We start from the raw sequence: 57671 nt of genomic DNA on the forward strand, positions 1-57671 counted from the left end.
TGCCGTCGGTGGGTTTGCGGTACGGGATGATCACCTCGGGGTTGCCGCGGTAGGCGCCGTCGGCCATGACGGGCCGTCCGGCCAGTTTCTGGTCGATGCCGGAGGTGCGGTAGGCGATGGTGTCGTTACGGTTGCCCGGCTGCGGGTCACCCAACGCGACGACCAGGCGGGTGTGGGCGTCGATGGCGACCTGCAGGTTCGTCGAGTAGCGGTAGTTCTTGCTCGGGGCGGCCAGCCGGTGGTCCCGGGTCGGGACCAGGGTGCCGTCGACGATGGCGATCTGTTCGATCCGGCGTCGGCGGACCGGGGCCAGGGCGAGCAGGGGGCCGAGGGTGTCGATGACCCGGTGGGCGGCGGAGTGCGACACCCCGAACAGCGGGCCGATCTGCCGCATGGTCAGGTTCGTGCGCCAGTAGGCGGCGACCAGCAGCACCCGGTCGGCGAGGTCGAGGGACCACTGCCGGCCCGGCCGCCCGTCGGCGATGGCGTCCCCGCCACGTTCGGCGACCAGCCTGACCAGCCTGCGGAACTGGGCGGGCTGCAGCCCGGTGAACGGGAAGATCCACTCCGGGCGAGCCGCCGTGATCACCTGCACCAGAACATGATCCACCATGGACCCACCGCCGAGTTACGAGACATTTCTTAGGTAATTCCTACCGATGCGATGTCGAGCCCCGCTACCGCATGGTCTCTGTGTCCGAGCTCTGGAGGATCTGACGTGGGCTTTGCACGCAAACGGTTGGCCACGATCATCGCGGCGACGACGGCGGCGACGCTGTTGTCCGCAGTCGAACCGATGACACCGGCGGTGGCGGCCCCGCAGGACCGGGTCACCGCGTCCTGGAACATGCAGGGCCAGAGCGACGGGACCGGGGGGCCTCCGGAGTCGCGGTGGCTGACCGGTGTGCAGCAGATGCTCAACCAGGAAGGGGTGCAGGTCGCCGCACTCCAGGAGGCGGGCAGCACACCGCCCGACCGGGCGGTGTGGACCGATCGTCGGTTCGCCGATCCCGGCATCACCGAGCATCTGTACAACATCGGCTCGGAAAGCCGCCCGGACCTGGTGCAGATCTACTGGGCCGACCCCGGTCAGCAACGCAACGGCCTGGCCATCGTCACCCGGGAGACGGTAAGCGACGCCGTGATCCTGCCGGTGGGCGGGCGGTTCAACTCGCGGCCGATGATGGGCGTCCAGATCGGCACCGACTGGTATTTCACCGCCCACGCGCTGTCCAACGGTGAGAACAGCGCCAACGACGCCGCCGACATCATCGAGACGGCGAGGCAGTTCATGGCTCGCCGCCCCACCGGCGGATGGATGGTGCTCGCCGACTTCAACCAGAATCCGGCACGGATGCCGGCCGCACTACAGAACCACATAGTCGCGGCGAATCAGCCCACCCACCAGGGCGGCCATGAGCTGGACTTCGCCTATGCCAGCAACGAAAACAACAACACCATCAACGCCGAGGTTCGCGGCGGAAACTCCGACCACGCGTACGTCCGTTACGTAGGGAACGCCGGCTGTGGCTCCGGCGGGGGCCTCGCGCCCCGGACGACCGCCGACCGGGACTGCTACGCCCCGGTCCCCGGCGACACGTACCGCTTCTTCGCCCGTCACATGGAGAACGCGGTGATCGCGTTGAAGACGAATGACGGCGTCGATATCGGACCGCACGTCAGGACGCCGCGCGGCAGCCTCGACGAGGCCATTCAGGTGCGCTTCAGCACGACTGGAGGCCAGTACCAGCTCGCCTGGCCGCAGGCCGACCCGGCGACCGAGCGATGCCTGACATGGGACACGAACTCCCGGAGCACCGGCAGCACCCTCTGTTCGGAGCAGGCGGAGGTTTCGCGGTGGCAGTTCAAGGACGGGCAGATCTTCACGCCCGGGCTCAGCGGCTCCCTGCAACCCTCCGCCGAGGCTCTCGGATCGCGGCTGATGGTCGCGCAGTCCTTCTACCAGTGGCGACCGGAGCCCCGCAACGGCATCGGCCCGCGCTGGGACCCGATTGGGGAGTTCCGGGACGCCACCCCGGCCGGCTCGGAGACCCACTTCCCCGACCTCGACGGCGACGGCGACGCCGACCACGTCATCGTTCAGCCCGACGGTCGGATACCCGCGTGGCGCAACAACGGCCCCCGATCCACCTGGACCGCCCTCGGTGACATTAGCCCGCCGGACCGGGGTCTGCCCACTACGGTGCACTTCGGCGACCTCGACGGCGACGACCGGGACGACTACATCCGCTTGCTGGCCGCTGACGAGTCGCCTACCGGGATCCGGGTCATACAGGTGTCCCGCAACGAGTCCGACGCCGCGCAGAAACGATGGGGAGCACCCACCATCGTGGCCAACAACCTGCTCTACGAGAACCCGCGCTTCGTCGACATCGACGGCGACGGAGACGACGACCTGATCAACTCGGATCGGCTGAGCAACGCCAGCCTCTGGGAGAACCGGTCCCCGGGCCGGATGCCGGTGCCGGGAGACTGGCACTCGGTCAGCGGCTTCGCGACCCCCGCCGACAGCTACTACCAGACCTCGTTCTCGGATGTCACCGGTGACCGCCGGGCCGACGTGCTGCGCGTCGACTACCCCAGCGGCAAAGTGCTGGCCTGGGAGAACATCGGCGCACCGTGGAGCGCGACGACCGGCTGGCGTTCGCTGGGCCCGATCCGTGACGATGGCCCGTTCGCCGGCACCACCGGCCTGTTCGCCGACCTCGATGCCGACCTGATCGGCGACTTCGTCCTGGTCAACGCCGTCTCGGGTGGTCTCGACGGTTGGCTGCTGCCCCGCTACGGCAGCGCTGATCCCGGCCCGGGACAGCCCGGCCAGAGCGGCGGGCAGGACCTGCCGGCCGGAACGCTGCCGGCGTACGGGGGTGGGCCACCGCGACCGCAGCTCGACGGCCGGCTGTTGCAGAACAGCACGTTCACCGGCACGGACAAGCCGTGGTGGACCAACGCGGGGATGACGCCGAACCTGGAGGGCGGGACCTTCTGCGTGACCGCGCCCGCGTCCACCAACCCGTGGGACGTCCTGGTGGGCCACAACAGCATCTACCTGCCCGGCGGCGCCACGTACACGCTGCGGTTCCGCGCCCGCACCAACACGGCGGCGAACCCGCTGATCTACCTCGCGCCCTTCGACAACCCGACGAACGTCACGTACCTGAACAAGGGCTTCAACACCGGCACCGCCTGGAAGGAGTACGAGTACAGCATCACCACGACCTACCCGGAGCCGTACCGGTTGGCCCAGCTCCAGTTCCGCCTCGGGAAGTCCACCGCGCCGTACGAGTTCTGCATGGACGACGTGACGCTCACCGGTGCCGAGTACGCGTACCGGGCCGACGCCGGGCCGGACCTCAAGGTGAACCAACTTGGCTACCTACCCAACGGGCCCAAACGGGCGACGTTGCTGTACGGCGCGTCCCAGGCGGTGCCGTGGACGCTGCGCCGGGCCGGCGGCGGCGCGACGGTGGCGACGGGCCGCACCACCCCGACCGGCTTCGACGCGTCGGCCAGCGCCATCACCCACGTCATCGACTTCAGCCACGTCACGACCACCGGCAGGTTCGAGTTGGTGTACGACGGCTGGGTCGACCGGCCCAGTCACGCGTTCGACATCCGGGCGGACCTGTATGACCGGCTGCGCACCGACGCGACACGGTTCTTCTACACCAACCGTAGTGGAATCGCGATCGACGGGGGCATCGCCGGGGCCGCGTACGCCCGCCCGGCCGGGCACGTCGCCGACTCACCGAACGGTGGCGACACCCAGGTGCCCTGCCAGAAGCCGAAGTCGTTCCTGAACAACTGGACCTGCTCCTACCGGCTGGATGTCACCGGCGGCTGGTACGACGCCGGTGACCACGGCAAGTACGTCGTCAACGGTGGCATCGCCACGTACCAGCTCCTGTCGACGTGGGAACGCAACCGGCCGGCGGCGCTCGGCGACGGCACCCTGGCCGTGCCCGAACGCGGCAACGGGGTTCCGGACATCCTCGACGAGGCCCGCTGGAACCTCGACTTCATGCTGAAGATGCAGGTGCCCGACGGTCTCCCGCTGGCCGGCATGGTCCACCACAAGGTGCACGACGAGACCTGGACCGGGCCGCCGATGCTGCCGCACCAGGACAAGAAGCCCCGGGAACTGCACCGGCCGTCGACCGCGGCCACCCTGAACCTGGCCGCCGTCGCCTCCCAGGCAGCGAGGATCTACCAGCCGTACGACGCCGGCTTCGCCGCCCGGCTGCGCGCGGCGGCCGAACGCGCGTACGCTGCGGCCCGGGCCAACCCGGCGCTCTTCGCACCGTACGAGGACCGCAGTGGCGGCGGTCCCTACAACGACGGGGACATCTCCGACGAGTTCTACTGGGCCGCCGCCGAGCTGTACCTGACCACCAGGGACGCCACCTACCTCACCGCCGTCCGGGTCAGCCGGTTCCACACCGCCGGTACGGCGTTCAGCCAGAACGGCTTCTACTGGGGTTCGGTGGCCGCGTTGGCCCAGCTCGACCTGGCGCGGTTCGGCACCGAGCTGAATGACCGTGAGCAGATCAAAGGGTGGGTGGTCGCCGCCGCGGACCGGTTGATCTCTTTCCAGAAGGCCGAGCGCTTCGGGCAGACCTACACTCCCACCACGGGACGCTACGACTGGGGCTCGAACGCGTCCATGCTGAACAACCAGGTCGTTCTCGCCACCGCCTACGACCTCACCGGCAACGCCAGGTACGCCGACGCCGTCTTCGAGGGCCTCGACTACCTGCTGGGCCGCAACGCCCTCGGGCAGTCGTACATCACCGGCTACGGCAGCAACGACGCGAAGAACCAGCACAGCCGGTGGTACGCGAAATCGTTCGACGCCCGACTGCCGAACCCGCCCGTCGGGTCGGTCGCCGGTGGCCCCAACTCCAGCCTCCAAGACCCGCTCTCGGCGAGTTGGCTATACGGGTGCGCCCCACAGCTCTGCTACGTCGACAATCTCGAAGCCTGGTCGGTCAACGAGATCACCATCAATTGGAACTCCGCACTTACCTGGGTGGCCGCGTTCGCGGCCGATGTGGCTGGCCGTCGAGGATGACGGGACTGTCAAGTTCGACGTCGATCCGGCCGTCGACCACCGCCGCGTACGACGAGCCGTGCCCACGGCGGTGCTCACCAACCAGTGAAAGCTCGGCCAGCGACCGGACGGGACCGTCGGCGCACAGGGCCGCGTCGGTCAGCTCGAACATGGCGTCAGCCCGCGAGATCAGGCAGGAGTGGAACTCTTGGCGAAACCGCCGCAGCTCCCCGAACGCCTTGCCCCCAAACCGGATCATGCACACTGACAACTGGACAGCCCTTGGTTGTTGATCTCCTCCCTAGACAAGAAGAATGATCAACCAAGGGCTGTCGTCACGATCGACCGGGGCCATCACCCGAACCGCCGACGTTAAAGATCAAGTTAGCCCGACTTGCCGCGGAACCGGCCCTCGTCCACCCAGTCGGTCCAGCTTTTCGCGGGCGGTGGTGTCGGGTCGGGGTGTGAGGACGACGAGGCGATGGTCGGTGTTCCGAGTGGTCAGGACGTTGGAGTCCAGCGGGATTGGGCCCACGTCCGGATGTACGGCGGTCTTGTGCGCGCTCTCGTGCAGGGCTACCGCGCCGAGGGCCCAGAGGCGGCGGAACCGGTCGTTGCCCGCCATGCGCGTGACCAGCGCCGCCACGTCGGGATCATTCGGGTAGCGGGCGCTGGTGGCGCGCAGGTCGGCCACCAGCGACTGTTCGAAGTAGGCGCGCTCGGTGTCGGTCTGGCGGACGCGGGGATTACGGGATTCGAACTGGACGATCAGCGCGTTGCGGTCGTCGGCGGACGCGTCTGCGGGATCGCCGAAGACGGCCGCGAACAGCCGGTTCCAGTGCAGAAGTCGCCACGCGGCGTCGTAGACGGCCGCCGGGACGTCGCCCAGGTGGTCGATGACGCGGTGCAGGCTGCCGGGGATCCGGCAGGGTATCCGGTCCGGCGCCGTGGCGAAGCCGGCAAGGCGCATCAGGTGCGCCTCCTCGTCGTCGGAGAGTCGTAACGCGCAGGCCAGGGCGGCGCATACCTGCGCCGACGGCGTGCCGGCCCGGCCCTGTTCGAGGCGTGCCACGTATTCGGGGGAGATGCCGGCCAGCGTCGCCAGCTCGCCGCGTCGAAGCCCGGCGACGCGGCGAGGTGATGCGTTCGGGAGACCGACCGCATCCGGGTCCGTACGCTCCCGCCAGGCCCGCAGCGCAGCGCCGAGGTCATTCATGACCACATGATCCGCCATCGGTCAGGGGACTGGGTGGTATCAGCGGTACGCGGAAGATCCGTGCCTTCCACCACCGTGGCTCGCTCGCCAGGATGGGTTCATGAGCAGAGTGACGAGAATGAACCATATTGGCGTGCCGGTCAGCGATCTGGCCCGATCGGTGACGTGGTACGAGGACGTCCTCGGCATCGCGCCGAGCGGCGTGACGATCTCCGCCACGAACCCGGCGATCGGTGCGGTCGTCGAGGTCGACAACGCGTCGATGCGGGCATCGTTCGCGCTGGCCGGCGACAACCTCCTCCTGGAACTCATCCAGTACGACAGCCCGCAGCCGAAGCCCTTCACCGGACGCAACTGCGACGTCGGGGTGATGCACCTGTGCTTCGAGGTCGACGACCTCGATGCGGCGCACCGGGACCTGGTGGAGCGGGGCGTGCACGTCAACGCCGATCCGGTCGTGCTCCAGGACGGCGACGGTGTCGAAGCGGGGGCGTTGGCCGGCACCAAGATCCTCTACCTGCGCGATCCCGACGGTATCCAGCTGGAACTCTTCGAACTGCCTGCCTAGGAGCCACCGTCCTCCGGGTTCCGGCATCTTCGGCTGGAACCCGGAGGGATGGCCCCTGGTGCTGCCCTCATGGCTACGCAGTTGTCGCCGACGCGATGGCATCGCCGGCTGCGAAACGGTTGTGCCATGAGACGTCGTACGGTGTTGAAGGCATTCGGGTGGGGAGTCGGGGGCGCGGTCGCCCTGGGTGGCGGTGGCTTCGGCGCCTACTACCTGAGCGTGAAGCGGGACACCGTGGGAAAACTTGCCTTCGACACGGCGTTGTCGATTCCCGCCCTGGCCCGGTCGACGAGCGGCGCCTCGGGCGCCCGTGTCTTCACGCTCGGCATCCAGCCGGGTGAGACCCTGTTCAAGGACGGGAAGGCCACCCGCACCTGGGGTGTGAACGGCACGTACCTGGGCCCGACGATCCGGGCTCGGCGCGGCGAGCGGGTCGAGTTCGCGGTGCACAACGGCTTGGACGAGGCGACGTCGCTGCACTGGCACGGCATGCACCTGCCGGCGGTGATGGACGGCGGCCCGCACCAGACGATCGCGGCCGGAGACACCTGGGCGCCGCGGTGGACGATCGACCAGGCCGCCGCGACGCTCTGGTACCACCCGCACGTGCACGGCGCGACAGCCGACCACATGTACCGGGGCGTGGCCGGGCTGTTCCTCGTCGACGACGAGCGGGTCGAGGCGCTGAACCTGCCGTCGGAGTACGGCGTCGACGACGTCCCGATGATCGTGCAGGACCGGGCGTTCGACGGGGACCAGCAGTTCGTGCAGCGGGAACCGCTGGCTGGCTCGCTGGGGGTGATCGGCGACGAGATCCTCGTCAACGGCACGATCGGGCCGTACTTCGACGTCACGACCCGGCTCGTGCGGCTGCGGATGCTGAACGGCTCCAACGCGCGCCTGTACCACTTCGGGTTCTCCGACGATCGGCGCTTCTCGCTCGTCGCCACGGACGGTGGTCTGCTCGCCGCGCCGTGGGAGACCGACCGGCTCTACCTTTCGCCGGGGGAACGCGCGGAGATCGTGGTGGCCTTCGAACCGGGGGAGCGGGTGGAGCTGCGTTCCTACCCGGCGGCGCACGGCGGGGTGCTGGGACGGCTCGACGGCTTCGACGACCGCTTCGACATCTGCCAGTTCCGGGCCGCGGGTTCGCTGTCCGCCACCGCCGCTGTGCCCGCCGTGCTCGCCGCCGCACCGGACCTCGCGGGCCGCACGGTTGCCCAGGAACGCTCCTTCGTGCTCGCGTCGAACCGGATCAACGGTCGCTCGATGGCCATGGACCGGATCGACTTCGGTGTCCGGGAGGGCACCGTGGAGGTGTGGGAGGTGACAAACGACAACGGGTATCTGCACAACTTCCACATCCACGACGTGCAGTTCCAGGTGCTGACGGTCGACGGCGGTACGCCGGAACCACCGTTGCGCGGCTGGAAGGACACCGTCCTGCTGGTCCAGGGGAAGCGCTACCGGCTGGCGCTGCGCTTCCGGGGCCACACCGCTCCGAACACGCCGTACATGTACCACTGCCACCTGCTCGCCCACGAGGACGACGGGATGATGGGTCAGTTCGTCGTCCTGGGCGAGGGCGAGCAGGTCGGCGTCCCGCCGGGTCACCACCGGCATCCGTGATCAGGGCACCAGGATGATTTTGCCGGCGACGGTGCGGGACTCGGCGAGCGTCAGCGCCGACGCGGCCTCGGTCAGGGGGATCTCCGCGGCGATCTGCGGGTCCAGCACACCGTCGGCGAGCAGCCGGAACACCTGGGTCAGGTCCTTGGCCAGGCTGCGCCGGAAGGCCGCCCGATCACGGTGGCCCGCCCAGAAGTTGTAGAAGTAGGCGCTTCGGTGGTTGGGCAGGGTGTGCCAGAGCTTCAGCTGCGCGAAGAGCTTCAGCACCGGCAGCCGCGAGTTGCCCTCCTCGTCCTTCGTCGCCGCCGTGCCGTAGGACACCAGCGTGCCGCCCCTGCGCAGCAACTGCCAGGACCGTTCCACGCCGGGGCCGCCCACGTGGTCGAACACCGCGTCCACACCGTCCGGGGCCAACGCCCTGATCCGGTGGTACATGCCGGGCTCGCGGTAGTCGACAGGGGTGGCGCCCAGCGCGCGTACCGCGTCGTGGTGGCGCGACGAGGCGGTGCCGATCACGCGGACGCCGGCGTGCCGGGCCAGCTGGACGAGCGTGGAGCCGACCCCGCCGTTCGCCCCGAGCACGACGACGACGTCCCCGGAGCGGACCTTGGCCAGCCGGTGCAGCATCTGCCAGGCGGTGATGCCGTTGACGACCACGGTCTCGGCGGCGGCGGGGGACACCCCGTCCGGCACCGGAACCAGGTCGGCGGCCTCGACCAGCACATGGGTGGCCCACGCGCCGATCTTGGTGACGGCGGCGAACCGGCGTCCGACCAGGTCGGTGTCCCCGCCGGGCCCGACGGCCGCGACGGTGCCGACCAGGTCATATCCGGGTACGAAGGGGAACGGCGGCTGATCGTAGTACTTGCCCCGGCGCATCTGCTGCTCGGCGAACGACACACCGGTCGCCTCCATCCGCAGGACGACCTGTCCCGCAACCGGCGCGGGCAGCTCACGGGCGCGTACCGCCAGTCCGCTCGGGTCGACCACGCCCGGTAGAACTATCTCGGTCGTGCTCGTGGTGACGGGGTTGGTCATGACGGCGTTCCTCCGGTCAGCGGTTGTCGTCGGGGCCCAGTGCCCCGCGGCGCCAGGTGTGCCAGCCACGGCACAGCACGTAGGCGGCGATGGTGGTCGCCGAGACGAACCCGTCGGCGAACAGGGTCCGCAGCGCGTGCGAGACGTCGAGGATGAAGGCGGCCTGGACGGTGACCGCGAGCTTGTGGAACAGCAGGAGTTCCCACATGCCGCGCTGCTTGCGGGGTGCGATCGCCAGCATGGCCCACATCCCGGCGAAGACGATGTAGGCGCAGGTGCGCCAGTACTCGGTCAGGATCAGGTCGTCGGAGAGACCACCGAGGCGGGAGACGCCCTCGACGAACGGCACCAGCGTGGCGGCGGCCGTGATCGCCATCAGGATGCGGCCGGTCCGATCCTGCCAGCGTGTCGGTGCCGCGGCTGGTGCTTCCGCGACGACATGGGTGCGGACTGTCATGAGATTTCCTGTCTGCTCAATCACTTCGTGCGCGTGGACAGGGAGACCATCCGTCATCGGAGAGCGGCGTCGCGTCGGTGGGAATTGCGTAACCGTTCCGGTCGTCGCGGATGCTTCGGGTGACGTCGGGTGGCTCGCCCGGGCCAGAGGCGGCATGTCGACGACACGTGATCGAGCCGGAACCCGAGCCTCGATGGGGACGACTACCGTGGCATGACAGCTCACCACCGGCCCGACGCGGCAACCGGTCCACTGCGCGTGCAGGTTCTCCTGTACGACGGCGTCGAGGAGCAGGACTTCGTCGGGCCGTACGAGGTCTTCAGCATCGCCCGCAGTGCCGCCCGTGCGTCGCTGACCATCGACTACGTCACCGCCGACGCCCCGCGGACGATCACCGCCGGTGGCGGCACCCGGGTCGAGGTCGGTACGGGTTGGTCGCCGTGGGACGCGGATCTTCTGGTCGTGCCGGGCAGCGGCTTGACCGGCCCGACCCGGCCCGGTGTCGAACTGGAGATCGCGAAGGGTGACCTACCGGGGACACTCGCCGCGGCACCGCGCCCCGGCCTGGTCGTCGCCTCGGTCTGCACCGGCGCGTTGCTGCTCGGCGCGGCGGGACTGACTCGTGGTCGGCGCTGCATCACCCATCAGATGGTCAAGGACAAACTCGCGGCGTTCGGCGGCCTCGTCACCGAGGCCCGCGTGGTCGACGACGGTGACCTGGTCACCTGCGGCGGCGTCACCTCCGGGCTCGATCTGGGACTGCACCTGGTGCGCCGTGAGTTCGGCGCGGATGCAGCCGATCTGGTGGCGCGGATCCTGGAGTACGAGCCCCGGGGCGCCGTCTGGGCCTCATGACCCGCGTCGTCCGCTCGATCGTCAGCGGTCGGTCACCTGGCCGCCGACTCGGTCCCCCATCAGCGGGAAGCGGCAACCGTCCGGCTCACTGCAGGAGGCGAACAGCGTGACTTCCCGGCTGCTACCTCCGGATCGGGCAGGAGGTAGCCTGGCCGGCGTGCGAACCGCGGCTGGCTCCCGGGGCTCACTGGTCGGCAGGTCGGTCGAGCTCAAGGTCCTCCACGAACTAACCGGGGAGGTGCGGGCGGGGCGGGGCGGTGCGCTGGTGGTGCGCGGCGAGGCCGGCATCGGCAAGAGCACGCTGCTGGCACACGCCCGCGACGCGGCGTCCGGCGTACGTGTGATCCACGTGGCCGGGGCGGAGTTCGAGCGGGAGCTGCCCTACAGCGCGCTGCATCAACTGTGTGTGCCGGTGCTGGGTCACCTCGCGGACCTGCCCACCCGGCACGCCGACGCGCTCCGGGTTGCGTTCGGGCTGGCGGCGGGCACGCCCGACCTCTTCCACATCGGTGTGGCGACGCTGGGTCTGCTGGCTGCCGCGGCGCGGGTACGTCCGCTGCTGTGCGTGGTCGACGACGCCCACTGGTTGGACGCGGCGTCGGCGAGGGCGTTGACGTTCGTCGGCCGGCGGGTGGCCACCGAGCCGATCGCCATGGTGTTCGCGCTGCGGCTGCCCGCCTCGGACGAGCTGCACGAACTGCCCGGCCTCGACCTCACCGGGTTGACCGACGCCGAGGCGCGGACGGTGCTCGCGGCCCGACGGCACCTCGTCCTCGACGAGCAGGTGCTCAGCCGACTGCTCGCCGAGGCCCGGGGTAACCCGTTGGCGTTGCTCGAACTGCCCGAGGCGGGCGGCTTCGGGCCGCCGGACACCTCCCCGGTGTCGACCAGGATCGAGCGCAGCTTCCAAGCCCGGCTGTCGGCACTGTCGGACGACGCCCGTCTCCTGCTGACCGCGGCGAGCGCCGACCCGACGGGCGATGCCGCCCTGGTGTGGCCGGCCGCGCGACTGCTGGGCATCGACGTGCCGACCGCCAGCGCCGGCGTGGCCGCGACGGGGCTTGTCGAGTTCGCCGCCGACATTCGCTTCTGCCACCCGCTGGCCCGGTCCGCGGTCTACCGGGCCGCGTCGGCGCGGGAACGACAGCGGGCCCACCGGGCACTGGCCGAGGCGACCAACGCCGGCACCGACCCGGACCGGCGGGCCTGGCACCGCGCCCAGGCCACCGTCGGCCCCGACGACGACGTCGCCGCGGAACTCGTCCGATCGGCCACCCGTGCCCGGTCTCGCGGGGGCGTGGTGGCCGCGGCGGCCTTCCTGGAACGGGCGGCCGAGCTTTCCCTGGACCCCGCCGGCCGGGTCGAACGAACGTTGGCGGCGGCGCAGGCCGCCCTCGTCGCGGGCCGTCCCGACCGGGCCGCCATGTTGGTCAGGGCCGTCGAGCACACCGGGCTCGACGAGTTCCAGCTCGCCCACGCCGACCTGGTGCGGGGACAGGTCGCCTTCCAGAGCCATCGGGACGAGAACGGCCCGGAGTTCATGATCCGCGCGGGTAGGCGGTTGGCCGGGTTGGATCCGGAACGGGCCCGCAGGTGCTTCCTGGACGCGATCGAGACGAGTCTGCTCGTCGGCCGGGCCAGCGGCGTGCTGGACCTGGCGCTGGCCGCCGTGCGGTCGGTGCCGGCGACCGCGTCGCGTCCGCCGGACGTGCTGGATGCGCTGGGCCTGCTGAACTCGGCGGGCCATCGCAGCGCGATACCGCTGATCCGGCGGGTTCTCGACGGCCGCCACGGTTCCGGCAGGCCCGGCTGGATCGAGCACCCCGCGCTCGCCCTCATGCTCGCGGCGGAGATCTGGGATCCCGATCGGTATGCGGCGATCGTCGAGTGGCTGGTGCGGACCGGCCGCGAGTCCGGTTCGCCGCTGTTGCTGCGTCTCGGGCTCGCGCAGGCGGGGTCGTACGGCGCGCTCACCGCCGACCCTGGCCTGGCGATGGCCTCGATCGCCGAGGAGGAGGCGATCGCCGACGCGATCGGCGGGCCGCCGATGCACTACCACCGGATCCATCTGGCGGCCATGCGTGGTCGCCGCGCCGAGGCTCTCGCGTTGTTCGACAGGGCCACGGTCGCGGCGACCACCAGCGGCAGTGGTCTCCTGACCGGCAACATCGACTGGGCGTCGGCGGTGCTGCACAACGGCCTCGCCGACTATCCGGCCGCACTGGTGGCCGCTCGTCGGGCCGTCGCGGACGGCACCCTCTTCCTCGCCAGTTTCTCCCTGCCCGAACTGGTCGAAGCGGCGGTCCGCTGCGGTGACTCCGACACCGCGGGTTCGGCGCTGGAATCACTCGTGGAACGCGCCGATGCCAGCGGAACCGCCACCGGTCTGGGCATCGCGGCGTACGCCCGAGGGCTGGTTACCGGGTCCGAGGAGCAGTATCGGACCGCCGTCGCGCACCTGGAGGAAAGCCCGTTGTCGACCTATCGGGCCAGAGCCCACCTCGTGTACGGGGAATGGCTGCGACGCGAGGGCCGCCGGCGGGACTGCCGAATGCACCTGCGCACGGCACACCGCCTGCTGTCCGAGGCGGGGTTCGACGCGTTCGCCCGACGGGCTGCCGTCGAGCTGCGCGCCACCGGGGAACGGCCACGCCAACGGTCGCCGCACACGTTCGACCAGTTGACGATCCAGGAACTGCACATCGCCCGGCTGGTCGCCGCCGGTGCGACGTCAAGCGAGGTGGCTGCGCAGCTGTTCATCAGCCCGCGCACCGTCGACACCCACCTGCGCAACATTTTCCGCAAGCTCGGCATCAACTCCCGCCGGCAACTCCGGCACCGCTCCGATCTCGGCGCGTGACGGGGCCGGCCCGGCTCGGTGGCCTCAACCCGGTAATCGCTGGACCGGCCGGCGGCAATCAGCCGCCGGCCGGTCCAGCCGGGGGTGGGAAGAAAGTCAGATGGCGGAGGGCTCGGTCGGCTGCACGCACAGTTGGGTGAGGAGCAGCAGCATGTCGGAGTTGAGCCAGTACTCGACGATCTGACCGTCGCGGACGCGCAGGAGGTCGACGCCGGTGAAGTCGACAGGCGTGCCGACCGGTGCGCCGGCGCCGGGAAACCCTCCGCCGTAGGTGCCCGTGGCACGCCAGCGCAGGGCCAGCAGGTCGTCTTGGACGATCGGACCGACCTCGATGTCGAACACCAGGTCGGGTAGGGGACCGCGAAGCTGTGCCACCCAACCGGTCATGGCCTTGGCGTCGTCGATCGCGCTGCCGTCGCCGCCGTCGGCCAGCGCCGCGTGCACCCGCACGTCGGGTGCGATCAATTCATCGACGTCGCCGAAGTCTCCGTTCCACAACGCTTTCCAGGCACCGACCAGGCGGGTGATGTCGTCACTCATGGCATCTCCATGTCTCTCGTGGCCAAACCGCGCCGCGGTCCGCACGGGATCACCGTGCCCTGACGACCGCGCGTCCCGCGTCGGCAGAACCTACGTATGCCGGAATGTTCCGGCGGCTACGCTCGGCGTCTGCGCAGCGCCGCTCCCGCGAGGATGAAGCCGATCAGGAACGGATAGATGATCCCGCGTTCGAAGAGACCGATGAGTACGCCCGCACCCGAGGCCACCATGGTCCCGAAGCCCACGAGCGAGAGCAGGCCGAACGTCCCGGACATGGTCAACAGACGGCCCAGCCCGGACGACATTCCGAGCAGTCGATACGCTCGACCGAGCAGGATGACGAGCACGTTGCCGGCGACGAAGGCCAGGATCGCGCCGATCCCGTGGTAGTCGGTGCCCTCGGTGCCGCCGTCTCCCGGGAACAGCCCCACCAGGACCATGCCGACCGCCAGCACGACCGCCGAGATGACCGTCGCCGCCCGCCGCCCACCCGGCAGGCCCTTCAGCATGGCGACTCCGGCCAGCGCGGCCAGGCCGGTCAGCCCGAGTCCGGTGTTCATCACCGGGGCCAGCGGGGAGTACATGTACTGACCGAACGCGGTGAGCGGCCCGTGGACTCCGAGGTTGCTGATGAAGTGGTGGGTGTAGCTGTAGGGCGGATCCGTCCACGCCGCGGCGGCGACGAACTCGCCGGTGAAGTAGATGATTCCGCTGGCCATGAGTGCCGCTGCGGCCGCGGTGCGCTGCCTGATGTCGGTCACGACGTCCTCCTGTTGGTGAATCAGTGGCGTCAGCCTGCGGCGCGGCGCTGACACGCGGCACACATCGCGCGGACACCGCCCCGCCGCCGGACCGGACAGCTGAGCGCGGGAGGATCGGGGGATGGACGGAGGTGAACGGCTACGGATCACGCTGCTCGGCGCCTTCCGGGTCGCCCGTGGTGACACCACCCTGGCCGTACCCGGAACGCGCCTGCGGAATCTGCTCGTCCGGCTGGCGCTCGCTGGCGGCCGGCCGGTCGCACCGGCCGTGCTGGTCGACGCGATCTGGGGGGAGGACCTGCCGTCCGACCCCACGCAGGCGCTCCAGCGACTCGTCTCCCGGTTACGCCGCGCGCTCTCCCCGGACGCCCCGGATCCCGCCGTGGTCCGGCAGGTCGCGGGTGGATACCGGCTGGCGGTGGAGGCATCCGATGTCGACGCCGTGCGGTTCGAGGAACTCGCCGCGACCGGCCGAGAGGCGGCATTCGCCGAGGCGGTGGCGCTGTGGGGCGACCGGCCCGGCGTCGAGCCCGCAGTCATCGCGGCGGTTGCGCCCACCGTCGCGACCCGCCTGGTGCAGACCTCGATCGAGGTGGTCGCCGACCTCGCCGGTGCTGAACTGTCCTCCGGACGGGCCGAAGCCGCGACTGCCCGGCTGTCCGTGCTGTTACGGGAGCAGCCGGGACATGAGCGGGCGGCCGCCCTGTTGATGGACGCGCTCGCCGGTCTGGGGCGACAGGCGGAGGCTCTCGCCGTCTACGAGCGGGTCCGCGAGGCGTTGGCCGACGTGCTGGGCGCCGATCCCGGTACCGCCCTGCGTGAGCGTCATCTGCGGCTGCTGCGACCCGAGCCGCCCGGACCGGCGCCCGACGCCCCGACGGCCGACCCGGTCGTGCCCGGGCTCCCGGCCGGGAGCCTCGGGGCCGGGCGGCCGAATGCTGACCTGCCCGTGCCTCTGACCAGCTTTGTCGGCCGCGATGACGACCTTGCCCGGATCTCCGCCCTGTTCACGGCCGGCCGGCTGGTCACCGTCGTCGGACCGGGCGGCGCCGGAAAGACCCGCCTCGCGCTGGAAGCCGGCCGACGCCACCGTCACGACTACCACGACGGTGTACGGCTGGTCGACCTCGCATCCGTCACCGACTCCACCAAGATCATATCGGCTCTGCTCGCCGCGATCGGTCCGCGGACCGGCGGCCCGCTCGGGCGGACCGGCGACGACGAGTCCGACGTCCTTCTCACCGAACTCAGCGGCCGGGAGATCCTCCTCCTGCTGGACAACTGCGAGCACCTGATCGACGCCGTGGCGCGCGTTGTCTCCTCGCTGCTGCCCCGCTGTCCCGGCCTGCGGGTGCTCGCCACCAGCCGTGAACCCCTCGCGGTCGACGGCGAGGGGCTCGTCCCACTGGCTCCGCTCGAACTGCCCGGCCCGGATGCCGGCGTCGCGCAGGCGCGGCAGACCGCGTCGGTACGCCTGTTCACCGCTCGCGCTGCCGCCGTACGCCCGGGCTTCGATGTCGACGAGACGACGCTGCCCAACGTCGTGCGCCTCGTGCGTGGCCTTGACGGCATGCCTCTCGCGTTGGAATTGGCCGCCGCCCGGCTTCGGACGCTGTCGCTGCTCGACCTCGCGGAAGGGCTGGCCGACCGGTTCCACCTGCTCGGCAGGGGCAGCCGCACCGCACCGCTGCGGCACCGCACCCTGCGCGCGGTGATCGCGTGGAGTTGGGAACTGCTCGACGCCGGCGAGCGGACCGTCGCGGAACACGTCGCCATCCTGCCCGGCGGCGCCACGGCCAGCTCCGCCACCGCGGTCTGCGAGGGGAGCGCCGATGTCCCGGATGTGCTTGCCGCACTCGTCGACCGGTCGTTGCTCCAGCTTGATCCGACCACCGGCCGCTACCGCATGCTGGAAACAATCAGGGAGTACGGCAGGGAGCGGCTGGCCGAGGCTGGCGCGCTCGGGCGGGCCCGTGACCTGGCCGCGGCCCACTTCGCCGCGCTGATCGCCGAGCAGGATCCCCGGCTGCGTGGACCCGGCCAACTGGCCGCGATCGGGATCGTCGACGCAGAGTACGACAACATCCTTGCCGCCCTCGACCATCTGTGCGCCGCCGGGGACGCCACGGGTGCGATCGCTCTCGCTCTCGACCTCACGTGGTATTGGCAGATGCGTGGCCGCCATGCCGACGGCATCCATTGGCTGGGGGAGGCGCTGGCGGTGGCGAATGGCGAATGGACCGTCGCACGCGACTGCGCCCGTGCCGCCTATCTGCTCAACCGAGCGGACATCACCGCCGGCGTCTCCGCGCGGTATGAGGTCGACGAACGAACGACGGTGCGGGAGCTGGCCGGTCGGCTGCTCGCCCATCCGCACCTGCCGGGCCACTTCCGCCTGCTGGGTTCGATCCTTCTGTTTCTCCAGGACGAGCCGGCCGCGCTCGCGACCTTCACGCGTTTCAGCGACGGCGACGACCGGTGGTCGGCCGGGCTGGCGCACATGTTCCAGGCCGAGATCGCTGAGAAGGAAGGGGCGCTCTACCGGATGCGCCGTCACGTCGAGGTGGCGCTGGACCACTTACGGCGCATCGGTGACCAGTGGGCCACGGCTGCCGTGCTACCGATGCGTGCGGCCCTGCGGCGGTACGACGACGTCGACGGCGCCCTGTCCGACCTCACCGAGGCCCGGACGTTGACCGGCCGATTCGGTGCGCTCGGCGTCAGCGACCAGTTCCACAGCGACCTGCGCTGGATCGACCTGCACCTGCGCCGCGGTGACACCGATCTGGCGGCAGACCTGCTCGACGCCGCACGAGCGCGCGCGCGGCGCGCGTCCTCGACGGAGATGCTGGTCCTCATCGACGTGCACGAGGCGGCCCTGAGGGTGCGGCTCGGCGACCTGGACCGTGCGGGTGATCTGATCGACGCCGCCGAGCGGGGGCTGTCCGTCGTCCCGGCCTACCCGGCGGATCACGCCCGCGCGCTGGTGAGTAGCACCAGGGCGGCGCTCCTTCTGGAACTGGGCGACCTGTCCGGCGCGGACGAGGCGCTGGCGGTAGCGCACGAGGCGGCCCGGGCCACCCGGGAGCTGCCGGTCCTCGCCCAGGTGACGGTACAGATGGCCGCGGTTGCCGACCGGCGGGGAAGACATCACGAATCGGCCGTGCTCCTCGGTGTCGCCGCCCGCCTGCGCGGCGCGCACGACCACACCGACCCGCAGGTCAGGGAGCTGACCCGCAGGGGAAAGGCTGCGCTGGATGAGGACCGGTTCGACGCGGCGTACGCGGCGGGTCTTCGCTGAGCGCAGCAGACCACGGTGCAGGTGGCGGCTGCCACCTGCACCGTGACCGACAGCGACCGGTCGCGCGGCGCGTCACGCCGTCGCGGACGGGCCGGACCTGCTGTCGACGGGTAAGCCTTACGTTCGGAAGGACCGGCTCACGGGCGCTCACCTTCCTCGGCCAGAAGCGCGAGCACGCTGGCGGGTGGCGTGTCGCCGAAGATGCTGGCCATCAGCTCCTCGTCCTGCGGGACCTCGGCGGTACGCGGGAACATGGCCTGTTCGTACTCCGCGATGGCGGCCTCGATGTCGCCGGGGCGGGCGGCGAGAGCCTTGCCGAGTTCGGCGCCGTCCAGCATGGCGAGGTTCGCGCCCTCGCCGTTGGGGGCGACCAGGTGCGCGGCGTCACCGAGCAGCGTGACGCCCGGGACGTGATCCCATCGGTGGCCGAGCGGCAGTGCGTGCAACGGGCGCAGGACCGGTCCGCCGTCGGCGTCGGTGATCAGCGCGGTGAGTTCGGGTGCCCAGCCCTGGAACTCCTGAACGATCCGGGCGGCGGCCGTGGCGCGGTCGGTGAAGTCGATGTCGTCGAACCAGTCCAGCGGGCGGGTGAGGGAGACGTAGGCGTGCAGGGTGTCGCCGCTCTCCCGGTGGGCGACGATCCCTTCGGTGGCCGACGGTGCGTACATCGATCCCTCGCCGACCATCTTCGCCGCTCTCGGGTGCCGGGTGGTGGCGTCGTACAGGTAGGTCTCGACGTACGACTCACCGGTGTACTCCGGAACGGCGTCGGACAGCAGCGGCCGGATCCGTGACCAGGCGCCGTCCGCACCGACCAGGAGTTCCGTCTCCACGGTCGAGCCGTCGGCGAAGGTGACCGCGTGGCGACCGTGGCCGAGACCGCGTACGGTCCTGGCCTTGGCCGCCCAGCGGACCGTGCCGGTCGGGAGCGAGTCGAGCAGGATTCGCCTCAGGTCGCCGCGCTGTACCTCGGGGCGTCCGCCGGAGCCGTCGTCGCCCTTCTCGAACAGCACCGTGCCGTCCGTGCCGAGGAACCGCATCGCCTGGCGGCCCGCCAGGACGATGCGGCGGAACTCGTCGGTCAGCCCGGCGGCCTCGATGGCGAGTTGACCGTTGTAGTCATGGATGTCGAGCATTCCGCCCTGCGACCGTGCCGCGGCCGTGGCCTCGGCTTCGTAGACCTCCACCGGCATGCCGTGCCCGGACAGGACTCGGGCCAGGACGAGACCGCCGAGCCCGGCGCCGATGATGGTGACTGGGTTGTTCATGATGCCCTCCCGGTGCGCGGATCGCTGCTCGCCAACAGTCGCCACCGCCGCTGACGTCTGGCTCTCACGGCGCGGACACGGCGCACCACCAGCCGTCCTGCGGTCACCGGACCGTTCCGCTCGGCCGCCGGGCGAAACGACTAGGACGTGACCCGGAAGGTGGCGCTCTGGCGGTCCGCCTCCGACGAGCCCGCGCTGAGGGGGTCGATGCGCAGCACGTAGTTGCTGTGCCGCAGGTAGCGGTCGGGGAAGTTGTAGGAGCGGAACGACGACCAGGAGCTGTCGGCCAGCCCGGCGGTGCGGTAGAAGGTCGCGTCGGCCCGGAAGGTCGAGGTGTTGTCGTTGGCGGCGAGCCGCGCCACGTAGCCGCTGTGCCGCAGGTAGTTGCCTGGGCGGTTCACCGACTCGAACGACACCGCGGAGGAGTCGGCGAGGCCGGGCACCATCCGCCACATCTGGTCCTGGTACGGGTCGAAGGGATACGGGTCGATGCGGACCGCGCCGTTGGAGTGCCGGACGAAGTAGTCGGGCAGGTTGGAGGACTTCAGCCGGACCCAGTTCGGGGCGCCCCAGCGGCTGACGGCGGCGTTGTACTCGGCGTCGGTGATGCCGGTGATCGAGCCGTGCTTGCAGTTCAGCGGCGGCGTGTAGTCGCGCTGGTTCATGACCGACCACGAGTTGCCACCGACGTTGCTGGTGGACCACATGTACATGTCGTTGTTGACCGGGGAGAACGAGTCCCCCCACAGCCACCAGGCGCCGCCGTCGTTGCGCGGGACCAGGTGCGCCCCCTCGATGGCGTTGCCCTGCCGCAGGCCGCTGGTGTAGGTGGTGAAGCTGTTGGGGGCGCCGGTGCTGGAACGGGCGCCGTACAGGTTGCCGTTCGAGAGGTTCTTGTAGAACAGGTACGTGACCCCGCCGCTGACCCGGATGTCCGCGTCGAGGATGGGGAAGCCCGGGCTGAAGTAGGTCTGCGGCGCGCTCACGGTGCGGAAGTCGGAGGTGTAGTTCACCAGGAACAGGTCCGTGCTGGTGTTGGCGGAGTAGACGATGGCGTACTGGCCGCGCCCGGCGTCCCAGAACACCGTCGGGGCCCAGGTGTGCACGTTGCTGTAGGTGTGCATCTGGATCCGCCGGTAGCCGGTGAAGCTCGTCAGGTCCGTCGAGTCGTACACGTGCAGGTACTGGCTGTTGCGCCCGAAGTTGGTGCCGTAGAGGTCGGTGGCGACCACCACGAACGTGCCGTCCTGCTTGCGGTGGATGTACGGGTCGCGCAGGCCGAGGTCGCCGGCGGTCGGGGTGACCACGGGGTTGTTCTGGTTGAGCGGGGTCCAGTTGAGGCCGTCCCGGCTCACGGCGACGTGCAGGCCGTAGTTGGCCCCGGTGAAGCTCGGCGACTCGGTGAAGTAGGTCATGGCGTAGGCCGTGTAGGTGGCCGCCAGGGCTGGCCGCGCGCCGAGCGACAGCCCGGTCGTGGTGAGCGCGGTGGAGGCGAGCGCCCCCAGGGTGAACTGCCGTCGGGTCAACGCCATGGTGTGTCGGCCTTTCTGGTCGCAGCGGAGTACGGATGGCTGGGGCGCGGAGTGCCTCCGGCTCGTCGTCGCAGCGTGACCGGAGTCGAGTGGGGGCTGCGACGCCGCCGGTTTCGGGTGCTGCCGGACGAGTCTCGGGGCGCGCCGAGACCTCGGCCGGAGGACGTGCGTGGTAGGTGCCAACCATGCAGCGAGGTGAATGTGATCGATAACATAACTTGCTCGTAACGTCGCCGCAAGACCGGTCGGCCGATCGTGCGCAGCCGCTGCGGGAGGGGCGCAAGACATCAATGGTTACAACTTGACGAACGCAATGTGATCGATCACAGTCGGAAGGCAGGGTGCCGTGATGTGGTCCGCATACGGGTCACCCGCCGTGCGTCGACTCGGAATGTCGCTCGGCCGGGCGGGTGCGCGCCCCGGTTGAACGTTCGAGACCAGATGCTCCTCGGTGGCTGCCCTCCGTCGCGGCGTGGCTCGTTCGGCGCCTCCGGTCCAACCATCGTCATTGGAGGAAACATGGTTGCTCTCGCAAGGCATCTGTCCCCCGCGTCGTTCAGGCGACGCGGGTGGGCGGTCCGGGCCATCGCCGCGGCTGCGGCAACGGTGCTGGCGGGTGGCGCGGTCGTCGCGGTGAACTCGACACCGGCCGCGGCGGCGAGCGTGGACACCAGCGCCTGGTACGTGCTGCTGAACCGCAACAGCAACAAGGCCCTGGACCTGTACAACCTGGCCACAAACGACGGGGCGCGGATCACCCAGTGGACGCGCAACAACGGCAACCAGCAGCAGTGGCAGTTCGTGGACTCCGGCGGCGGCTACTACCGGTTGAAGTCACGGCACTCGGGCAAGGTGCTGGACGTGGCCGGCTGGTCGACCGCCGACGGCGCGGCCGTCAACCAGTGGACCGATCTCAACGCCGCCAACCAGCAGTTCCGGCTGGCCGACTCCGACGCCGGCTATGTTCGATTGATCAATCGGAACAGCAACAAGGCGGTGGAGGTGCAGAACGCCTCGACCGCCGACGGCGCGAACGTCGTCCAGTACGCCGACTGGAACGGGGCGAACCAGCAGTGGCAGCTCGTCCGGGTCGACGGAGGCACGACGCCGACGACCCCGCCTCCGTCGGGCAACGGCACCGCTGGCTGTGGCAAGGCGCCGGGCATCGCCGGCGGTACGCACACCATTGCGAGCGGCGGCAAGAACCGCAGCTTCATCCTGCGGATCCCGGCCAACTACAATCAGAACACCCCCTACCGCCTGGTCTTCGGCTTCCACTGGTGGGGTGGCACGGCGATCGACGTGGACACGGGGCAGACCGTGGACCGCAACACCTGGTCCTACTACGGCCTGCAGCGGCTGGCCGGCAACTCCACGATCTTCGTCGCCCCGCAGGGCATCGACAACGGCTGGGCGAACTCCGGCGGTGAGGACGTCACCTTCGTGGACAACATGCTCAGCCGGATCGAGGGGGCGCTCTGCGTCAACACGCGGCAGCGTTTCTCCATCGGGTTCAGCTACGGCGGCGCGATGAGCTTCTCCCTGGCCTGCTCCCGCCCGAACATCTTCCGCGCGGTCGTGGTGCAGTCCTCGCCGGGCACGCTCAGTGGCTGCAGCGGTGGCACCCAGCCCGTGGCGTACATGGGCGTGCACGGCATCGGTGACAACATCGCCAGCGGACGCGCGTTGCGCGACCGGTTCGTCGCCAACAACGGCTGCACGCCGCAGTCGCCCCGGGAGCCGTCGGCGGGCAGTCTGACCCACGTGGTCACCACCTACTCCGGCTGCCGCTCCGGGTATCCGGTGGTCTGGGCCGCGTTCGACGGGGGACACATCGCCGCGCCCCAGGACGGTGCGCCCGGCGACAGCGGACCGCGGACCTGGGTTCCTGCGGCGGCGTGGGGCTTCATCACCCAGTTCCAGTAGCCGCACCAACGCCCCCGTGACGCACTGGCGACCGGGGGCGCTGCCCGCTGGCCCGCAGGACCGTGACGGCCGCACGCCACGGCTGACCACCCGCCTGGTGACGACCAAGACCCGTTCCGTTCCACGAGATCACCGCCACCACACCTGGAGATGACGATGACAGTCATACGCCCACCCACGACCAGAGCCCGCGTCAGACGCGTCGGCGCCTGGCTCGTGAGCCTGTTCCTGATCGCGACGCTGCTCCCGGGAAGACCGGCCCACGCCGACAACCCGATCGTGCAGACGATCTACACCGCGGACCCGGCGCCGCTGGTGCACAACGGTCGGGTGTACCTCTACACCGGGCATGACGAGGACGGCTCGACGTACTTCACGATGAAGGACTGGCGGGTGTTCTCCTCGGCGGACATGGTCAACTGGACCGATCACGGTTCGCCGATGAGTCTGGCCACGTTCTCCTGGGCCGAGTCCGACGCGTGGGCCGGTCACGTCGCGGCACGCAACGGGAAGTTCTACTGGTACGTGCCGGTGAAGCAGCGCGGTGGCGGCATGGTGATCGGCGTCGGCGTCGCCGACAGCCCCACCGGCCCGTTCCGCGACGCGATCGGCCGCCCGCTGCTCGGCAACGGTGAGATCGACCCGAACGTGATGATCGACGACGACGGGCAGGCGTACCTCTACTGGGGCAACCCCAACCTGTGGTACGTCAAGCTGAACCCGGACATGATCTCCTATTCGGGCAGCCCGACGAAGATCCCGCTGACCACGGCCGGGTTCGGCACCCGCACCGGCAACGCGAGCCGGCCCACCCTCTACGAGGAGGCCCCCTGGGTCTACAAGCGCAACGGGCTCTACTACAACGTGTTCGCCGCGGAGTGTTGCGGCGAGTTCATCGCCTACTCCACCGCGCCCACGCCCACCGGACCCTGGACCTACCGGGGGACGGTCATGCCGCGTCAGGGTGCCAGCTTCACCAACCACCCGGGGATCGTCGACTTCAACGGCGGGTCGTACTTCTTCTACCACAACGGGGCCCTGCCCGGCGGCGGCGGCTTCACCCGCCCGGTGGCCGTGGAGAAGTTCACCTACCGGAGTGACGGCACGATCCCCAGCCTGAACATGACCACGCAGGGGGCGCCGCAGGTCGGCACGCTGAACCCGTACGTGCGGCAGGAGGCCGAGACCATCGCCTGGTCCGTCGGCGTCGAGACGCAACCCGCCAGCGGCGGCACGCAGAACGTGTGGTCGATCAACAACGGCGACTACATCAAGGTCAAGGGCGCCGCGTTCGGCACCGGGGCGGCCTCGTTCACCGCCCGGACCGCGTCCGCCGCCAGCGGCGGCACGATCGAGCTGCGGCTGGACAGCACCACCGGGCCCCTCGTCGGGACCTGCCGGGTCGCGGGCACCGGGGGCTGGCAGACCTGGGCCAACACGTCGTGCGCGGTGACCGGCGCGACCGGCACCCGCGACCTCTACCTGCGCTTCACCGGCGGCAGCGGCGACCTGTTCAACCTCGACTGGTGGCAGTTCGCCACCGGCAGCACTCCCGCCGCGTCGTACCGGGTCACCAACCGCAACAGCGGCCAGGTCATCGACGTGCAGTCGCCCAACCTGAACGACCTGGCCGTCATCGGCCAGTGGACCAGCAACGGCAACGCCTGGCAGCAGTGGAAATTCAACGACGCCGGCAACGGCAACGTCACCCTGCAGAGCGTCAACAGCGGCAAGTGCGTGGACGTGCGCGACTTCTCCACCGCCGACGGGGCGCAGATCGTCCAGTACACCTGCCACGGTGGGGCGAATCAGACGTTCACCTGGCGGTCGACCGGCGACGGCTACTACCAGCTGGTCAACCTCAACAGCAGCAAGTGCCTCAACGTCGTCAACGGCTCCACCGCCGCGGGCGCCGCCCTGGAGCAGCGCACGTGCGGCTCCGCCACCAGCATGCAGTGGTCCCGCGCCTGACGGCCGGAGACCCGCCTCCGTCGGCGCCGGCGTCGATCTTCCACGCCGGCGCCGACGGAGGGCGACCGCGGCTGCGGTAGGCGGGCGCATCACGCACGAGCGCAGGTGACATCCGAAGCTGGCCGCCTGCGCACCGTCCTTCCGCCCCGGCTTCGACTCCGAACCACGAGAAGGGACCGCCCACCCATGGACCTCACCACCCCGGACCTGAGCCGCCGATGGTTGCTCGCCGCCGTCGGGCTCACCGGCCTCGCCACCGCGACCGGCCTGACCCACGCGCGTCTGGCGCTGGCCACCGAGGGGCCGCAGAGCTACACCGCCACCTGGGCCTCGGTCGACCAGCACCCGCCGGCCGCCGAGTGGTTCCAGGACGCGAAGTTCGGCATCTACTACCACTGGGGCGCGTTCAGCGTCCCGGCGTTCGGCAACGAGTGGTACCCGCGCAACATGTGGAACACCGGCTCGGCGGAGAACAACCACCACAAGAGCGTGTACGGCGACCCGTCCGCGTGGCCGTACCACAACTTCATCAACGGGGCCCGCGACAAGGCCGGCAACTGGGTGCAGTTCGCGCCGAAGCTCAAGTCCGCCGGCGGCAACTGGGACCCCAACGAGTGGGCGCAGTTGTTCGCCGACGCCGGGGCGAAGTTCGCCGGCCCGGTCGCCGAGCACCACGACGGCTACTCGATGTGGAACAGCAGGGTCAACGAGTGGAACTCGGTGGCCCTCGGCCCGAAGCTGGACCTGCTGCGGCTGCACGCCGACGCCATCCGCGCCAAGGGCCTCAAGCTGTTCGTGTCGATGCACCACCAGTGGAACTTCGGCGGCTATTACCAGTATGTGCCGCAGCAGTCCAGCACCACGCTGCGCAAGCTGTACGGCCAGCTCGACGCCGCCACCGAGCAGCAGCTCTGGTCCGACAAGCTGCGTGAGGTCATCGACGGCTACCAGCCCGACCTCATCTGGCAGGACCTCTACATCGGCCGGATCGATGAGTGGCGCCGGCTGGAGTTCCTGGCCTACTACTACAACAAGGCCGTGTCCTGGAACAGGGACGTGGTCGCCACCTACAAGGACGGGTTCAACAACCGCGGCGAGGTCTACGACTACGAACGCGGCGGCCCGGCCGGCATCCAGACCCCGTACTGGCTCACCGACGACAGCGTCTCCAGCTCCAGCTGGTGCTACACCCAGGGCATCGGCTACTACTCGACGAAGGCGCTGCTGCACGCGCTGATCGACCGGGTCAGCAAGAACGGCACGATGGTGCTCAACATCGCCCCGATGGCCGACGGCACCATCCCCGCCGGCCAGCGCACCATCCTCCAGGGCTTCGGCGACCACCTGCGTCGCTTCGGCGAGGGGCTCTACAACACGCGAGCGTGGTCGACCTTCGGCGAGGGCCCGACGCAGATGGGCGGCGGCTCGTTCCAGGCGCCGCGCGAGGGCAACGCGCAGGACATCCGCTTCACCCGCAGCAAGGACAACACCGTCCTGTACGCGACCGTGCTGGGCTGGCCGGGCGCCACGCTGACCATCGCCACGCTCGGCTCGAACCGGATCAACCTGGGTAACCTGACGTCGGCGCGGCTGCTGGGCACCACCGCGGGCACCTACATCGACCTGCCCCGCACCCAGGACGGCGGCGGCCTGCGCCTGACCATGCCGTCGTCCAACGCCCCGTTCAGCGCCTTGGCGTACGTGGTGAAGCTGACCTTCTCCGGCCAGATCCCCGCGCCCGGCACGGGTCCGACGCCGACCGGCTACGTGAAGATCAAGAACGTGACGACGGGTCTGGTGCTGGACAGCGGTGGCAGCGTCGCGTCGGGCGCGGTGGTGAAGCAGTGGAGCGACGGGAGCAGCACGAACCTGCACTGGCAGTTGGTGGACGTCGGCGGCGGCTACTACCGGATCGTGAACCGCACCAACGGCATGGTGATCGACAGTTGGGGCAACACGGCGAACGGGGCCAGCGCGTTGCAGGCGCCGTGGAACGGCGGCAACAACCAGCAGTGGCGGTTGACCAGCATGGGCAACGGCCGCTACCAGATCATCAACCGGGGCACCGGCACGGCCCTGGACGGGGCGGGCAACGCCACGTCGGGATCGACGGTGGGCATGTGGGCGCCGGACAGCAGCACCAACCTGCAGTGGAGCGTGACCGCTGTCTGATCCCCGTTCTCGGGTTGAGCGTGGTGGGTTCAACCGGTCGGTGCCGGGCCGGTGGATTCGCGTAGCACCAGGCGGCTGAGACCGGAAGGGGTCGGAAGGCTGGTCGGCTCCTCGCCGCGAAGGAGGGCGAGGAGCCGACCCATCGCCTCCCTGCCCTGCCGCTCCCGATCGATGCTGACGGTCGACAGCGTGGGACGCATGAACCTGCCGATCTCCTCGTCGTCCCAGCCGACGACGCTGACCTGCCGGGGCACGTCGACGTGCAGACTCTGCAGGCCCTGGATGACCCCGAAGGCGACCCGGTCGTTGGCGGCGAGCACGGCGGTGGCCCCGCACCGAGGGATCACCGTGGTGGCGGCTTCCCAGCCGGAGCGCACGGTCCAGTCGCCCTGGACCACGGCGCAGGAGGTGAGGCCGAGTTGCGCGATGGTCGTCTCGTAGACCGTGCGACGGTTGCGCGCGGAGGCCCACAGGTCGGAGCCGGCCACGTGGACGAAGCGCCGGTGGCCGTCGGCGGCGAGCCGACGGACGATCTCGGCCATCGGCGAGGCGTCCGCCAGCAGGCCCTGCGCCCGCATGTTGTCGTCGTACTCGCCCTCGACAACCACCGGCACCGGGAAGGAGGCCACATCGACGCCCGCCATCCCGGTGGTGAGCGGAGTGAAGGACAGGATGCCGTCCACGTTCTCGGGGTGCAGCAGGATGCGTATCCGCTCGGCCCTGGCCGACGCGTCTCCCTCCAGCCCGACGACGTCCAGCAGGTATCCGAACTCGTGGGCCACGTCGGCGGCGCCGTTGAGCAGCCGCGTCGGCACGACGTCGGCGGGTCCGGGCAGCACCACGGCGACCCGGCCGGACCGCCGGGTCCGCATCGACCTCGCGGCGAGGTTCGGCCGGTAGTTGAGTCGCTCGATGGCCTGGGTGACCTTCTGCAACGTCTGGGGCTTGAGCCCTCCCTGACCCCTGAGGAAGCGGGAGACGGTCTGGTGGGAGACGCCGGCCGCGCGAGCGACCTCGTGGATCGTGGCGGCCCTTCCGGTGCGGCCGTCCGGTGCGGGTTGCCCGATGGCCATCTTTCTCATACCCCCTGGTTAGAGCCGGTGAGCGATGGGCGTTGACAGAAAAGTGATCGATCACTATTCTTGGCCATCACATAGACGTCAGTCTAATTTTGCTGTGGATCCTCGACAGAACCGAGAGCGGTCGGCTCATTGACGCCGGTCGCCATCCGTCAGTAGGGTACTGCGCTCGGTTCCGGCGCGTCCGGCCCGGGCGCAGCCACCGTGTCGACACGACCCGCGTCGGGTGTGCTCGCGCGTCCGTCGAATCACGGGGTGTCCACGTCGGTCGGCGTCAACTTTCCACGTCCGTTCAGGAGGATCGACCATGACGAGTTACCGATCCGCCGCGCTCGCCACCGCTCTTGCTCTCGCGGCCGTCACCGGCTGTGCCGCACCGGACCGCGCCCCGATCGCGGCCCCGCCGACGACGGTGCCGGCCCTGCCGTCCGAGCCGGTCGAACTCCGCATCCTGGACGTGTCCGGGGTCCTCGCCCTGACCAAGCCGATCATCGAGAACTTCGCCAAGGAACATCCGCAGTTCGTGTCGTCGGTGCGGTACGAGAGCGGTACCCCGAGCGACGTCGTCGGCAAGCTCTACGCCCAGCAGCAGTCGGGCAACGTCACCGACGATCTGGTGCTCACCGGCACCGAGGGGCTGTCCCTGCTCGCCAAGCAGCAGACCGTCGTACCGCTGCTGCCCGGCTATGCCTCCGCCCTGCCCGATCCCGCCACCGTGATGACGCCGGCCGCCCGACAACTGCAGGACGCCCTGGCGGGCAACGGCATGATCATCTCCGGTCAGCCGGACGGCCCGGTGCTCGCGTACAACACCCGGACGGTCCCGCACCCGCCGAAGACCGCGCAGGACCTGCTGGCCTGGGCGAAGGCCCATCCGGGCCGATTCGGGTACGCGGCCGTACCGACCGGCAGCGGGCCGGCCAACCAGTTCACCGACGCGCTGCCCCACATGCTCGGCGACACGAATCCGGCCGACCCGTCGACCTGGACGAAGACCTGGGCGTATCTGGAGGAGCTGAACAGGTACACGGCGCCGTACGCCACCAAGACCGTCGACACCTTCGACGCGCTCGCCAAGGGATCACTCGACATCGCGGTGAGTGAGACCGGATTCGACGTCCAGATGAAGGCCAAGGGTGTGCTCGGTAGCCACTTCGCCCTACAGGCCTTCGACAACCCGTACACGATCGAGGTGGCGCAGTGGGCCGCCGTGCCGAAGGGTGTGGACCCGGATCGCCTGGCCGTCGCGCTGGCCCTGATCACGTATCTGCTGCAACCCCAGCATCAGGCGCTGACGATTCCGTTCCGCGCGGCCTTCCCGGTCCAGGGAGTGGACCTGTCGATGGCTCCTGCGGATGCGCGGACGCGGTACCAGCAGTTCGGGAGCCCCGATTTCAACCAGCGGCTCCTGGCGACGGCGCAGGTCAGGAATCCCGTGGTCGGCGACCACGTCCAGGCCAAGTACGACATCTGGAACAAGCTGATCGGCTCGAAGAAATGACCGGTGAGCACAGCGCCGGTGGTGCGCTGCGGATCCGCGCCCTGCGCCGGAAGTTCGGCTCGTTCGCCGCGTTGGAGAGCCTCGACCTCGACGTTCCGGCCGGTGAGTTCGTGGCACTGCTGGGACCGTCCGGTTGCGGGAAGTCGACGGCGCTGAACCTGCTGGCCGGACTGCTCGAACCGACGACCGGCGCCATCAGCCTCGATGGCCGGCGCATCGACCGGCTGCCACCGGAGAAGCGCGGCATCGGGATGGTCTTCCAGAACTACGCGCTCTTCCCGCACCTGACCGTGGCCGACAACATCGCCTTCGGCCTGCGGATGCGCGGCTGCCCGAAGCCCGAACGGGTCGAGCGGGTCCGGCGGGCGCTCGACCTCGTACGGCTGCGGGCCCAGGCCGACCGGTATCCCCGCCAGCTCTCCGGCGGCCAGCAGCAACGGGTGGCGATCGCCCGCGCCGTCGTCGTCGAACCGCGCCTGGTCCTGATGGACGAGCCCCTGTCCAACCTTGACGCGAGCCTGCGGTTGGATCTGCGCACCGAGATCAGGTCGCTGCATCAGCAGCTCGGCCTGACCACGATCTACGTGACCCACGACCAGGTCGAAGCGCTGTCGCTGGCCGACCGGCTGGTGGTGCTCCGCGACGGGGCGGTCCAGCAGGTGGGCACGCCCGCCGAGGTGTACGAGCGGCCGGCCAACGCGTTCGTGGCCGCGTTCGTGGGCTACCGCAACAGCGTGCCGGGGAAGCTGACCGCCGGGGTGGTCGACGCCGGTCCCGTCGCGCTCCGGATCGACGACCCCGGAAGCGGCCTGCCGGAGCAGGGCAGCGTCGTCGCGATGATCCGACCCGAGGACCTGCTGATCACCCGGGAATCCGGGGGCGGCACGGGGAACGAGCTGTCGATCGACGTGCGCGTGTGCGAATATCAGGGCCGGACCTTCGCCGTCGAGGGGACCGGTCCCGGCGGCCACCTGCTGCACGGTCGGTCGGACCAGCCGTTCCGGCCCGGCGAACGGGCGGTCGCCGTCGTCGCGCCGGATCGGATCCGGACCTTCCCCGCACCCGCGGAGGCGGCGCCGGCCATCGACCGTGCCCTGCTGGTCGGCCAGGAGCCGTCGTGAGGGCGAGCGGGCACTCCGGAGCCGCCGCCGCCGGTCCCGACCACGCCGAGGCGTACCGGCCCCGCTGGCGGGACCGGGCCCGCCAGCGGGGCGTCACGCCGACGCTGTGGCTGGCCGTACCCGGCGTGGTGTTCATGGTCGTGTTCTTCGTCTATCCACTGGGCTACGGCGTCGGGCTGTCCCTGCAGGGGGCGGACGGCTGGTACTCGGCCTATCACGATTTCTTCGCCGACCGGCTGGTGAACAACCACGGAAGCCGCGAGTCGATCCTGGTCACGCTGGAACTGGCACTCGCCGCCTCGATCATCAACGTCGCACTGGCGGTGCCGATCTCGTACCGCATGCGCCGGCGGGTCCGCGCCAAGCGCACCATCATGGCGATCGTCCTGGTGCCCATGACCCTGGGCACCGTCTTCGTCGCCTCGGCGATGAAGGAGTTCCTCGGACCGTCCGGCTGGCTCAACCGGGCGTTGCTGAACACCGGGGTGATCGACCAGCCCCTGCAACTGGTCGGGAACTTCACCGGGGTGCTGCTGTCGTTGGTGTTCACCGGGCTTCCCTTCGCGTTCCTGCTGATGGTCGGCTACACCTCCGGCATCGACCCCAGCCTGGAGCAGGCCGCAGCGGTCTGCGGTGCGCGTCCCGCCCAGCGGTTCTGGCTGGTGACCTTCCCGCTGCTGCTGCCCGGGATGACGATCACGTTCTGCCTGTCGTTCGTGCTGGCGTTCGGAGTGTTCCCCTCGGCCACCCTGGTGGGCAACGACGCCGGCCCGACCCGCGTGCTCTCGAAGATCGCCTACACCGAGTACAGCTACGGGCACTACCCGACCGCGTCCGCCACCGCCGTGGTCATGGCGGTCGTCCAGCTGGCCGTCCTCGGCCTCGTGCTCTGGGGGCGTGGTCTGTTCCACCGGGGGCCGACCAGCGGGGGCAAGGGATGACCGACGTCGCCGTCACGTCCGCCGAGGAGAACACGGCGACGCTCCCCGAAGCCGGACGCCGGCCCATCCGCCACACGCTCACCGGCGCGATCACCTGGGGCGGGCTCTGGCTCTTCGTCGGGGGCCTGCTGCTGGCCGTGGCCACCGTCCTGCTCGCCTCGCTCACCGCGCAGCTCGCCGAGGGCTGGTTGCCGCGCACCTACACCACCCGCTGGTACGCGCAGTCGTGGGCCACCTTCGACCTGGGACAGCTGCTGGTGACCACGGTCGAGGTCGGGGTGGCCGTCGTGGCGGTCACGCTGGTGGTCGCGCTGCCGACCGCGTACGTGCTGGCCCGGCTGACCTTCCCGGGCCGCAAGCTGCTCCTGTTGCTGTTCCTCGTGCCGCAGGTGGTGCCCGTGATGACCTATGCGGTGCCGCTGGCGACCCTGGTATACCGGCTGAGACTCAACGACACCCTGGCGGGGATCGTGCTGGTCAACCTGGTTCCCGCCATCCCGTTCGCGGTCCTGGTGCTCATCCCGTTCGTGGAGCAGATCGATCCCCGCGTCGAGCAGGCGGCTCGGGTATGCGGGGCGACGAACCGACGTGTCTTCGTGCACATCCTCGGACCGTTGCTGGTGCCCGGCCTGCTCGCGGCCGGTGTCCTGACCCTGGTCCGGGTGGTCGGCCAGTTCGAACTGACCTTCCTCGTCTCCGGACCGGACAGCCAGACACTTGTCGTCGCGCTGTACGGCGCGGCGGTCCAGGCCGGCGAGCTCGCCTCGCAGGAGATCAACGCCATGGCGGTGGTCTACATGCTGACCACCCTCGTGCTGCTGCTCGTCGCCCTGCGGTTCGTCGATCCGACCTCGGTGGCCGCTCGGGACCGTCGGTCCGGCCGGTGAGCCCGTCGCCATCGAACCAACCCCGAAGGAGTCGGCCGCGTGACACGTCGAAACGAGCCCATCCGGGTGGCCGTGGTGGGAACCGGCGGAATCGCCACCAGTAGTCACCTGCCCGCCATCCAGGCCCACCGGGACCGGGTCGAACTCGTCGCCGCGGTCGACGCGGACCCGTCCCGGGTCGCGGAGTTCTGCGAGCTGGCCGGCATCACCGCTGGCTACACCGATCTCGACGAGATGCTCGCCGCGCGACAACCGGACCTGGTGCACGTGTGCACGCCACCGGCCGAACACGTCGGGCAGATCGAAACAGTCCTCTCCACCGGCAGTTGGGCCTGGGTGGAGAAACCACCGTGCCGCACGCTCGCCGAGTTCGACCGGATCGCCGTGGCCGAAGAGGCCAGCGGGGCGTACGCCTCGGTGGTGTTCCAACACCGGTTCGGTTCCGCCGCGCGGCACGCCGCCGCGCTGATCGCGGCGGGTGAGTTGGGCCGACCGCTGCTGGCACAGTGCACGACCGCCTGGTACCGCCCGCCCGCCTACTTCACCGTCCCCTGGCGCGGTAGCTGGGCGTCCGAAGGAGGCGGTCCGACCATGGGACACGGGATCCACCAGATGGACCTGCTGCTGACCCTGCTCGGGCCCTGGGAGGAGGTGACCGCGATCGCCGGGCGGCTGGACCGCGACGTCGAGACCGAGGACGTCTCGCTCGCCCTGCTCCGGTTCACCAACGGCGCGCTGGCCAGCATCACCAACAGCGTCCTGTCGCCCCGTGAGGAGAGCTACCTGCGGATCGACCTGTCCGACGCGACAGTCGAACTCACCCACCTGTACGGCTACCGCAACAGCGACTGGACGTACACCGCCGCCCCGGAGGTGGACGAGGACCGTCAGCGGCGATGGCAGCCGCCGGAGGCCGACGTACCCAGCTCACACACGGCTCAGTTCTCGCTGGTGTTGGCGGCGATGCGGGCCGGAGTGCGCCCACCAGCCAGTGGGGCGAGCGCACGGCGAACCCTCGAACTCGTCACCGCCCTCTACCAGGCAGCCCTGACCGGCCGGTCGGTCCGACGGGACGAACTGGTCCCGGCGAACCCGTTCTACCACGCCCTGCACGGCGACACGGCCGGCTGGACGCCGGCGAGGAGCAACGCATGACACGTGACCTCCCGAACAGCTCCGCGCTGCGGGTTCGGCACGACATCGGCACGGCCGTGACGGTCAGCGTGCGGCACCAGGAACTCATGTCGTACGTGTACGGCGCCGAAACGGATCCGTGGGAGTGCCCGGCGCCCTTCTTCCATCCGATCCGCACCACCGCCGGCAACCTCGTCTCGGCGCATCGCCCGCACGACCACCGCTGGCACAAGGGCCTCGCGATGACGATCTCCCACCTGTCCGGCGACAACTTCTGGGGTGGCTACAGCTACGTGCGGGACGAGGGCTATCGCCGGCTGGACAACGTCGGCTCGCTGCGACACCGCGCGTTCTCCCGGTTCGACGTCGGGGTCGACCGGCTCGACCTGACCGAGCAGGTGCGCTGGCACAACGCCCGGGGCCGGCACTGGATCGAGGAGCGGCGCGACATCGCCGTCCACGATGCCGACGCGGCGGGCGGCACCTGGGAGCTCACCGTCGCCACCGCGCTCACCAACGTCAGCGGCGGGCGGCTGGACATCGGCAGCCCCACCGTCTTCGGTCGGGAGGCGGCCGGCTACAGCGGCTTCTTCTGGCGCGGACCACGGGACCTGACCGGCGGCACCATCCTCGCCGCCGGTGGCCTGGAAGGGCCACAGGTGATGGGCCGGCGCGCGGCGTGGCTCGCCTACACCGGCCCGCACGACGTCGTCGACGCGTCCTCGACCCTGGTCGTGGTCCCCGATCCGGGCGCCGAGGACAGCCCGCCGGTCTGGTTCGTCCGCAACGAGCCCTTCCCGGCGATCAACCCGTCGCTGGCGTTCGCCGACGAGGTGACCGTGCCCGCCGGCGCCACCCTGCGACGTCGGTACCGCGTGGTGGTCGCCGACGGAACGTGGGACGCCGATCGCGTCGAGGGGTACCTGAAGGAGCACCCGTGGTGAATCTGCCCAACGGCGTCGGAGTCTCCGGGCTCGAGGTCTACCCCTGGGCGGCCTCCGACGGCTGCCACGGAGGATCGCCGCACCTGCACACGGCATGCACGGAGGCGTACGTCGTCGTCGGCGGGCGCGGCGAGCTGCACACGCTGACCCCCGCCGGCCCCGGTACCACCCCACTGCTGCCGGGCACCGTCGTCTGGTTCACCCCCGGGACCGTGCACCGGGCGGTCAACCTCGGCGACCTGCGGGTGGTGGTCATCATGGAGAACTCCGGACTGCCGGAGGCCGGGGACGCCGTCCTGACCTTTCCACCGGAGATCCTCGCGGACCCCGCCGCGTACGCCGAAGCCGCCAGTCTCGGGCCGGAGCCCGCCACCTCACCGGCGGCCGAACGCCGCGCCCGTGCCCGCCGTGACCTCGCGGTGCGCGGCTACCTCGCGATCCGACGCGACCTGGCCGCCGGTGACCCCTCGTCGCTGCGGGAGTTGTACCGCGCGGCGGTGTCCCTGACCACGGCCCGGACCGCGGCCTGGCACCGCATCCTCGACGCCGGGCCCGCCGCCTCCCTTCGCGAGGTCCGGCGTCGCCTGCGCTGCCTGGCCGACGGCTCGGGCGCGCACCTGGCCGAGGCGAACGTCCGCATGCGGACGGCGCCCGAGCCCGACCAACGGCCGTTCGGCATGTGCGGCCGACTCAGCCCCTACCAAGCGACCTGAACGCGGTCGCCGGCCAGCCGGACCACCGGAACCGTCACCACCGGTGCGGGCCCACCACCCGCACCACCGCACCACGCACCACCGCGCCGTGCACCGCCGCACGGTGCGCGTTCCGCCCGCGCGCCGGACGTCCGGCGCCCGCGGTTCCCGTCCCCGGATCTTCCCAGGAGGAGATCGATGACATCCGTCAGAACAGGACGAACGTTCACCGCCGTCGCCGCCGGCATCCTCGTGGCCGCCGGCCTGGCCGCGGTCGAGGCCCCGGCGGCGCAGGCGGCGGCCACCAGCACCATCACGGTCGACTACGGCGCCGACCGGGGCCCGGCCACCCAGATCGCCAGCGGCTTCCTGCACGGAATCTCGGCGACCTCGCCCGCGCAGTATCTCGTGGACGGCGTGAAGGTCAGGTCGCTGCGAGGCGCCGACCACCACCCCAACCTGCCGAGCCTCTACGACACCGCGACGTACCAGCGGGTCTCCGCGACCGGCGCGAACCTGCGGGTCGGCCTCTACTACTACACGGCGAACCCGAGCAGCCCGTACCGCAGCTACCGCCCGGGCGACAACGGCAACTTCAGCACGTGGACGACCATCGTCAACGGCGTCATGTCCGAGGCGGAGCAGAAGGGCTACCGGGTCAATGCCTGGATTCCCTGGAACGAGCCGGAAGCGCAGTGGGGGAGCCGTTACACCACCACCTACTTCCAAGCACACAAGGTGGCCTACGACGCGGTGAAGGCCCGCAACTCGTCGTACCGGGTCGAGGCTCCGGAACTGAGCGCCTACAACTTCACCAAGCTGCAGCAGTTCCTCATCTACTGCCGAGACAACCGCTGCCTGCCCGACGTCCTGTCCTGGCACGAACTGAACCCGACCACGACGGACGTGCCCGGCCACACGGCCCAGATCAGAAGCTGGATGCAGGCCAACGGCATCACCCCGATGCCGATCGCGATCACCGAGTACCAGGGCAGCAGCTACGGCAACCCGGACGCCTGGGCGGCGGGACCGAACGTCCGCTGGCTCGCCCAGTTCGAACGCAGCGTCCCCAACGGGCTGGAGGACGCGCTGACCTCGGACTGGGACTACATCGGCGACGACAGCAACTTCATCGCCACGCTGGGCAACTCCGCCGACAAGGCGACCGGAACCCTGCCCAAGGGCGTCTGGTGGAACTACAACACCTACAAGACGATGACCGGCCGGATGGTGAACGTCACCTCGTCCTCGGCGACCACTGTCGACGCGCTCGGCTCGCTGGACACCGGGCAGCGCCGCGGCGTACTACTGATCGGTAACCAGACCGCCGGCGACCAGGACGTGTCGCTACGACTCAACAACGCGTCGGCGCTGGCGCTGTCCAATGTCGTGCACGTGCGGGCGGAGCGGATCAGCAACGCGTCGACCCTCTCCGCGCCGACTGTCGTGTTCGACGCGGACGTGACGCTGGCCTCGGGCGGCGCCACGGTCCCACTCGGCACGTTGCCGGGTAACGCCGTGTATAAGGTCCTGGTCACCCCGGCCACGACCAGCGCGCCGGTCACTCGGTACGAGGCGGAGTCGCTGCCGATGACCGCCTCGCCGGGCCTGGCCGGCCGGGTCTTCACCGAGGCCGGGGCCAGCGGCGGTGCGGCGGCCGCCCTGGACGGAACCGCCAGGGGCCAGTACCTCCAGTTCACCCTCCCGGTGAGCACCTCCGGCGTCTACGACCTGCGCGCGGTTCTCAAGCGCCTCACCAACCGGGCGTTCCACGCCCTCTACATCGACGGCGTCATGGTCGGCCCACCGCAGGACGGGTACGGGAACGTGGGCTACTACGGGACCGACTACGGCACGGTATCGCTGGCCGCGGGCAACCACACCGTCCGGGCCGTGGCGGTCGGAAAGAACCCGAGTTCCACCGGCTACGTCATGGTGTTCGACCGGTTCGACCTGGTCAGGGTCGGCTAGGACCAGCTCCGGCTCCAGGCGTGGATGAGGGACGGTGGGTCGACCGCCTTCCGGTCGACCCACCGCTCGCCGCCGGCTCGCCCTGGTGGTACTTCGCCAGGCCGAGCCGGGGATATGTGGGCTGGGTTGCTGGTGGTCTGGGACGCGGCCAGGATCTTGTTCCAGGCGACCCGATCCGGGATCCGCGTCTCATGGGGCGCGGAACTCGAACCCGCGTTCACTCACCTGGGCGAGCGGCTTGTCCGCCGCGGAACAATCCGTGGCCGTCGTGGGAATGTCCGTGCCGGGCCCGGTCAACGGCTACCTGCCGCGCTGGTCGGCGGCGGCGACCGGGCCGAGGGGGCCGGGAGCGACCAGCGGGGCGACCGATTCGCGGACCACGATGTGGGTGCCCAGCACGACGTGCTGCGGCTCGGTGGGGCGTAGGGCGAGCCGGACCGCGGTGCGGCCGAGTTCCTCGGTGGGGATCCGCACCGTGGTGAGCGCCGGCGTGACGTTGATCGACAGCGGAATGTCGTCGTAGCCGACGACGGAGACGTCCTGCGGGACGCGGACCCCGGCCTCGCGGAGCGCCCGCAGCACGCCGGCGGCGACCATGTCGGTGGCGGCGAAGATGGCGGTGAAGTCGACGCCCAGGCCGAGCAGCCGTCGGGTGGCCGCCTGGCCGAACGCCTGGCTGAACTCGCCGGGGACGATCAGCGTGGGGTCGAGCGGCACCCCGAACGCCTCGTGTGCCCGGGTGAAGCCCTTGACGCGGTCCAGGCTGGTGGTGTGGTTGGGCTGGACGTTGCCGAGGTAGACGATCCGGCGGTGCCCCTGGGACAGCAGGTGGCTGGTCATAGCGTAGGCGCCACCCTCGTTGTCGTACTCCACGACGGTGGCCGGCACGCCGTCGCCGAGGGGCGGCCGCCCGCACAGGACGAGACGGGAACCCGCCTTGTCCAGCGCGTGCGCGAAATGGATCATGCGTTGCCGGTGTCCCTCGTCGAGGAACCCGCCACCGACCAGGATGACCGCCTCGGCGCGCTGCTCTCGCATCGCCTCGACGACCGTCAGCTCCCGGGCCGGATCACCGTCGGTGACGCAGATCAGGCACAGCCGCCCCTCGGCGGTGGCCTGCTGCTCGACTCCCTTGGCGACATAGGCGAACGAAGGGCCGGTGACGTCCTCCATGACGAATGCGATCATGCCGGGGCCCGCGCCCTTGAGCGCGCGGGCCTGGGCGTTGGCGACGTAGTCCAGGTCGCGGACCGCGCGCTGGACCCGGGCGCGAGTGGCGGCCGAGACCGGGTAGTCGCCGGCCAGTACCCGGGAGACCGTCGCCGGGGACACCCCGGCGCGGGCGGCGACGTCCTTGACCGTGGCTCGTGGGCTCATGTCGGAATCACCGGCACCAGGTCGCATGGCTGGATGCTACGGCAGGGCGGTGCGGGGCCCGACCGACGTGGCGGGCCATCATGCGGCCCGGAGCAGCTCGTGCTGACGGACCTGGTAGCGCAGGGGCCGCCCGGTGAGCAGCCGCTCGAGCTCGTCGGCGATGTGGCTGCCCATCCGGGCCAACTCGTTGCCGTGCGAGCCGGCCACGTGCGGAGTGAGGAACACGTTGGGCAGGTCGAACAGCGGTGAGTCGGCGGGCAGCGGCTCGGGGTCGGTGACGTCGAGGACGGCCGAGATCCGGCCGGTGGTCAGCTCGTCGACCAGCGCCGGGGTGTCCACCAGCACCCCACGGGCCGTGTTGATCAGGACGGCGCCGTCGCGCAGGAGCGCCAGGCGACGACGGTCGAGCAGGTGGTGGGTTTCCGGTGTGGCCGGCGCGTGCAGGCTCACGATGTCGCTGGTGGCCAGCAGTTCCTCCAGCGGCACGTTCGGCACGCCCGACACGGTGGCGTAGGGGTCGTACAGACACAGCCGAAGGTCGTGCCGGCGCAGCAGCCGGATCACCTGACGGCCGGTGCGGGAGGCTCCGACGATGCCCACCCGGCGGCCGAAGTTGCCGACGGAGGGCGCGATCTGCGCCACGGTGAACGTGCGTGCCGCGTGGTAGCTGTCGTGCAGGGCGAACACACCCTTGCCGGCCAGCAGGACCATCGCGGTCGTGTACTCGGCGACCGGGGTCGCGTTCGCCTCGGCGGCCGAGCAGACGGTGATCCCGCGTTCCCACACACCGTCCGTGACGTGCGGCTTGATGCTGCCCGCAGCGTGCAGGACGGCGCGCAGCCTCGGCGCGGCGGCCAGGAAGGCGTCGTCCAGCGGGGGGCACCCCCAGCCGGTGATCAGCACTTCGAGGTCGCGTAGCCGGTCTGCGGCCCGCGGGTCGTCGAACCGGTCCACCGCCAGGTCGGCGTCGATGTCCACGAGCGCGGTGATCCGGCGCCGGACGGGGGTGGGGAACAGCAGCGGCAGGTGCACCGGGCTCATGGCGTACAGCGCCGTCGGGCGTTTGGTCACGGACGGTCCCCCACTCGTGCTATCTCAGGAAATCGTTCTCCACGGTATGGGCTCTGCGGGCGTCCGGTCAAGGCGAGCGCCACCCTTGCCGTGGAACGCCTGGAAGTGCGGCGATGTGACGAGCGGCCAAGCCGGCCGGCAACCTGCTCGTAACGAGCCCTTGCCTTCTCCGCCTTTGAGTCCTAGCCTCTGGAGAACGTTTTCTACTCGACTCTCGGGCCACGCCGGCAACTGCCGACCCCTTGAGGGGACGTGACCCACCAGTCCGCCGAAGGAGTCGTCCGATGACCCCGCTGCGCAGACGTACCGCCGGTGCCCACCCGCCGCCGACCGGGGCCGTGCCGGATGCCTCCGGCGCCCGCCAGCACCCGAGGACCCCCGGCCCGGAGGCCCGGTCGTGAGCGCCTCCCCACCCCGCCGCCCGCCGGGCGGGCGGCTCGGGCGCTGGGCCCTGCTCCTGCTCGCCGCCCCCGGTGTCTGCTACTTCGCGGTCTTCGCCTATCTGCCGATGGCGGGGCTGGTGGTCGCCTTCAAGGACTTCAACATCCGGGAGGGCATCTTCGGCAGCCCGTGGAACGGGCTGGCCAACTTCCGGTACTTCTTCGAGACCGGGGACGCCCCACGGATCGTATTCAACACCCTGTTCCTCAACGGGCTGTTCCTGGCCGCCACGCTGGCCTGGGGGCTGCTGCTGGCGCTCATGCTCAACGAGATCCGGTTGCACCTGTTCAAACGGGTCGCCCAGTCGGTGGTCTTCTTCCCGTACTTCGTCTCGCCGATCGTCATCAGCGTCATGCTCCAGGTGCTGCTGGCCGGCGTCGGTGGCGAGGGCGGTGCGCTCAACGACGCGCTCAGCGTCCTGCACCTGCCCGAGGTCAGCTGGTACACCGAACCCGGAGCATGGCCCTGGATCCTGACCGTGGTCAAGGTCTGGCAGCTCGGCGGCTACCTGTCGGTGATCTTCCTGGCGGCGATCACCGCGATCTCCCCGGACGTGTACGAGGCCGGTGTCATCGACGGCGCGAGCCGTGCCCGGATGGCCTTCTCCATCACGGTGCCGCTGCTGCGGCCAACCGCCGCGGTCCTGCTCGTGCTCGGTATCGGCCGCATCTTCTACGGCGACTTCGCGACCATCTACGCGATCGTCGGAGACAACGGGGTGCTGTTCTCGACGACCGACGTGATCGACACCTACGTGTTCCGCGCCCTGCGTAGCCTGGGCGACTTCGGCACCACCGCCGCCGTGGGCCTGTTCCAGGGCCTCGTCGGCCTGGTCTTCGTCACCGCAGCCCTGATCATCCAACGCCGGTACGCACGAGAGAGCAGCCTGCTGTGAGCACCGCGACCATGCCCAGCCAACTCCCGACCTCGCCCGCCGCGCCGCCCGCGAGGGCGGCCCGGCACCGGCGCCGCACCGTCGAGCCGTTCACCGTCGTCAGCTACTTGACGGTGACTCTCTTCGCCCTGTTCTGTCTGGTCCCGCTGTGGATGATCGTCGCCGGGTCGTTCACCGACGAGAGCGTGTTGTCCCTGCGGGGCTACAGCCTGCTGCCCGACCCGTTCTCGGTCGACGCGTACGCGCAGCTGTTCAGCGGCCGGGCCATCGGCCGCGCGTACCTGGCGACGCTGTTCATCACCGGGGTCGGCACGGTGCTGTCGGTGGCCTGCACCGCCGGCCTGGCCTGGGTAATCGCCCGCCGGCTGCGGCCGGTGAGCCGGCCGCTGACCGCCTTCACCTACCTGCCGATGCTGTTCAGTGGCGGCCTGGTGCCGATCTACCTGCTCGTCACACAGGTCCTGCACCTGCGCGACAGCTGGTTCGCGGTGATCCTGCCGCACCTGATGATGCCCTTCCTGGTGTTCATCACGGTCGCCTTCTTCCAGCAGATCCCCACCGAGATCATGGAGTCCGCCCACGTCGACGGGGCCGGTGAACTGCGGATCTTCTTCCGGATCGTGCTGCCGTTGGCCAAACCCATCCTCGCCGTGATCGCGCTGTTCTACGCCGTGACCTACTGGAACGAGTGGTTCATGGCGATCCTGTTCATCTCGGACCCGGACAAGTACCCGCTGCAACTGCTGCTGCAGAACCTCATCGCCAACGTCACCAACGCGACCGTGCTGCCCGGCGGCAGCGCCCCGGTGGTGCCCGTCTACCAGCTGCGGCTGGCCCTCACCGTGGTCACCATCGGGCCGATCATCCTCGCCTACCCCTTCGCCCAACGCTACTTCGTCAAGGGCCTCACCCTCGGCGCCACGAAGGGCTGACCCCCCACCCCCACCCCCACCCCAAGGAGAAGCCCCATGTCCCACCCGCTCACCCGCCGAGGCTTCCTCGGCCTCACCGGAGGGGCCGGCGTCGCCGCGCTGCTCGCCATGGCCGGCTGCGGAGACGACTCCGCAGCGAGTTCCGACACCGTCCGGATCCTCGTCCCTGGCACCGTGCCACCCGGCTGGGAGGCGGTCAGCCGGAAGGTCAACGAGAAGCTGAAGGCCGACACCGGGCTGAGCCTGGACGTGCAGTTCATCAACTGGCAGAACTACCAGCAGCAGGCCCTGCTCAAGTTCACCTCGGGCGAGACGTTCGACACCGCCCTGCAGGCGCTCTGGCTGAACATGGCCCAGCTCCAGCAGGACGGTGCGCTCGCCGACCTGACCGCCGAGGTCGACAAGCACCAGAACCTGCGTGCCACCCTGGACGACCGGCTCATCAAGGCCAACCGGTGGGACGGCAGGCTGTGGGGGATCCCGCAGGTCAACAGCGCCGGCCGGTGCCAGCACTTCGCCGTCCGGCAGGATCTCGCCGACAAGCTGGGCTTCGGTGAGATCACCGACTACGACACCCTCGAACGGTTCTTCTACGCCGTCAAGCAGCGCGGCGGCGGGACCATCCCGTACGGGCACAACTCCGCCAGCGGATACCTGGGCGTGGTGCCGTACCCGGCAGGAATGTTCAACGTCCAGTCCTGGCAGGATCCGCACACCATCGCCCGCGCGTTCACCGGTCGGGGCATGTTCTTCGTCTTCGCCAAGGACGCCGCCCAGACTCGGGCCAGCCGTCCGGTGCCGTTCTGGGACGATCCCGGCGTCCTCGACGCGATGCGCCGCATCCGTCGCTACTACCTCGACGGCATCATCAACAAAGACGCCACCAACGCCGACGTGGACACCGTCAAGAGCCAGTGGGCGGCCGGCAAGTACGCGGCGACCTGGGCGATGACCGACGGCACGACCAGCAACGTGATGCCGGCGCTGACCAAGGCGGTCCCGGGGGCGATGGTCGCCGACGTCATCCCGTACGGCAAGGGCCTGAACGCCAAGCCCAACCAGACCTTCCAGGCGGACAACCTCGTCGTGGTCAACGCCAACGGGGGGAATGTCGGCAACGCCATGCGGCTCCAGGACTGGGTGTCGGTCAAGGAGAACCACGACCTGCTCGAGTACGGCATCGAGGGCACCGACTGGAAGCCGGTCGGCGAGGACCGCTTCGAGGCGCTCACCCAGTACTCCAGCTTCCCCGGCTACGCGGTCTCCTGGCGGGCCAGCCTCGAACGCAAGGCCTCCTACATGACCGAATCCGAGGAGCGGGTGTTCAGCTGGGCCCAGGACTACGACAACTTCACCGTCGACCCGTTCGCGTCGTTCGTTCCCGACAACAAGCCGGTCGAGCAGCAGATCGCCGCGATGACCACCGTCATCACCCAGTACGCCAACCCGCTGTACTACGGCGTGGTCGACGTCGACCCCCAGCTCGACAAGCTCAAGAAGGCTGCGGCGGCGGCCGGGGTGGACAAGCTCCTGGCGGAGATGGAGAAGCAGGCCGACTCCTACCTGGCCAAGAACGCCTGAGCACCGTCACCACCGAGTTCACCGACGTCACCTCACGGACGGACGAAGATGCCGGACACCGAACGCGACCTGCCCGCCCTGCACCACCGGGACACCGGGGCGGGGGAGCCGACCCTGCTGCTCGTCCACGGATGGGGCGGCGACCTGCGGGTGTGGGACCCGATCCGGTTCCCGGGGCACCGCACCGTCGCCGTGGACCTGCGTGGCCACGGCCGGTCCCCGGCGCCGCCGGACGGCTACCGGCCCCCCGACCTCGCCGGTGACCTGGCCCGACTGCTCACCCGGCTGGGCATCGGGCCGGTGGTGGCCGTCGGCCACTCGATGGGCGCGCAGGTCGTCACCGCCCTCGCCGTCGAGCATCCGGCGCTGGTCTCCGCCCTCGTGGTGATCGATCCCGCATACGGCGCCGACGACGAGGAGGCGGTCTCCTTCCACGACCGCCTGGCCCGAATCCGTGCCGGGGGCGCCCGGGCCGCGCTCGATCCGGCCGTCCCGCTGCCGCCGGGGGTGCCCGAGCAGATGCTCGCCACCCCCGGTCCGGTGCTCGCCGCCTGCTACGCCGGCCTGTACACCGACCCGGGAGCGTTCGGGCACCGGCCGGCCACCGAGGCGTACCTGCGCCGACGTACCCAACCGGTGTTGTGCCTGCGCGCGCTGGCCGAGCCCGCCCGGTGGGAGGCGGCCCAGCCCGCTCCGCCCGGCTCGCGGGTGGTGGTGTGGCCGGGCACCGGCCACTTCCTGCACCTCGAACACCCCGACCGCACCAGCCGTCTGATCACCGACTGGCTGCACCGATGACCAGGATCCTGCTGTTCACCCGCACCACCGGATTCCGGCACGACTCGATTCCCGCCGGGGTGCGGACGATGCGGGAGCTGCACGACGCAGCGGAGAACACCGAGGACCCGGCCGCCTTCACCCCCGACAACCTGGCCCGGTTCGCCGCCGTGGTCTTCCTCAACACCAACGGCGACGTGCTCACCGACGCCGGTCGGACCGCGTTCGAGGCGTACGTGCGCGGCGGGGGCGGCTTCCTGGGCGTGCACTCGGCCGCGGCCACCGAGTACGGGTGGGCGTTCTACCGCGAACTGGTCGGTGCCTGGTTCGACCGGCACCCACCGGTCCAGCCCGCGAGGATCACGGTGGCCGAGCCCCGGCACCCGGCGACGGCCCACCTGCCGACCACCTGGGAGCGGGTCGACGAGTGGTACGACTTCCGGTCCCGCCCGGACGCCCGGGTGCTGTTGCGGGCCGACGAGTCGACCTACCGGGGCGGCACGATGGGTGGTGACCACCCGCTCGCCTGGTGCCACGAGCGGTGCGGCGGGCGGTCCTTCTACACGGCGCTCGGCCACACGGTCGAGTCCTACGCGGAACCGGAGTTCCGCGCGCATCTGGCCGGCGCGCTGCGGTGGGTGGCCCGGGCCAGGTAGCCCGGCGCCGCGCGCGAGTGGGTGCGGTTTTCGATGCGTGGAAGCACAGGCATCGAACACGTCGCCGGGGCGGGAACGGCCAGCCCAGTGGCGACGGTCCGGGGGAGAGAGCGAGATGACCCAGCGCAGGGCACTGGTGGTGCGGGGCGGGTGGGAGGGACACGAGCCGGTCCGGGCGACGGAGTTGTTCCTTCCGTTCCTCGAACGCAGCGGCTACGCGGTGCGGATCGAGGAGTCGACGGACGTCTACGCCGACGCCGCCGAAATGGCCGGCACCGACCTCGTGGTGCAGTGCGTGACGATGTCGCAGATCACCCCGGAGCAGGTGGCGGGCCTGTGCGCGGCGGTCGTCGCCGGGACCGGGTTCACCGGCTGGCACGGCGGCATCGTGGACTCGTTCCGGATGTCGTCCGACTATCTGCACCTGGTCGGCGGCCAGTTCGCGACCCATCCGGGCAAGGAGCCGTGCGAGCGCCGCGGTGGGGCGGAGGACAACTTCCTGCCGCACACGGTACGACCAGAACTCACATTCAACCCATCGGCCTACCGCTATCCACGGCGAACCCGCCAGAAGGCCACCAAACGGACTCAACGCATGGATCAAAGCTACTGCGGACCGCCCTCTGAAGGGCCGGCAGGTCAAGGCCAGCAAGCTGATCATATGGACTCACGGCGGCACTCCCAGGACACACGGCGGTGTCCTGGATCTAACCGTACGGACCGGATCCGCGTGACGCGACCCGCCAGTCGCTCGAATTGGTGCTCTGAGGCATGCGCCGCGCCCGCTCGGAGCTGCAGGATCGGCTTGGAAAGCCCCGTTGTTAGCGCTAACATGGGTCTTTTCGAGGTGTCATGACGATTCCACTCGATCTGCGGGTTACGGGTGCCACGCCGGCTGGCTGGGCCGTACGCCCGTTCGCCCTCGCCGACGTCGAACTGGGTGATGGCCTGTTCGCGGCCAAACGGTCGCTGATGCTGGACTTCGCCCGCGGATACGACGTCGACCGGCTGTTGCAGGTCTTCCGCACCAACGCCGGGCTGGACACGCTTGGCGCGGTCGCCCCCGGCGGCTGGGAGGGCCTGGACGGCGAGGCCAACGGCAACCTGCGCGGCCACTTCACCGGGCACTTCCTGACCATGCTGGCCCAGGCGTACGCGAGCACCGGCGAGCAGGTGTTCGCCGACCGGATCCACTACATGGTCGGTGCGCTCGCCGAGGTCCGGCAGGCCCTGCGTGACGACCCGGTCGTCCGCGAAGCGACGGACCGGCCCGGCAGCGTAAGGCTGATCAGGGGCTCGTACCAGTACCTGGAACTGCCGGCCACGGCACTGGGCGCCACTGCGGAGGTCACCCTCGCCGCCTGGGTCAAGCCCACGCACGACACCGACTGGGCGCGGGTGTTCGACTTCGGCGACGACACCACCCGGTACCTGTACCTGACCGTGCGCAACGCCGCCGGGGCACCACGTTTCGCGATCACCACCACCGGCGCCGAGGGCGAGCAGGGCATCGACGGCGAGCAGCCGTTGCCGCTGGACGAGTGGAGTCACCTCGCGGTCACCATCACCTGCGCCACCGGCACCCTCTACGTCAACGGCGTGGCGGTCGGCGAGAACACCGCGATGACGCTGAACCCCGAGGTGCTCGGCAGCCTCACGAACAACTGGATCGGCCGTTCCCAGTACCCGGACGACCCGGTCTTCGCGGGCGCCCTGGACGGCGTCGGGATCTGGTGGCGGGCGCTGTCCGCCGACGAGGTCGCCCGGCTGCCGCGATCCGGTGGCGGCAGCATCGTCGGCGACCCGGTGCCGCGGCGCACCTGGGGCGGTCCCAGCCATCCGGGGTTCCTGGCGGCGTACCCGGAAACGCAGTTCATCACCCTGGAGTCGATGACCGAGAGCCGGTACACCGTGGTGTGGGCGCCGTACTACACCGCGCACAAGATCCTGCGAGGTCTGCTCGACGCCTACCGGGCGGTCGGTGACCCGGTCGCCTTGGACCTGGCCACGGGCCTGTGCGACTGGATGTACGCCCGGCTGTCAGTCCTGCCGGACGAGACCCGGCAGCGAATGTGGGGGATCTTCTCCAGTGGCGAGTTCGGCGGCATCGTCGAGGCGATCTGCGACCTGTACGCCGTCACCGGCGACCCCCGGCACGCGGCGCTGGCCCGGTTGTTCGACCTGGACTCGCTCATCGACGCCTGCGCGGCCGGCCGGGACGTCCTCGACGGCCTGCACGCCAACCAGCACATCCCGATCTTCATCGGGCTGGTGCGCCTGCACGAGGTCACGGGCGAGCAGCGCTACCTCACCGCCGCCCGCAGGTTCTGGGACATGGTGATCCCGACCCGGATGTACAGCATCGGCGGGACCAGCACGGTCGAGTTCTGGCGGGCGGCCGGGGTCATCGCCGGCAGCCTCGGTGAGCTGACCGCCGAGACCTGCTGCGCCTACAACCTGCTCAAGCTCAGTCGGATGCTGTTCCTGCACGACCGGGATCCGAAGTACATGGACTACTACGAGCGGGCCATGTACAACCAGGTCCCCGGCTCGAAACGGGATCTCGCCGACGCGGAGAAACCCCTGGTCACCTACTTCATCGGGCTGACACCGGGGCACGTGCGCGACTACACCCCGAAGGAGGGCGCCACCTGCTGCGAGGGCACCGGCATGGAGAGCGCCACCAAATACCAGGACACGGTATACCTCGCCGCCGTCGACGGCAGCGCTCTTTACGTGAACCTCTACAGCCCGTCGACGCTGGGCTGGGCGGAGCGGGGGATCACCGTCGTTCAGGACACCCGCTACCCGTACGCGCAGGACACCACCCTGACCATCCACGGAGAGGGAGCGTTCGACCTGTGCCTGCGGGTGCCCGGTTGGGCGCGCGACGGGTTCGAGGTGCAGGTCAACGGCGAACGGACGGCCGGTACCGCGGGACCGGACGGCTATCTGACGATCTCCCGTGCCTGGCGGGACGGTGACACCGTAGGGGTGCGCATCCCGTTCCGGCTGCGGGTGGAGAGGGCCCTGGACGACCCGGGCATCCAGACGCTGTTCTACGGGCCGGTCAACCTGGTCGCCCGGGACGCCCGCTCCACCCTTCTGCCGGTCAGCCTGTATCCCACCGCCCGGCTGTCGGGGGACCTGATCGCGGCGCTCACCCCGGAGCCCGGCGCGCCGCTGCACTTCACCCTCGACGGGGTGCCGGTCGCGCCGTTCTTCGAAGGCACCGACGACCCCACGCACGTCTACTTCCGGCGCTCCGAGCCTCAGGTGATCTTCGCCGGCCTGGATTCCGGGGTGGCCAACCCGGTTCGCGACGACGGCACCGGCCTGCTCGACGAGGTCTGGGACGCCGCACCGTTCCGTGACCAGGAAGCCCTGGTGGATCGGGTGCGGGCCGTCGTGGACGCGTGGGTGGACGGCGGCCTGCTGACCGCCGGGGACGGCGACCGGATCGTCGTCGCCGCCGCAGCCGCCCCCTTCCAGATCTAGCGGTGTACGAACGGGCCGGTACACGCAGCGTGTACCGGCCCGTTTGGGTGTCAGGCGCCCTACCCGGTGATGACTCCGGTGTGGGGGTCGATCGTCCAGCAGTCGCGCCAGCGGAGCCGGGCTCGGCCGTCGCCGATGTCGATCGGGAGCCAGACCGGTGCCGAGTGGAACAGGTCGTCTCTGATCCAGCGGTCGCCGACGTAGACGTGGCTGGTCCGCTCGGTGCCCTGCACGGGGACGACGACCGAGACCTGCGAGTCGAAGGTGGCGCTCCCGGGCGGCGCGAAGTCGGCCCAGTCGCTCCACGGGCCGGACAGGCTGGTGGCGGTGGCGTACTTGTTGTCGTTGGTGGACCAGCCGGTCAGGTCCGACCCGAACAGGTAGTAGAGGCCGTCGTGCCGGACCATGGTGGGCGACTCGTAGCCGTGCGTGCCGGCCGGGGTCAGCGTGGTGCTGACGAGCTCGTCGACAGTCAGCAGGTCGGGGGAGAGGCGGTAGAGGTGCAGGCCGTGGGGACGGTCCTCGGACATCAGGTACGAGGTGCCGTCGTCATCGGTGAAGACGCCGATGTCGCGGCTCTCGTTGCCGAGAGGGCGCACGCCGTGCAGGTATCGGTAGGGACCCTCGGGGCGGTCGGCGACAGCCCAGCCGACCCGGGCGTCGCGGTAGCCCGGGTAGTCCAGGTGCAGCAGCATGACGTACGTGCCGTCGGCCCGGGGCAGGACCTTGGGCCGTTCGACGATCCGGCCGGGCGCCAGGTCGGGGATGGCCGGGTCGGGAGACAGGGCGTGCCCGTGGTAGGTCCAGGTGGCCAGGTCAGGTGAGGAGTAGCAGGCGACTCCGCCGAAGGTGGGGCCGTTGGTCTTGTCCTCGCCCCAAGCCCAGAAGCGGCCATTGAGGTGCTGGATGCCGACGCCGTGCAGCTGGGCGATCCGGCCGGCCTGGTCGGTGAAGAGAGCGCCGGGGACGATCGTCCCCGGTGGCGCGAGCGTGGGGATGTGTCCTCCTGGTAGGGGATTCGGGTCGGGTGGTCCTTGTCCCGGGCGGTTGACCATCACTCCGCCCTGAACTCGAAATGGGTGAAGTCCGCGGTGAAGCGGCGGCGAGCCAGATCCTGAACGCAGACGCCGATCATCGTCCCGGTGAATCGCAGGGGCGGTCCGATCTCGTCGGAGAGCGCGTCGAGATCGGCCTCCCAGCGGTGGCCGTCGCCGGCGCTGAGAACCAGGCGGAGCTGGTCGAACTCCGCCCGTAGCCGCAGCGGGCCCGGATCGGCCGGATGCCATCTGTGCTCGACGATCCCGGCCGGCGACTTACTGATCACCCCGACGACGCGGCCGAGGGCCTCGTGGTGGGTGACCGCGAGGTAGTGGTAGCCGGTGGTGTTGTAGTAGACGACCAGGCCGGCCATCTCGGTGAAGTGTCGCGGGTCCGCCTCGACGGTCACCTCGGCGGTGCAGTGCAGGCTGGTCAGGCGGCGGGCCAGCATCGACTGCTGGAACCGCGAGTCCAGGCTCTCCCCGCCGCGCAGCCGGAGCCAGCCCGGGCGGCTGTCGAGGTCGGCCGCCACCGGGCCGCGCAGGCTAACCCACTCCGGGCCGCGGAACGGCTCCTCGGGCACGGCGGGTTCCTGCGGTGCCTCGACGCCGGGCACCTCGACGTACGGGTGATGGCCGCCGTCGGCCAGCCGCAGCCAGCCGTCGGCGTCCCACCGTACCCGCTGGAGAAAGGTCTCCCGGCCGAGCGGCGACCGTGGTTCGGTCGCCCCGGCCACTGGGCGGGAGCCGAGATGGACGATGTAGTGCTCGCCGTCCGGGGTGGTGATCAGCTGCCCGTGGCCGGCCTTCTGGATCGGCAGCCGCGGGTCGTCACGTGAGGTGAGCAGCGGCTGCGGATCGGTCTCGTACGGGCCGTGCAGCTCCCGCGACCGTGCCAGCCGGATGCCGTGGTTGAAGCCGGTCCCGCCCTCGGCCAGGATCAGGTAGAACCAGCCGTCGCGTTCGAAGAGGTGCGAGCCCTCCATCAGCTCGTCACTGGCGAAGATGACCTCCGGCTCGCCGACGAGTCCCCGACGGTCGTGGTCGTACTCCTGCAGCAGGACTCCGCCGAAGGAGAACCGATCCGCGCGGTGATCCCAGTTGACGTTGACCAGGTATCGACGGCCGTCGGAGGCGTGGAACAGCGACGGGTCGAAGCCGGACGAGTTGAGGTAGACCGGGTCGCTCCACGGCCCGGCGGGGTCGGTCGCGGTGACCAGATGGTTGTCCAGGTCCTTGTAGGCGCCGGTCATGGTCCGGACCACCGTGAACACCAGCCAGTAGAGCCCGTCGTGGTAACTGAGCGTGGGCGCCCAGATGCCGCCCGAGTCCGGCACACCGCGTAGGTCGAGCTGTTCCGGCCGGTCGAGGGCCCCGCCGATCGCCTGCCAGGTGCGCAGGTCGGTGGAGGAGTGGAGGGCTACGCCGGGGAACCACTCGAAGGTGCTGGTGGCGATCAGGTAGCGGGAGCCGACCCGGATGGCGCTGGGATCCGGATGGAAACCGGGGATGACCGGGTTGTGAATCACGCGATCGTCCACGTTCTTCACGCCCGTTCCAGGGTAACGAGGGCGCTGACCATCGGTCCTGCCGCCAGGGTCACGGGCAGGCCCGTACTCCGGAGGCCGGCACCGTGGAACTGCCGCCCGGTGGCGTCGCGGTAGACGGCGCCTGGGTCGAGGCCGGGCAGGGGCAGCGTGATCGTCTCGGCCGGTCCGCCGGGCACCCGCCAGACGAATACGGCTGCGGCACCCCCGGCGACGTAGGCCGACGCGGTGACCGTGGCCTCTGGTCCGGTGAGCCGGTAGAGGTCGCCGTGTTGGATCACCGGGCGGATGCTCTTGTACTGCCCGACGAGGCCGGCCGCGGTGGCCAGGTCCGCGTCGCTCCAGGTGGCGAGGTCGCCACCGATGCCCAGGACACCCGACATCGCCACATGGAAACGGAACTCGAGCGGCACCTCGCGCCCGGTCAGCGGGTTGGGGCTGTCGGTCACCCAGGCCACCATCGTCTCCGGCGCGTACAGCTGGCCGTAGCCGTGCTGGATCGACAGCCGGTCGACCGCGTCGGTGTTGTCGCTGGTCCACACCTGATCGGTGCGGGCCAGCGCACCGAGGTCGACGCGCCCGCCGCCGCTGGAGCACGCCTCGATCCGCAGCCTGGGATGGCGCTCGCGGAGCCGGTCCAGCACCTCGTAGACGCCGAGCGCGTGCCCGATCCACGACTGCGGGCGGGCTTCGGTGAAGGGACGGTTGCAGTCCCACTTCAGGAACGCCAGGTCGCACGAGCGGACCAGGTCGTCGAGCCAGCTGAGTGCCCATTCCCGTACGTCGGCGCGGGTGTAGTCGAGCACGAGCTGGTTGCGGCCCTCGGTGGCCGGCAGCGTCGGCAAGTGCAGCACCCAGTCGGGGTGTGCCCGGTAGAGGTCACTGTCCGGGTTCACCATTTCGGGCTCGACCCAGAGGCCGAACCGCATGCCGAGCGAGCGTACGTGGTCGGCGAGCGGGCGCAGGCCGTCGGGGAACCGGGCGGGGTTGGGGAACCAGTCGCCCAGACCGGCCCTGTCATTCGTGCGTGCGCCGAACCAGCCGTCGTCGACCACGAACAGTTCGGCGCCCAGCCGGGCGGCCAGCTCGGCAAGCCTGCGCTGGCCGGTCTCGGAGACGTCGAACTCGGTGGCCTCCCATGAGTTGTAGAGGACCGGCCGGTCCTCGTCCGGGTGCGGCAGGATCCGTCGCCGCTGGTAGTCGTGCCAGGCTCGGCTCGCAGCGCCGAAACCGCCGGTGGTGCGCTGCGCCGCGAACACCGGGCTGGTCACGGTCGTGCCGGGCGGCAGGGGGGTGGTGACCCGGTCGTGTCCGGCGGCGCCGAGCAGGCTGCACGGGCCGTCGTGGGTGCGCAGCACGGTGACGCGCCAGGATCCGCTGAAGGCGAGCGCGGCGGAGAAGACCTCGCCGTTCTCTTCCTCGGTGGTTCCGTCGTCGATCATCACCCAGGGGTTGGCGGAGTGGCTGGTCATGCCGCGACGGCTGGTCAGGGTGGTCTCGGCCACCGGAACGGCGGTGCGGTGCAGGCGTCCCTCGCGGCACCAGCCGCCGGTGACGTGGCTGAGCCGGTAGTCGTCGCGGGGCGGCAGGCACCAGACGGCGGCGGCGTGGTCGGTGAGCTCCAGCGGCTGGTCCGTGCCGGTGTGCCGGACCGCCGACCACCGTTCGATCACGTCGGTGTCCGCCGCGACGCGATAGTGCAGGTGCACGGCGACCGGACCGGCGCGGTCGGCGAGGTCGACGACGAGCGTGTCCGGGCCGAGGTGGTGGCCGGTGATCGTGAGGTCCAGGCCGCCGGTGCCGTCGGCGTACCGGATTCCCAGCGCGCGGGGGCCGAAGCGGCGGCCGCCGTCGAACGGGAAGTCCTCGGATCCGTCGTACGGGCCCTCGAAAGCCATGTCGTAGGGCGGTTGCCAGAGGGGCAGCTCCGCGGCGGCGGCCACGGTGATCGGCTCGCCCCAGTGCAGCGGGCGTACCGCGCCGGCTGCGTGGTCGAGCCGGACGGCGTAGCTGCCGGTGCGGGTGTGCAGGACGACGGTGGCGCCGTCCGGTGAGGATTCGACGAGCGGCAACGAGACTCCTCTTCTGTTACGGGACACCGACGACCGGCGTGGGCGTGCTGTCCGGGTAGGCGAACGGTGTGCCTTGCCGGAAGCGAGCGAGTTCGTCGGCGACGTAACTGCCGAGCCGGCGCAGTTCGGTGCCGGTGGCGCCGGCGATGTGTGGAGTGAGCGTGACGCCGGGCAGCGACCATAGTTCGTGGTCGGCCGGCAGTGGTTCGGGTGTCGTGACGTCGAGCACGGCCCGGAGCCGGCCGGTGCGCAGCTCGTCGAGGAGGGCGTCCTGGTCGAGGACGGTGCCGCGAGCGGTGTTGATCAGTGTGGTGCCGTCGCGCATCAGGCTCAGCAGTGCCCGGCTGATCATGCCGGCGGTCTCCGCGGTCGACGGCACGTGCAGGGACACCACGTCGGAGAGGGCCATCAACTCGGCGAGGTCGCAGCGGCGGGCCCCCAGCTCGGTGGCCTGATCGTCGGTCAGGTACGGGTCGTAGAGAAGGACGTCCAGGTCGGTCAGTGCGAGCAGCCCGGCGACGCGGCGGCCGGTCCGGGAGGCCCCGACCAGACCTACCTGGCGTCGGTAGTTGCCGGTGTCGCGTAGTTCCACCTCGCGGTCGATACGGTCGCGCCGTTGCCGGTAGAGCTGCTCGGCCGCCGTGGCCTGCTTGTTGGCCAGCAGGATCGCCGCGAACGCGTACTCGGCGACCGGTATCGCGTTCGCCTCGCCCGCGTTGGACACCGCGATCCCGTGGGTGGCCGCCAGCGACGGGTCGATCAACTCGACGGTCGAGCCGCCGGAGTGCACGATGGCGCGCAGGCGCGGCGCCCGGTCGAGGACTTCGGCGGTCACCGGTGGGCAGCCCCATCCGGTGATCAGTACCTCGGCTTCGGCGAGCAGTTCGTGGGCCGGCGCGTCGTCCAGAGATTCGAGGACTGTCGCGGCGTCGACGTGTTGGCGTAGGAGATGCCGGCCGGGGCCGAACAGGTCGTCGGCGAGGGCGGCTGGTCGCATGGCGAGGACCGCGCGGGGCCGTGTCTCGTCACTCATCGGAGCGCTCCGTCGGCGAGGCCTGCGGTCGGGGGCCGCGAGGGCGCGGTGAGGGCAGTGATGACAGCCGTGATTGGCGTGTGCAAGGTGTCTCCGCATCTGCTGGCGCGGGATCGTGGGGCTGCGGGAGGGTGTGGGTGCGCGGGTGTGTTTTGCCTGGCAGGTGGTCGTGGACATCTTCGTGCAACTAGTTTCTTGCCTGAGTGTAACGGACGCCGTAGTCTCCCCACAGAGCCGTATCTATCCGTCTCTACGGTTGCGCGTTCGCGTGCTTAGCCGCCCTCACCGGCCCCGGCGTAAGCCGGTGCCCGCGACGCGGGACGCTCCCCGCCACCACCCGACGGCGCTTGCCGCTCACCTCCACCGACGGTGCCGCCGCACGCGCCAGGAAGGCAAACCGATGAACCTCCCCCGATCAGTACGATCGCGGATAGCCCTCGCTGCCACCACCTTTCTCGGCCTGGGACTGGTGTACACGCCGCCCGCCCAGGCCACGACCGTCGCGGACCTGCTGACCGAGCACGTCGTACAGATCAACGAGAGCGTCGGCGCCGCTGGCTTCGCCCACCCGGGCATCGGTCTGTCCGCCGCCGACCTGCGCTCCACCCAGGCTCAGATCCGGGCCGGCACGGAACCGTGGAAGTCGTACTTCGAGGCGATGGCGGCCACCACCGCCGCCGCCACCACCTACCGGTCGGCCAACTCCAAGTCCGCGGCTGTTCCCGACCAACCGGCCGACAACACGTTCACTCAGGTGGGCATGCGCTACCGGGAGAACACCGACGGCGTCGCCGCGCTGACCCAGGCACTGATGTGGGTGACCACCGGTAACGAGGTCTACCGCCGCAACGCCATCCAGGTGGTCCGGGTATGGAGCCGGATGGACCCGACCAAGTACGCCTACTTCGCCGACGCGCACATCCACACCGGCCTGCCGCTCCAGCAGATCCTCACGGCCGCGGAGATCCTGCGGGCCACCGAACCCGTCGCCGACGACACCCCCGGCACCTACAACGGCTACGACGTCACCTGGCACGAGTCCGACGCCCAGAACCTGCTGACCAACTTCGCCAACCCGGTGCTGACCGTCTTCTCACCCGGCAACGACAGGTGGATGAACCAGCACCTCTTCGGACTGTTCGGCCGCATCGCCACCGCCATCTTCGCCGACGACGCGGCAGGGTACGCCAAAGGCGTGGAATGGCTGACCGTCAACTCCACCTTCGACGAGTACTGGAACGGTTCCCTGGCCGCGCAGGCCCCGCTGATCAAGGCCGGCGACCCGGCGAACCCCTACGGCCGTGACTTCGTCCAGCTCCGGGAGATGGGCCGCGACCAGGCGCACGCCGAGTGCAACGTCGTCAACTTCGCCTCGCTCGGGAAGCTGCTCGAAGTGCAGGGCACGAAGATCGACCCGGTGGCCGGGACGGTCTCCACCGACAGCGACGCCGTCAGCTTCTACGACTTCCTCGACCGCAGGCTGCTGGCGGCGGCGGACGCGTTCGCCGGATACATGCTGGGCGCCCCAACACCGTGGATCGACGAGACGGGCTCCGGCGGCTTCCTGTCGCAGGCATACCGGGGCCGCCAGTTCAGCCCGCTGACCGAGCTCTACTACATCTACAAGGGACGCGGCGTCGACGTCGACCGGGTGGCACCGTACCTCGCCAAGCTGCACGCGGTCGAGGACGGCCCACAGTTCTGGTACGGCACGACCGTCAGTAACTTCTGGAACTACGGCGTCATCCCGGGCAACGCCGGCTACTGGTACGCCTTCCCGGCCGAACTGGCCGGCACCGCACCGGCCGCCCTGCCCGCCGACGCGTCGCTGCCGTTCGCCAAGTACAGCCTCCAGCTGGACGGCCGAACCAGGATCGTCACCGAGGGGGGACAGAGCTTCGCCCGAGCCCGCGTCGACGAGAAGGGGACGATCAGCGCCCTCAGCCGGCAGATGTGGAGCGCCGGGGGCCGCACCGGCGTGCTGCTGCGCTCCGACGGGCCCACCACGCTGCAGGTGCTCGACAAGGAGCCGGCGTCGAAGAGGAACCCGAAGGAGATCGCCGCCCGGGTCCTGTCGACCATCGAGGTCCCGGACACCGAGGGAACCTGGCGCTACATCGCCTACCCGTCCGCCGGATCGAACGTCGGCTACTACCGGCTGACCGGCAAGCGGGGCACGACCGTCGACCTCGACAAGGTCATCCTCACCGGAGCCAAGGATCTCACCCAGCCGGCCTTCCCGCAGCAGCGGGCCCAGCAGTACCTGCTGCTGCACAAGCCGTCGGTTATCGACCTGTCCGCCACCGACCCGGGCGGCTCGGTCACCTACCGGGCGTACGGGCTGCCGAAGGGCGCCGTTCTCGATCCGGCGACCGGCGCGCTGACCTGGACCCCGGCCAGGCGTCCCGGCCGGTACCCCGTCCAGGTCGTCGCCGACGACGGCCAGAGCGTCACCGCCCGTACCTTCGAAATGGTGGTCTCGGCTGACCGGGCCCGCATGATCAAGGCGGCGGTGGCCGACGGCACCAGCGATTCCGCCGTCTACACCAGCCCGACCAAGGCGACCTACGACGCCGCGCTGGCCACCGCCCGGAGCGTCGCCGCGACCGGCACCGACGAGGAGTTCGCCACCGCGTTCGCCGCGCTGCTCGAGGCCATCTCGGCGCTGCAGCTGCTCAACCCGACCCTCTCCGACGGCTCACTGGCCTACGCGCCGCTGGTGAAGTCCTCGGTGATCGACGCCACCACGGTCGGCTACCTCACCGACGACGACCAGAGCACCTTCAGCGGTGATCTACGGGTCGGTGCGGTCGTCCTCGACTTCGGCACCCGCTACCGGGTCACCCCCGAGCAGTTCACCTTCCAGGCCCGGTACAACTTCGGCAACCGCATGCAGGGCACCAATGTCTACGGCTCCGACGACGCCGTCACCTGGACCCTGCTGAGCGCTTCCGCAACCGTCGAGACCAACGACTACCAGACCGTCGCCGTCCGCGACGACCAGAAGGGCAAGGCATACCGGTTCCTCAAACTCCAGGTCGACCAACCCGGTGTCCCCACCGACCCCGCCTACCCCGGCATCTGGTCGTTCGCCGAGTTCCACGTGTTCGGCCAGCGGCAGGAGGTTCCCGGTGCCCTCTCGACGGTGTCGATCGCGTCCACCGGCGCACTGGCCGGCCGGATCAGCGCGGGCGCCCCGGTCACCCTCAAGTTCTCAGGACCGGAGGCGATCAGCCGGGTCGCCGTGACCATCGGTGGACAGCCGGTCACCCCGGCCAGCGAAGACGGCCTGACCTGGACGGCGACCACCACCCTCGGT

The 57671-nt window shown here is 70.2% G+C and carries 40 protein-coding genes and 1 pseudogene (2 of these 41 running past the window's edge); 25 read left to right on the forward strand and 16 right to left on the reverse strand.

What is annotated here, in order from left to right; genetic code table 11:
- Positions 1-595 carry the 5' portion of a transposase family protein gene (locus TK50_RS26965; RefSeq protein ID WP_082106342.1) on the reverse strand. It extends 185 nt beyond the left edge of the window, so 595 of the gene's 780 nt are visible here — the first part of the coding sequence; its start codon is at positions 593-595; its stop codon lies beyond the left edge, outside the window.
- A gap of 123 nt (positions 596-718) precedes the next feature.
- Here TK50_RS26965 and TK50_RS33230 point away from each other — a divergent pair, with 123 nt between their 5' ends.
- Positions 719-5092 carry a glycoside hydrolase family 9 protein gene (locus TK50_RS33230; RefSeq protein WP_144420410.1) on the forward strand — a complete coding sequence of 1458 codons (4374 nt, stop codon included), beginning with the start codon at positions 719-721 and terminating at the stop codon, positions 5090-5092.
- A gap of 13 nt (positions 5093-5105) precedes the next feature.
- On the opposite strand, the pseudogene TK50_RS35635 reads toward TK50_RS33230, so the two are convergent.
- Together TK50_RS35635 and TK50_RS26975 are read right to left on the reverse strand one after the other, a co-directional pair.
- Positions 5106-5334: pseudogene (locus tag TK50_RS35635) on the reverse strand (NF041680 family putative transposase); the annotation flags it as partial.
- Positions 5335-5450: 116 nt separating this feature from the next.
- Positions 5451-6287 carry a helix-turn-helix transcriptional regulator gene (locus tag TK50_RS26975; protein ID WP_043969427.1) on the reverse strand — a complete coding sequence of 279 codons (837 nt, stop codon included), beginning with the start codon at positions 6285-6287 and terminating at the stop codon, positions 5451-5453.
- A 100-nt stretch (positions 6288-6387) separates the two neighbouring features.
- Here TK50_RS26975 and TK50_RS26980 point away from each other — a divergent pair, with 100 nt between their 5' ends.
- Both TK50_RS26980 and TK50_RS26985 read left to right on the forward strand, forming a co-directional pair.
- Positions 6388-6855: a VOC family protein gene (locus TK50_RS26980; protein WP_082106658.1), complete on the forward strand. Its 468-nt coding sequence runs from the start codon at positions 6388-6390 to the stop codon at positions 6853-6855.
- A gap of 126 nt (positions 6856-6981) precedes the next feature.
- Positions 6982-8484: a multicopper oxidase family protein gene (locus TK50_RS26985; protein WP_043968187.1), complete on the forward strand. Its 1503-nt coding sequence runs from the start codon at positions 6982-6984 to the stop codon at positions 8482-8484.
- Here the strand turns inward: TK50_RS26985 and TK50_RS26990 are convergent, their stop codons facing one another.
- Both TK50_RS26990 and TK50_RS26995 read right to left on the reverse strand, forming a co-directional pair.
- On the reverse strand, positions 8485-9522 hold the full coding sequence (locus TK50_RS26990; RefSeq protein ID WP_043968189.1) for a medium chain dehydrogenase/reductase family protein: 1038 nt from the start codon (positions 9520-9522) through the stop codon (positions 8485-8487).
- A gap of 16 nt (positions 9523-9538) precedes the next feature.
- The gene (locus TK50_RS26995; RefSeq protein WP_043968191.1) at positions 9539-9979 is read right to left on the reverse strand and encodes a hypothetical protein; all 441 of its coding nucleotides are present in this window, start codon (positions 9977-9979) and stop codon (positions 9539-9541) included.
- A 213-nt stretch (positions 9980-10192) separates the two neighbouring features.
- On the opposite strand from TK50_RS26995, the gene TK50_RS27000 reads away from it, so the two are divergent.
- Both TK50_RS27000 and TK50_RS27005 read left to right on the forward strand, forming a co-directional pair.
- On the forward strand, positions 10193-10834 hold the full coding sequence (locus TK50_RS27000) for a DJ-1/PfpI family protein (RefSeq protein ID WP_043968192.1): 642 nt from the start codon (positions 10193-10195) through the stop codon (positions 10832-10834).
- 157 nt (positions 10835-10991) lie between these two features.
- Positions 10992-13694, forward strand: coding sequence for an AAA family ATPase (locus TK50_RS27005; protein ID WP_043968193.1), 2703 nt, complete (start codon positions 10992-10994; stop codon positions 13692-13694).
- A 96-nt stretch (positions 13695-13790) separates the two neighbouring features.
- Here TK50_RS27005 and TK50_RS27010 read toward each other — a convergent pair whose 3' ends face one another.
- Both TK50_RS27010 and TK50_RS27015 read right to left on the reverse strand, forming a co-directional pair.
- Entirely contained in the window at positions 13791-14234 is a 444-nt protein-coding gene (locus TK50_RS27010) for an ester cyclase (protein ID WP_043968195.1), read from the reverse strand.
- Positions 14235-14350: 116 nt separating this feature from the next.
- Positions 14351-14995, reverse strand: coding sequence for a DUF998 domain-containing protein (locus TK50_RS27015; protein WP_199486143.1), 645 nt, complete (start codon positions 14993-14995; stop codon positions 14351-14353).
- A 121-nt stretch (positions 14996-15116) separates the two neighbouring features.
- On the opposite strand from TK50_RS27015, the gene TK50_RS27020 reads away from it, so the two are divergent.
- Entirely contained in the window at positions 15117-18296 is a 3180-nt protein-coding gene (locus TK50_RS27020) for an ATP-binding protein (RefSeq protein ID WP_043968197.1), read from the forward strand.
- 137 nt (positions 18297-18433) lie between these two features.
- Here TK50_RS27020 and TK50_RS27025 read toward each other — a convergent pair whose 3' ends face one another.
- Together TK50_RS27025 and TK50_RS27030 are read right to left on the reverse strand one after the other, a co-directional pair.
- Complete coding sequence (locus tag TK50_RS27025) at positions 18434-19564, reverse strand: FAD-dependent oxidoreductase (protein ID WP_043968199.1); 1131 nt, start codon at positions 19562-19564, stop codon at positions 18434-18436.
- Positions 19565-19704: 140 nt separating this feature from the next.
- On the reverse strand, positions 19705-21096 hold the full coding sequence (locus TK50_RS27030) for a glycoside hydrolase family 43 protein (RefSeq protein ID WP_043962953.1): 1392 nt from the start codon (positions 21094-21096) through the stop codon (positions 19705-19707).
- Between the two features lie 519 nt (positions 21097-21615).
- On the opposite strand from TK50_RS27030, the gene TK50_RS27035 reads away from it, so the two are divergent.
- The 3 genes from TK50_RS27035 to TK50_RS27045 all read left to right on the forward strand — a co-directional run bounded on the left by TK50_RS27035 (position 21616) and on the right by TK50_RS27045 (position 27165).
- A complete protein-coding gene (locus TK50_RS27035; RefSeq protein WP_082106662.1) occupies positions 21616-23022 on the forward strand; it encodes an RICIN domain-containing protein in 1407 nt (468 codons plus the stop codon).
- Between the two features lie 216 nt (positions 23023-23238).
- Positions 23239-24993 (forward strand): family 43 glycosylhydrolase, encoded by a 1755-nt coding sequence (locus TK50_RS27040; protein WP_199486144.1) that lies wholly within the window; start codon positions 23239-23241, stop codon positions 24991-24993.
- A gap of 186 nt (positions 24994-25179) precedes the next feature.
- On the forward strand, positions 25180-27165 hold the full coding sequence (locus tag TK50_RS27045) for an alpha-L-fucosidase (RefSeq protein WP_043968201.1): 1986 nt from the start codon (positions 25180-25182) through the stop codon (positions 27163-27165).
- Between the two features lie 29 nt (positions 27166-27194).
- Here TK50_RS27045 and TK50_RS27050 read toward each other — a convergent pair whose 3' ends face one another.
- Positions 27195-28247 carry a LacI family DNA-binding transcriptional regulator gene (locus TK50_RS27050; RefSeq protein WP_199486145.1) on the reverse strand — a complete coding sequence of 351 codons (1053 nt, stop codon included), beginning with the start codon at positions 28245-28247 and terminating at the stop codon, positions 27195-27197.
- Between the two features lie 304 nt (positions 28248-28551).
- Between TK50_RS27050 and TK50_RS27055 the strand changes: the two genes are divergently transcribed.
- From TK50_RS27055 to TK50_RS27090, 8 genes are all read left to right on the forward strand, one after another.
- Entirely contained in the window at positions 28552-29745 is a 1194-nt protein-coding gene (locus tag TK50_RS27055; protein WP_052503945.1) for an extracellular solute-binding protein, read from the forward strand.
- Positions 29742-30866, forward strand: a complete 1125-nt coding sequence (locus TK50_RS27060) for an ABC transporter ATP-binding protein (RefSeq protein ID WP_043968203.1) — start codon at positions 29742-29744, stop codon at positions 30864-30866. Before TK50_RS27055 ends, TK50_RS27060 begins: the two co-directional genes overlap by 4 nt.
- Positions 30863-31807, forward strand: a complete 945-nt coding sequence (locus TK50_RS27065; RefSeq protein WP_043968204.1) for an ABC transporter permease — start codon at positions 30863-30865, stop codon at positions 31805-31807. The genes TK50_RS27060 and TK50_RS27065 overlap by 4 nt, the downstream gene beginning before the upstream one ends.
- Complete coding sequence (locus TK50_RS27070; RefSeq protein ID WP_063838626.1) at positions 31804-32694, forward strand: ABC transporter permease; 891 nt, start codon at positions 31804-31806, stop codon at positions 32692-32694. The genes TK50_RS27065 and TK50_RS27070 overlap by 4 nt, the downstream gene beginning before the upstream one ends.
- A 39-nt stretch (positions 32695-32733) precedes the next feature.
- Entirely contained in the window at positions 32734-33849 is a 1116-nt protein-coding gene (locus tag TK50_RS27075; RefSeq protein ID WP_043968205.1) for a Gfo/Idh/MocA family protein, read from the forward strand.
- Positions 33846-34772, forward strand: a complete 927-nt coding sequence (locus TK50_RS27080) for a DUF6807 domain-containing protein (RefSeq protein ID WP_043968206.1) — start codon at positions 33846-33848, stop codon at positions 34770-34772. The genes TK50_RS27075 and TK50_RS27080 overlap by 4 nt, the downstream gene beginning before the upstream one ends.
- Positions 34766-35485: a cupin domain-containing protein gene (locus TK50_RS27085; RefSeq protein ID WP_144420411.1), complete on the forward strand. Its 720-nt coding sequence runs from the start codon at positions 34766-34768 to the stop codon at positions 35483-35485. The genes TK50_RS27080 and TK50_RS27085 overlap by 7 nt, the downstream gene beginning before the upstream one ends.
- A 177-nt stretch (positions 35486-35662) precedes the next feature.
- Positions 35663-37435: a hypothetical protein gene (locus tag TK50_RS27090; protein WP_144420412.1), complete on the forward strand. Its 1773-nt coding sequence runs from the start codon at positions 35663-35665 to the stop codon at positions 37433-37435.
- A gap of 300 nt (positions 37436-37735) precedes the next feature.
- Here the strand turns inward: TK50_RS27090 and TK50_RS27095 are convergent, their stop codons facing one another.
- Together TK50_RS27095 and TK50_RS27100 are read right to left on the reverse strand one after the other, a co-directional pair.
- Positions 37736-38812, reverse strand: coding sequence for a LacI family DNA-binding transcriptional regulator (locus tag TK50_RS27095; protein ID WP_199486146.1), 1077 nt, complete (start codon positions 38810-38812; stop codon positions 37736-37738).
- A 78-nt stretch (positions 38813-38890) separates the two neighbouring features.
- Positions 38891-39883 (reverse strand): hydroxyacid dehydrogenase, encoded by a 993-nt coding sequence (locus TK50_RS27100; RefSeq protein ID WP_144420413.1) that lies wholly within the window; start codon positions 39881-39883, stop codon positions 38891-38893.
- A gap of 397 nt (positions 39884-40280) precedes the next feature.
- On the opposite strand from TK50_RS27100, the gene TK50_RS27105 reads away from it, so the two are divergent.
- The 7 genes from TK50_RS27105 to TK50_RS27135 all read left to right on the forward strand — a co-directional run bounded on the left by TK50_RS27105 (position 40281) and on the right by TK50_RS27135 (position 48663).
- On the forward strand, positions 40281-41219 hold the full coding sequence (locus tag TK50_RS27105) for an ABC transporter permease (RefSeq protein WP_043968211.1): 939 nt from the start codon (positions 40281-40283) through the stop codon (positions 41217-41219).
- Positions 41216-42151: a carbohydrate ABC transporter permease gene (locus TK50_RS27110; RefSeq protein WP_052503946.1), complete on the forward strand. Its 936-nt coding sequence runs from the start codon at positions 41216-41218 to the stop codon at positions 42149-42151. Before TK50_RS27105 ends, TK50_RS27110 begins: the two co-directional genes overlap by 4 nt.
- A 36-nt stretch (positions 42152-42187) precedes the next feature.
- On the forward strand, positions 42188-43732 hold the full coding sequence (locus tag TK50_RS27115; RefSeq protein WP_043968213.1) for a DUF3502 domain-containing protein: 1545 nt from the start codon (positions 42188-42190) through the stop codon (positions 43730-43732).
- Positions 43733-43780: 48 nt separating this feature from the next.
- Positions 43781-44530: an alpha/beta fold hydrolase gene (locus tag TK50_RS27120; protein WP_052503947.1), complete on the forward strand. Its 750-nt coding sequence runs from the start codon at positions 43781-43783 to the stop codon at positions 44528-44530.
- Positions 44527-45165 carry a ThuA domain-containing protein gene (locus TK50_RS27125; protein ID WP_043968218.1) on the forward strand — a complete coding sequence of 213 codons (639 nt, stop codon included), beginning with the start codon at positions 44527-44529 and terminating at the stop codon, positions 45163-45165. The genes TK50_RS27120 and TK50_RS27125 overlap by 4 nt, the downstream gene beginning before the upstream one ends.
- Before the next feature lie 115 nt (positions 45166-45280).
- Complete coding sequence (locus TK50_RS35220) at positions 45281-46021, forward strand: ThuA domain-containing protein (protein ID WP_241774124.1); 741 nt, start codon at positions 45281-45283, stop codon at positions 46019-46021.
- On the forward strand, positions 46018-48663 hold the full coding sequence (locus tag TK50_RS27135) for a beta-L-arabinofuranosidase domain-containing protein (RefSeq protein WP_043968220.1): 2646 nt from the start codon (positions 46018-46020) through the stop codon (positions 48661-48663). The genes TK50_RS35220 and TK50_RS27135 overlap by 4 nt, the downstream gene beginning before the upstream one ends.
- A gap of 59 nt (positions 48664-48722) precedes the next feature.
- Here the strand turns inward: TK50_RS27135 and TK50_RS27140 are convergent, their stop codons facing one another.
- Genes TK50_RS27140 through TK50_RS27155 form a run of 4 tightly spaced genes read right to left on the reverse strand, consistent with a single transcriptional unit; the run spans position 48723 to position 54352 of the window.
- Positions 48723-49718 carry a family 43 glycosylhydrolase gene (locus tag TK50_RS27140; RefSeq protein WP_082106664.1) on the reverse strand — a complete coding sequence of 332 codons (996 nt, stop codon included), beginning with the start codon at positions 49716-49718 and terminating at the stop codon, positions 48723-48725.
- Positions 49718-51229 (reverse strand): glycoside hydrolase family 43 protein, encoded by a 1512-nt coding sequence (locus tag TK50_RS27145; RefSeq protein ID WP_082106853.1) that lies wholly within the window; start codon positions 51227-51229, stop codon positions 49718-49720. Before TK50_RS27145 ends, TK50_RS27140 begins: the two co-directional genes overlap by 1 nt.
- Before the next feature lie 17 nt (positions 51230-51246).
- Positions 51247-53319, reverse strand: a complete 2073-nt coding sequence (locus TK50_RS27150; RefSeq protein WP_043968223.1) for an alpha-galactosidase — start codon at positions 53317-53319, stop codon at positions 51247-51249.
- Positions 53320-53335: 16 nt separating this feature from the next.
- Positions 53336-54352: a hydroxyacid dehydrogenase gene (locus TK50_RS27155; protein WP_043968224.1), complete on the reverse strand. Its 1017-nt coding sequence runs from the start codon at positions 54350-54352 to the stop codon at positions 53336-53338.
- Between the two features lie 469 nt (positions 54353-54821).
- Here TK50_RS27155 and TK50_RS27160 point away from each other — a divergent pair, with 469 nt between their 5' ends.
- Positions 54822-57671, forward strand: partial view of a putative Ig domain-containing protein gene (locus TK50_RS27160; RefSeq protein WP_043968226.1) — the 5' portion only. Its footprint extends 540 nt past the window's final position; the window shows 2850 of its 3390 coding nt (coding positions 1-2850); the start codon lies at positions 54822-54824; its stop codon lies beyond the right edge, outside the window.

Origin of the sequence: Micromonospora haikouensis (assembly GCF_000876225.1) — a bacterium.
In the GTDB taxonomy this organism is placed as follows: Bacteria; Actinomycetota; Actinomycetes; order Mycobacteriales; family Micromonosporaceae; genus Micromonospora; species Micromonospora haikouensis.

Coding starts and splice junctions, on each gene's coding strand:
- TK50_RS27135 (WP_043968220.1), top strand. CDS start 46,018: ATGACGATTCCACTCGATCTGCGGGTTACGGGTGCCACGCCGGCTGGC.
- TK50_RS27060 (WP_043968203.1), top strand. CDS start 29,742: ATGACCGGTGAGCACAGCGCCGGTGGTGCGCTGCGGATCCGCGCCCTG.
- TK50_RS27070 (WP_063838626.1), top strand. CDS start 31,804: ATGACCGACGTCGCCGTCACGTCCGCCGAGGAGAACACGGCGACGCTC.
- TK50_RS26990 (WP_043968189.1), bottom strand. CDS start 9,522: ATGACCAACCCCGTCACCACGAGCACGACCGAGATAGTTCTACCGGGC.
- TK50_RS26975 (WP_043969427.1), bottom strand. CDS start 6,287: ATGAATGACCTCGGCGCTGCGCTGCGGGCCTGGCGGGAGCGTACGGAC.
- TK50_RS26985 (WP_043968187.1), top strand. CDS start 6,982: ATGAGACGTCGTACGGTGTTGAAGGCATTCGGGTGGGGAGTCGGGGGC.
- TK50_RS27090 (WP_144420412.1), top strand. CDS start 35,663: ATGACATCCGTCAGAACAGGACGAACGTTCACCGCCGTCGCCGCCGGC.
- TK50_RS27055 (WP_052503945.1), top strand. CDS start 28,552: ATGACGAGTTACCGATCCGCCGCGCTCGCCACCGCTCTTGCTCTCGCG.
- TK50_RS27120 (WP_052503947.1), top strand. CDS start 43,781: ATGCCGGACACCGAACGCGACCTGCCCGCCCTGCACCACCGGGACACC.
- TK50_RS27095 (WP_199486146.1), bottom strand. CDS start 38,812: ATGAGCCCACGAGCCACGGTCAAGGACGTCGCCGCCCGCGCCGGGGTG.
- TK50_RS26995 (WP_043968191.1), bottom strand. CDS start 9,979: ATGACAGTCCGCACCCATGTCGTCGCGGAAGCACCAGCCGCGGCACCG.
- TK50_RS27030 (WP_043962953.1), bottom strand. CDS start 21,096: ATGGCGTTGACCCGACGGCAGTTCACCCTGGGGGCGCTCGCCTCCACC.
- TK50_RS27050 (WP_199486145.1), bottom strand. CDS start 28,247: ATGAGAAAGATGGCCATCGGGCAACCCGCACCGGACGGCCGCACCGGA.
- TK50_RS27045 (WP_043968201.1), top strand. CDS start 25,180: ATGGACCTCACCACCCCGGACCTGAGCCGCCGATGGTTGCTCGCCGCC.
- TK50_RS27140 (WP_082106664.1), bottom strand. CDS start 49,718: ATGGTCAACCGCCCGGGACAAGGACCACCCGACCCGAATCCCCTACCA.
- TK50_RS27000 (WP_043968192.1), top strand. CDS start 10,193: ATGACAGCTCACCACCGGCCCGACGCGGCAACCGGTCCACTGCGCGTG.
- TK50_RS27080 (WP_043968206.1), top strand. CDS start 33,846: ATGACACGTGACCTCCCGAACAGCTCCGCGCTGCGGGTTCGGCACGAC.
- TK50_RS27125 (WP_043968218.1), top strand. CDS start 44,527: ATGACCAGGATCCTGCTGTTCACCCGCACCACCGGATTCCGGCACGAC.
- TK50_RS27025 (WP_043968199.1), bottom strand. CDS start 19,564: ATGAACAACCCAGTCACCATCATCGGCGCCGGGCTCGGCGGTCTCGTC.
- TK50_RS26980 (WP_082106658.1), top strand. CDS start 6,388: ATGAGCAGAGTGACGAGAATGAACCATATTGGCGTGCCGGTCAGCGAT.
- TK50_RS35220 (WP_241774124.1), top strand. CDS start 45,281: ATGACCCAGCGCAGGGCACTGGTGGTGCGGGGCGGGTGGGAGGGACAC.
- TK50_RS27115 (WP_043968213.1), top strand. CDS start 42,188: ATGTCCCACCCGCTCACCCGCCGAGGCTTCCTCGGCCTCACCGGAGGG.
- TK50_RS27010 (WP_043968195.1), bottom strand. CDS start 14,234: ATGAGTGACGACATCACCCGCCTGGTCGGTGCCTGGAAAGCGTTGTGG.
- TK50_RS27035 (WP_082106662.1), top strand. CDS start 21,616: ATGGTTGCTCTCGCAAGGCATCTGTCCCCCGCGTCGTTCAGGCGACGC.
- TK50_RS27155 (WP_043968224.1), bottom strand. CDS start 54,352: ATGAGTGACGAGACACGGCCCCGCGCGGTCCTCGCCATGCGACCAGCC.
- TK50_RS27020 (WP_043968197.1), top strand. CDS start 15,117: ATGGACGGAGGTGAACGGCTACGGATCACGCTGCTCGGCGCCTTCCGG.